Raw genomic sequence first — 56,404 nt, 5'->3', positions numbered from 1 at the left:
CCGCAGGGATGAGTGCCGCCGCTATGCCGAAGACGATGCCGTCCTTGTTTTCCTTGACCATGCCGCCCCAATCGGCGCTAGGCGGCTGCACGCCAAGTCCGAGGAAGGACAGCGTCGACAGGAACAGCACCGCATAGATGAAGCGCAGGCCGAGTTCCGAAACCAGCGGCGACAACGCATTGGGCAGGATCTCGCGGAAGATGATCCACATGCTGCCTTCGCCGCGCAGCTTGGCCGCCTCGACGAAATCCATGACGTTTATGTCGACGGCGACCGCCCGCGACAGGCGATAGACGCGGGTCGAGTCGAGAATGCCCATGACCAGGATCAGCGTCACCAGATTGGTTGGCAGCACCGACAGCACGACGAGGCCCATGATCAGCGTCGGGATCGACATCAGGAGATCGACAAGGCGCGACATAAGCGTATCGAACCAGCCGCCGAAAACCGCCGCCGAGAAGCCAAGGATTGCGCCGAGCGAGAAGGACAGCGCGGTGGCCAGCACCGCGATGAACAGCGTGACGCGGGCGCCATAGATCATGCGCGAAAGAAGGTCGCGGCCGAGATTGTCGGTGCCCAGCCAATGTGTCGCCGACATCGGTCCCCAGACATCGCCGACGATCTCCCCATTGCCGTACGGCGCGATCCAGGGCGCGAAGATCGCTGCCAGCACGAACAGCGCCGTCAGCACCAGGCCGATCAGCGCGGGGATGGGGATGCGTTTTATGTCGAGCATGCCCGCTCCCCTATTTCGGATGTCTGAGACGCGGATTGGCGACGATCGCCGCTATGTCCGCAATGATGTTCAAGCTGATGTAGACAGCGGCGAAGATCAGGCCGACCGCCTGCACCACCGGCACGTCGCGCTTGGTGACGTGGTCGACGAGATATTGGCCCATGCCCGGATAGACGAAGATCACTTCGACCACGACGACGCCGACGATCAGATAGGCGAGGTTGAGCATGACGACGTTGATGATCGGCGCAATCGCATTGGGAAAGGCATGCCTGCGGATGACGGCGAATGCCGAAAGCCCCTTGAGCTCGGCGGTTTCCACATACGCCGATTGCATGACATTGAGGATAGCGGCGCGCGTCATGCGCATCATGTGGGCGAGCACCACCAGCGTCAGTGCCGCCGCCGGCAGCATGATCGCCTGCATGCGCTCGCCGAAAGGCATTCCGTCATAGACTGTCGAGATGCCGGGGAAGATCTGGTATTTCACGGCGAAGAAATAGACGAGCACGTAGCCGATGAAGAATTCGGGAAACGAGGTCGAGGCAAGCGCCAGTCCGGAGATCAGCTTGTCGACCCAGCCATTGCGGTAACGCACTGCGATCAGGCCGAGGACGATCGCCAGCGGCACGGCCACGACCGCCGCCCAGAAGGCGAGGAACAGCGTGTTCCACAACCGCCCCTTGATCGACGCCGCAATATCCTGCCCGCTCGACATGGCGGTGCCGAGATCGCCGGTCACGACGCCGCCGAGCCAGCGGAAATAGCGGATAAAGGCCGGATCGTTGAGGCCGAGCTGCTCGCGCAGATTGGCGAGCGACTCCGGTGTCGCCGACTGCCCGAGAATAGCTTGGGCGACGTCGCCGGGCAGGATCTGGGTGCCGGCGAAGATCAGGACCGATACGGCCAACAGCAGGAGAATGCCCAGCGCAATGCGCTGGGCCACCAGTTTCATGATGGGTGAGGACATATCCGCAAGGCCAGGCTCAGGCTTCGAGCCAGCACTTTGCCAGAGCGTACCCGTTCATCAGTTCCTGATGCGGATCGTCGACCCAGCCGGCGACCTTGGCGCCCGTCGCGTCGATGAACTGATTGAACATCGGCAGGATCAGGCCGCCCTCGTCGCGCACAAGGACAGCCATGTCGTGGTACATCGCCTTGCGCTTGGTCTCGTCGAGCTCGGCGCGGGCCACCAGCACCATCTTGTCGAAATCCGGGCGCTTGAAACGCGTATCGTTCCAGTCGGCCGTCGACAGATAGGCGGTCGAATACATTTGGTCCTGGGTCGAGCGGCCGCCCCAGTAGGAGGCGCAGAAGGGCTGCTTGTTCCAGACTTCGTTCCAGTAGCCGTCGCCCGGTTCACGCTTGAGCTCGATCTGGATACCGGCCTTGGCGGCGCTCTGCTGGAAGAGCTGGGAAGCGTCGACGGCGCCGGGGAAGGCGACGTCCGAGGTCCTGAGCAGCACCGCGCCGTCGTGACCCGACTTCTTGAAGTGGAACTTGGCCTTGTCGGGATCATACTTGCGCTGTTCGATCTCAGTGAACAGCGGATAGGACGCATTGATCGGGAAGTCGTTGCCGAGCGAACCATAGCCTCTGAGAACCTTGTCGAGCATCTCCTCGCGGTCGATCGCCAGCTTCAGCGCCATGCGCAGGTCGTTATTGTCGAACGGCGCTGTGTCGCAGTGCATGATGAAGACATAGTGACCCGGCCCCGCATGATTGCGGATGGTGACGCCGGGCAGGCGCTTGATCAGGTCGACGATCTTCGGCTCGACGCGGTTGATCATGTTGACCTGGCCGCCCTGCAGGGCCGAGGTGCGCGCAGTGGCATCGTTGATGACGATGATCTCGATCTGGTCGGCATGGCCCATCTTGTCGCCCTGCCAGTAATTGGCAAAGCGCTCGCCGCCATGGCGCACGCCGGGCTCGTTGATGGTGATCTTGTAGGGTCCGGCCGAGATGCCGGCATCGGCCTTGTCCTTGCCCCCATTGGGCTGGACGATCAAATGGTAGTCGCTGAGCAGATAGGGCAGGTCGGCATTGGCTTCCTTCAGCGTCAGCACGACTTCCTTGCCGCTGGCCTTGATGCTCTCGATGCCCTTCATGTAGCCGAGCGCGCCCGACTTCGACTTCTCGTCCGAATGGCGTTCGAGCGTCGCCGCCACGTCCTCGGCGGTCACCGTCTTGCCATTGTGGAATTCGACGCCGTCGCGGATCTTCAGCGTCCAGACCTTGGCGTCGTCCGACGAGCCGATCTCCTCGGCAATGCGGTTCTCGAGACTGCCTTCCGGGGAGAGCTCGACGATTAGTTCGCCCCACATCTTGCCGAAGGCGAACGGCACCTGGGTCATGAACAGGGCCGGATCGAGGCTGTTGGTGGACTCGCCGCCGACCAGGCCGGCCTTCAGCGTGCCGCCCTTGACCGGACCCGCGGCGCGCGCCGCGCTTGAAAGCAGCGAGTTGGCGAACGTCGCGGTGACGCCGAGTGCTGCCGCCCGGCCGAGAAAATCACGACGGCTCAGTTTGCCGGATGCGACGCGCCGGCTAAGAAATTCCAGTTCGTTCGACATGTTGAGTTCCTCACTCTGTTGGTTCGACCTTGTGGTCGTTTTTTATCGTTTCTTGTGAGGAGAATAATGACCGCAACGGAACGCCGTAAGCAAGACCGAATGCGACATGCCGTGGCGTAAATCGCACGTCGCAATTGGACCAATCCGCATAAGCGCTCAAAGCAGAGCGCGCGGGATTTTCTCTTCGAAATTGCGCTCGAAAACCAGTTTCTCGCCTTCATAGGCTTCGATTCTGGCGTTAACCATAAAGTTTTGCGCGTCGGACCGCATCTCGGCGAAGGTTTCGGTGCGCACCGACCATCCATTTCGCGACAGCGTCTGCGTCCAATGCGTCTTGCCCGACGCTGACAGCGGATTGTCGGGATGGATCGCCCATGTCTCTCGCGCGATGCTGCCATTGGCGAGGCCATGCTCCAGATCGCGCACCTCGCCGAAATCGTCGACGATGGAAAGCGTGACAATTCCGGTCTTTTCGTCGCGATCGACATGACGTTCGGAATTGGCAGCGCGGATCGTTTCGGTCGCCCAAGGCGATGCTGCCTCGGGCGTGGGGAACGTGACTTCATCGCCTTGCGCCAGCGGGCGCAGCGGCAATTTCAGCGTCGCCGCCGACAGGTCGAGCCGGACCGGTTCCGGAGATGGCCAGATCATCGGCCAGTAGGCGTTCGAAACGGCAATACGCAGGCGATGGCCTGATGGCACGCGATAGGCGCATTGGTCGAGCACCACCCGGGCGCTGACGGTTTCGCCCGGCACCAGGGCTTGCGGGAATTCGTGCGAGTTGTGGTGCGTCAGGTTGAGCACGCCGTAGGAGATCAGCTCCGATGCGCCGTCCGGATGCACATCGCACAGCCGGATGGCGATGTTCGCTTGAGGCCGGTCGGACGAAACCCTGACCAGCACTTCCGGTGCGCCGACAATGTCGATCGCCTCAGTCAGCGCCGGCTGGTCGAAACACACCGATAGTGCATCGTCGGGGCGCTGCTCGCCGGGCAATTCCGGGCCGAACGTGAAGGGAAAATATTCGCCGCCGGCAAGGCCGCAGCTTTGCGGTGAAGCCACTATGCTCGGCTTGCTGCCTTCTGCGATCAGCTCGACTTCCTGCGTCTTGATATCAGACGACGGCCACACCGGTTCCGCGACCCAGCGGCCCGGCCGCTCCGGATGCCAGCGTGCGGGGCGGACGCTGTCCATGACATAGGCGCGGTAGGCCGGGTCGTCCTCGACGCCGGTGTCGATGTCCTTCAGCCAGCGGTCCCACCAGCGCAAGGCCTCCTGCAGGAAGCCGAAGCGCGGTTCGGGTGCGGCATAGTGAGGGTATTTGTGGATCCAGGGACCAACGATCCCTTTGACCGGCGCCTCGATATTGGCGGCGAGATGGGAAATGGTATTTCGATAGCCGTCATGCCAGCCGCCGATCGACAGCACCGCAGCTTGGATGGCCGAATAGTCCTCGCAGATCGAGCCGCGCCTCCAATAGGCGTCGCGGTGCTGATGCTTCAGCCACAGCGGCGCCAGGAAGGGCTGGTTCTCCAGCCGGGTCAGCCACAGGTCGCGCCACCTGACGTCGCCGGCCAGCAGCGGATCCGGCGGCCGCGAGGAATAGGACAGCATGGTCGAGGCCCAGCCGAAATTCTCGATCAGCAGGCAGCCGCCCTTGTAGTGGATGTCGTCGGCATAGCGGTCGACGGTCGAGCACAGGCTGATGACTGCCTTTAGCGCCGGCGGCTGCTTGGCAGCCGTCTGCAGGCAGTTGAAGCCGCCCCAGGAGATGCCCATCATGCCGACACTGCCGTTGCACCAGGGCTGGGCCGCCGCCCAGGCAATCACGTCGCAAGCGTCCTGCAATTCCTGCTCGGAATATTCGTCATCCATCAGCCCTTCGGAATCGCCATTGCCACGCATGTCGACGCGGATCGAGGCGTAGCCGTGGCCCGCGAAATAGGGATGCGTCAGCTGATCGCGAAAGATCGTGCCGTCGCGCTTGCGGTAGGGCAGGTGCTCGAGGATCGCCGGCACCGGATCGTCGGCAGCATCGGCCGGCATCCATACCCGCGCCGACAGCCGGCAGCCATCCGGCATGACGATGCCCATGTCAGGAAATTCGACGACCTTGCGGGGAAATTCTGTGACGGTTTTCATGCGGCGCTCCTGGCTGGCCGCATGATGGAGCCCGAGCCTGCCGCGTCGTGGGCCAGCCAACGAATTCGGCTGGTCAATCCGCGTCAATTCAACGGAATGTCGTTTTCGGCCTTGCTCGCCTGATAGGCGCCGGACAATTCGTCGTAGCGCTCGGCGATCTTGCCGATTCTCGCTTCCAGCCGCGGGCGCTCGGCCTCGGACAACGACCGCACCAGTTTGCGGATCGAAAAGCTCTTCCAATAGACGTTCTCGGCATTGTAGCCACCGGGGTCGAGGGTGAAGACCTCCTTCAGGATCTTCAGGTCGTGAGGGATGGCAAAGCTGTCGCGCGAATCCTCGTGGCTGAACAAATAGTAGAAATTATCGAAACCGGTCCAGGTGATCGCCGACAGGCACAGCGAGCAGGGTTCGTGCGTGGCGAGGAAGATCGCGTCCTTGGTATCGACGCGCTCGGCCTTCGGCATTTCATAGAACCGCTTTAGGCAATGCACCTCGCCATGCCAGAGCGGACTTTCCGTCTCGTTGTTGGTTTCGGCGAGCACCAGCGAGCGATCATCCTTTCTCAGGATCGCCGCGCCGAACAGCTTATTGCCGTGGGCGACGCCTTCGGTGGTCTTCGGTATGATGTCGTGCTCGATCACGTCGAGCAGGCGATCGATCAGCGAGACGTCGGCCATCAGGCGGTCCCGTCGGGGAGATCGATCTCGTAGGCGTGCGAGAAATGGCACTCTTCGAGATTGGAGCCGTCGCCACCGCGGTCGACGACGAGAAAGTCCTGGGCCTCGCCGATCGGCGTCAGCACGCCGTGCCACCGATTGCGCGGATAGTTGATGCCTTGCCCGGGCGCGGTGATGAAGGCGTGCGGCTCACCAGGGCCGTCGTCGCCATCATGGCAGACGACGACCAGGAACGGCCGTGGCGACAGCGGGATGAAAGCCTGGCTGCCGAACGGGTGACGCTCGACCATGGTGAGCTTCAGCGGAAAATCGTAAGGCGTGCCGCGCACCATGGAGATCAGCACGCGCGCATTCGGCCCCAACGCTTCGGCGGTGGCGAGGTCGTGATAGCGCTCGGCCTTGCCGCCATTGATCGGATAGTGATTGTCGCCGCCCATATCGATGACGTCGCCGAATTCGGCGAAGGTCTCGCGGGTCAGCGGCCGGGCGACGATTCGGGTCATGGCGCGCGCCTCGCGACGCCGGCGCCGCCAAGCTGGGCATGCCGGTTGACGTCCTTGTAAAGCAGGTAGCGGAATTTTCCGGGACCGCCGGCATAGCAGGCCTGCGGGCAGAAGGCGCGCAGCCACATATAGTCGCCGGCCTCGACCTCGACCCAGTCCTGGTTGAGGCGGTAGACCGCCTTGCCTTCCAGCACGTAGAGACCGTGCTCCATCACATGAGTCTCGGCGAACGGGATGACCGCGCCCGGCTCAAGCGTGACGATGGTGACATGCATGTCGTGGCGCATGTCGGCCGGATCGACGAAGCGCGTCGTCGCCCATCTGCCTTCGGTGCCCGGCATCGGCGTGGGCGCGGTGTCTCGTTCCTTGGCGAAGAAGGCTTGCGGTACATCGATGCCCTCGACGGCGTCGTAAGCCTTGCGGATCCAGTGGAAGCGGACAGCAGCACCGCTCTCGTTGCGAACGGTCCATCCGCTGGCCGGCGGCAGGAAAGCAAAGCCACCCGGCTGCAGGACATGTTTCTCGCCAGCAAGCAAAACGGTCAGCTCGCCCTCAACCACGAACAAGGCGCCTTCGGCGCCGGCATCCGGTTCAGGCCGGTGGCTGCCGCCGCCGGGCGCGACCTCGACGATATATTGCGAAAACGTCTCGGCGAAGCCGGACAGCGGGCGCGACAGCACCCAGACGCGGGTCTTTTCCCAGAACGGCAGGGCGCTGGTGACGATGTCCTGCATCACGCCCCGTGGAATGACCGCATAGGCCTCGGTGAAGACAGCCCGGCCGGTCAGCAGCTCACTCTGGCCGGGGTGGCCGCCCTGCGGCGCGTAGTAGAATCGGTCGGCCATTTTCACACCATATCCATAAGTTCAAAGCCTATTGCGGAAGCCAAAGCCTATCGCGGGAGTATGTCCCTGAGGCGGAGCAGTGCGATGCGCTCGACCTGTTTGCAGGCGGTGTCGAATTCAACGTCGTGGCTGTTGCCGATGCGCGCCTCGAACTCTGCCAGGATTTCCGCCTTGGTTTTGCCTTTCACCGCGACAATGAAGGGAAAGCCAAAGGAAGTGACGTAGGCGGCATTGAGTTTGGAGAACAACTCCCGCTCCTTGTCGGTCAGCGCGTCGAGCCCGGCGGAAGCCTGTTCCCTCGTCGATTCCGCCGACAGCCGCTTGGCCTGCGCCAGTTTGCCGGCAAGGTCGGGATGGGCCTTGAGCACGGAGAGCCGCTCGGCCTCGCTGGCGCCGCGAAAGACGCGGCACAGCGCATTGTGGAGGCCGCCGGCACTGTCATGCGCCGGGCCGAGTTCCAGTTCGAAGGCGCGCTCGGCGATCCACGGCGAATGCTCGAACACGGCACCGAATGCATGGACGAAGGCCTCGAACTCCATTTTCGACGGGCGCAGCGCCGGCGGCCGGAAGGGATGGGTCTCTTGCCAGTGCCTAGCGATATCGATGCGCCGCGCCAACCAGACCCTGTCGTGCGATCTGACGTAGTCGACGAAGCGCTTCAGCGCCGCGGCCCGGCCCGGCCGGCCGACGAGGCGGCAGTGCAGGCCGATATTCATCATGCGCGGCCTGCCTGCCTTGCCCTCGGCGTAGAGCGTGTCGAAACTATCCCTGAGATAGGCAAAAAACTGGTCGCCCGAGTTGAAGCCCTGCGGCGTGGCGAAGCGCATGTCGTTGGCATCGAGCGTATAGGGGATGATGAGCTGCGGCTTTGTCGACCCGTCCGGCCCGTCATGCTCGAACCAGTAGGGCAACTCGTCGTCATAAGTGTCCGACACATAGTCGAAGCCGCCTTCTTCCGCCGCCAGCCGCACGGTGTTGATCGACGTGCGGCCGGTGTACCAGCCTGCCGGCCGCGCCCCAGTGACCTCGTAGTGCAGCTGGATCGCCGCTTCCATGTCGCGGCGCTCGTCCTCCGGCGCATGGTCGCGGTAGTCGATCCATCTCAGCCCGTGCGAGGCGATTTCCCAGCCGGCCTCCTGCATCGCTGCGACCTGGTCGGGCGAGCGCGCCAGCGCTGTGGCGACGCCGTAGCAGGTGACCGGTACCTCAGCCTCGGTGAACAGGCGCAGCAATCGCCAGAAGCCGGCGCGGGCGCCATATTCGTAGATCGATTCCATGTTCCGGTGGCGCTGCCCGGGCCATGGCGCGGCGCCGACGATCTCGGACAGGAAGGCTTCCGAAGCCTTGTCGCCATGCAGGACGCAGTTCTCGCCGCCTTCCTCGTAATTGACGACGAACTGCACTGCGACATGCGCCCCGCCAGGCCACTTCGGATCCGGCGGATTGGCGCCGTAGCCGCGCATGTCTCGTTCGTACCGCATCGTTGCTCCTGCCGGATTGTGTGATCAGGATAGTCGAAAGCGCCGTTTGCGCATTCCCCCGAAAATTTTGAAAGTGTTTTTGCAGCACTCCGCTCGACCGGGACTTATGCATCGCCTTTAATTGGCGCACAATTCGTCAAACATGTTCGGCTGTACCGGGCATGTTCGACTGTACCGGGAATGGGAGCAGCCAGTGGCGGAAACGTCGAAAGCCGAAGGCGGACGTCTGACGACCCATGTCCTCGACACCGCGACCGGCCGGCCGGCGGCAGGTCTGTCGATCGAGCTTTACCGCATCAACGACGATATGCGGACGCATCTGAAGACGACGGTCACCAATGCCGACGGCCGCTGTGACGCGCCGCTGCTTGCCGACGCGGAATTCCGCACCGGCGAATACGAGCTGGTCTTCGCGGCCGGCGACTATCTGCGCCGGCAGGGATTGAGGCTGCCGGAACCGGCCTTCCTCGACAGCGTGCCGATCCGCTTCGGCATGGCCGAGCTGGTGCACTATCATGTGCCGCTGCTTATATCGCCCTACGGCTATTCGACTTATCGAGGGAGCTGACACATGGCCGGGCTCAAGACACGCAATGAGATACGCTTCATCCTCAATGGCGAGCATGTTGCGCTGACCAGGGTCGCGCCTGAGGAGACCTTGCTAGACTGGCTGCGGCTCGAGCGCACGCTGCGAGGCACCAAGGAAGGCTGCGCCGAAGGCGATTGCGGCGCTTGTACCGTGCTGATCGGAAGGCTCTCAGCCGGCCGGCTGGTATATGAAAGCGTCAATGCCTGCATCCGCTTCCTCGGTTCGCTCGATGGCACGCATGTCGTGACCGTCGAGCATCTGCGTGGCGACGGCGATAGGCTGCATCCGGTGCAGCAGGCCATGGTCGACTTTCACGGCTCGCAATGCGGCTTCTGCACGCCGGGCTTCGTCATGTCGCTTTACGCTCTGTGGATGCGGTCGCCGGAGCCGTCGGATGCGGCCATCGAAAAGGCGCTGCAGGGTAATCTCTGCCGCTGCACCGGCTACGAGGCGATCGTCCGCGCCGCGCGTGCCATCTCCAGCTACGGCAAGGCGGCAAAGGACCCGCTGGCTGCGGAGCGCAAGGCGATCGCCGAGAAGCTTGCGGCCATGAAAGACGGCGAGCGCATCGAGATCGGCGCCGGCAAGCAGCGGCTGGTCGTGCCGGCCGATGCCGACGACCTCGCCGCCGTGCTGGACAAGGAGCCGGGCGCCACCATCGTTGCCGGTTCGACCGATGTCGGCCTGTGGGTGACCAAGCATATGCGCGAGATTTCGCCGGCGATCTTCATCGGCAATCTCGACGGGCTCTGCGCGATTTCCGAGGACAAGGGCGTCATCTCGATCGGCGCCGGTGTCACCTATACGGAGGCCTTTTCGACGCTGGCGAAACGCATCCCGGCGCTCGGGACGCTGTTCGATCGCATCGGCGGCGATCAGGTGCGCAATATGGGTACGATCGGCGGCAACATCGCCAATGGCTCGCCGATCGGCGACACGCCGCCGCCGCTGATTGCACTCGGTGCGCAGCTGACGCTGCGCCGGGGCAACAAGCGGCGGACGATCCCGCTCGAAGATTTCTTCATCGCCTATGGCAAGCAGGACCGGCAGCCGGGCGAGTTCGTCGAGGCCGTGCATGTCCCGGTACCCGCGAAAGGCACGAAGTTTGGGGTCTACAAGATCACCAAGCGTCGCGACGAGGACATCACCGCAGCACTTGGCGCATTCCTGCTGACCCTGGCCAGCGACGACATGGTGACGGATATCCGCATCGCCTATGGCGGCATGGCGGCAACGCCCAAGCGGGCTTTCAGCGTGGAAAAGGCGTTGCTCGGCAGGCCCTGGACCGAGGCGACAGTCGACGCGGCGATGGCCGAATATGCCAGGGATTTCACCCCGCTGACCGACATGCGGGCGAGCGCCGAATATCGGGCGCTAGCGGCACGGAACCTGCTGTTGCGCTTCTTTGCCGAGACCAGCGGCACCAAGGCGCCGATCCAGGTTTCGCGGCACGAGGCGGCGTGATGACCAAGCACGCTCCCAACCTCAAGGCGCAAAAAATTTCCGGTGGCGTTGCCGCCGACCAGCGCCATGATTCTGCGCACAAGCATGTCAGCGGCACGGCCGTCTATATCGACGACATGCCGGAATCATCAGGCACGCTGCATGGCTGCCTCGGGCTTTCGACGGCCGCGCACGCCACCATCACCAGCATGGACCTGTCGGCGGTGCGCGCAGCACCCGGTGTCGTCGACGTACTGACGGCGAGCGACGTGCCGGGTGAAAACGACATTTCGCCGACCGGCCGTCACGACGAGCCGGTGCTGGCCGACGGCAAGGTACAATTCTTTGGCCAGCCGATCTTCTGCGTCGTCGCCGAAACGCGCGAGCAGGCGCGCCGCGCCACAAGGCTGGCCAAGGTCGAATACAAGGAATTGCCCTTCGTCACCGACGTCGGCGTGCTCGATCCCAGCAAGGACAAGCTGGTCACGCCGCCGTTGACCCTGAGGCGCGGCGATGCAGCGGCTGCGATCAAAGCGGCGCCGCGCCGGCTGAAGGGAAAAATGCGCATCGGCGGTCAGGACCATTTTTATCTCGAAGGCCAGATCGCCATGGCCATTCCCGGCGAGGATCAGGACGTCACGATTTATTCCTCCACCCAGCATCCGAGCGAAGTCCAGCACATGGTCAGCCATGCGCTCGGCGTGCCAAGCCATGCCGTCACGGTCGAGATCCGCCGTATGGGCGGCGGCTTTGGCGGCAAGGAAACGCAAGGCAACCAATTTGCCGCGCTCGCGGCGATTGCTGCGAAAAAACACCACCGCGCGGTTAAAATCCGGCCCGACCGCGACGACGACATGATCGCCACCGGCAAGCGCCACGACTTTCTGGTCGATTACGAGGTTGGCTTCGACGACGAGGGCAATATTCTCGGCGTCGATTTCATGTTCGCGGCGCGCTGCGGCTTCTCGGCGGACCTTTCAGGCCCGGTCACCGATCGCGCGCTGTTCCACTGCGACAATACCTATTTCTGGCCGGCGGTTCATGCGCAATCGGCACCGCTCTACACCAACACCGTGTCGAACACCGCCTTCCGCGGCTTCGGCGGGCCGCAAGGCATGGTCGGGGCCGAGCGCGTCATCGACGAGGTCGCCTTTGCCGTTAGCAAGGACCCGCTCGAGATCCGCAAGAAGAACTTTTATGGCACCTCAGACCGCAACGTCACGCCCTATCACCAGACGGTCGAAGACAACATCATCCACCGCATCGTCGCCGAACTGGAGGCGAGTTGCGACTATGCGCGGCGTCGCCGCACCATTGAAGCCTTCAACGCAAACAGCCGCTTCATCAAGCGCGGATTGGCGCTAACGCCGGTCAAATTCGGCATCTCGTTCACCGCTACGCATTACAACCAGGCCGGCGCGCTGGTGCATGTTTACACCGACGGTTCGGTGCATCTGAACCATGGCGGCACCGAAATGGGGCAGGGCCTCTACGTCAAGGTGGCGCAGGTTGTGGCGGAAGAGTTCCAGATCGACCTCGACCAGGTCAAGATCACCGCAACGACGACCGGCAAGGTGCCGAACACCTCGGCGACCGCCGCGTCGTCAGGTTCCGACCTCAACGGCATGGCGGCGCAGAACGCAGCCCGGCAGATCAAAGAGCGGCTGACCAATTTCGCCGCCGAACAATACCAGGTGCCACGCGACCAGGTGCTGTTCCTGCCCAACCGGGTGCGCATCGGCAACCAGGAGATCGCCTTCGCCGATCTCGTCAGGCAGGCCTACATGGCCCGAATCCAGCTTTCGGCGGCGGGCTTCTACAAGACGCCGAAAATCCACTGGGATCGCGACAAGGGCGAGGGTCGCCCCTTCTATTATTTCGCCTACGGCGCCGCGTGCTCGGAAGTGTCGGTCGACACGCTGACCGGCGAATACATGGTCGAGCGCACCGACATCCTGCACGAGACCGGCCGCTCGCTGAACCGCGCCATCGACCTCGGCCAGGTCGAGGGCGGTTTCATCCAGGGCATGGGCTGGCTGACGACGGAGGAACTTTGGTGGGACGACAAGGGCCGGCTGCGCACCCATGCGCCGTCGACCTACAAAATCCCCTTGGCCTCGGACCGACCGAAGATCTTTAACGTGACACTGGCCGACTGGCCTGAGGCGCACGAGCCGACGGTGCACCGCTCCAAGGCGGTCGGCGAGCCGCCGCTCCCGCTCGGCATGTCGGTGCTGCATGCTCTGTCGGATGCGGTGGCGAGCGTTGCCGACCACCGGATCTGCCCGCGCCTCGATCCACCGGCGACGCCGGAGCGTGTGCTGATGGCGATCGAACGGCTGAAGAGGGAAGCCAAGACCAGCACGTGACCAGTCTTTGGAATCCCAGAAAGCGTGCAATTCAGGCCGAAAACTCTATATTTTCCGATAGGGAATGCGAATGATGACCTCGAAAGTGCAAAGCTTGAAAGCCTTTCTTGCCGACGCCGGCCGGGTCGCCCTGGTCGAGGTGGCCGGGACAAGAGGTTCGACGCCGCGCGAGAAGGGCGCCTTCATGCTCGTCTCGGGCGCGGCAAGTTTTGGCACGATCGGCGGCGGCCAACTCGAATACATGGCAATCGACAAGGCGCGGCAGATGCTTTTCTCCCCCCTTGAGGAGGGTGAGGAGAGGTCGGCCAATGGCCGAGAAAAAGCCAACGATTTGGCTTTTTGCGCGACGAACGACCGGAGCCATACGGAAGGGCAGGCCGCGAAGCGGCCAGAGGGCGTCGTCTCAGAAGGCATCGCCAGAGCGTCGAGCACTGCCGCGGCGACCCGACCCGACGGCTTCGCCGCCGCCCTCGCCTCAAGGGGGAGGGATGTCAGCGCCACGCTCGATATCCCGCTCGGACCCGAAATCGGCCAGTGCTGCGGCGGCAGGGTCGAGGTGTCGATCCGGCTGGTCGACGCTGCGTTGGCGCAAGAGCTGATTGCGGCCGCGGAAGCCGAGGAGGCTCAACTGCCGCATGTCTATATCTTCGGCGGTGGTCATGTCGGCCAGGCGTTGGCCTCGGCGGTGGCCTTGCTGCCGGTCCGTGTCGTCGTTGTCGAGACGCGGGTCGAGGCGCTGGAGGGCATGCCGGACACGGTCGAAACCAGCCTGACGCCAATGCCCGAGGCTGTGGTGCGCGAGGCTCCGCCCGGGAGCGCCTTCGTCGTCCTCACCCACGACCACGCGCTGGATTTCCTGATCGCCACCGAGGCGCTGAAACGCCGGGATGCCGCCTATGTCGGCATGATCGGCTCGAAGACCAAAAAGGCGACGTTCAGGAGCTGGTTCCTGAAGTCAACGGACGGCAGCGAGGCGGAATTTGCCCGCCTGGTCTCGCCGATCGGCGGTGAAACGGTCAAGGACAAGCGCCCGCAGGTGATCGCGGCACTGGCCGCCGCCGAGATCATGACGGCGCTGGCCGCGCATGCCACGGCGTCAGCCGCTCCGCAACCCGCCTCTCGTGGCAAGGCAATGGCCGGCTGACAGCCAAGCGCCCACAGCCTGCTGCTCACATCGGCCGTTTCATACCCAGATGGTCGCGCAGCGTGCTGCCTTCATAGTCGGTGCGGAACAGGCCGCGCCGCTGCAGCTCCGGCACGACAAGCACGGCAAAGGCATCAAGCTCGCCAGGAAAATAGGACGGCATGACGTTGAAGCCGTCTGCCGCGCCACCCTCGAAGCGTGCCTCGAGCTCGTCGGCGATCTGGGCCGGCGTTCCGACGACGCGCCAGTGGCCGCGAGCGCCGGCGAAATGGCGGGCAAGCTGGCGAATCGAAAGGTTGTCGCGGCGCGACTGCTCGATGACCAGCGCCTGCCGGCTCTGCATGCCTTCGCTGGCCGGCAGCTCCGGCAGCGGTCCATCTATGGGATAGCGCCACAGATCGGAAATGCTGAGATAGCTGGAAAGCAACGCCACGCCGACATCGTCGGGGATCAGCTCCTGCAGCTCCTCATATTTGGCCGTGGCTTCCGCTTCGGTTGCCGCCACGATCGGTGCGACGCCCGGCATGATCTTGATGTCGTCCGGCTCGCGCCCATAGGTCGCCAGACGCCCCTTGAGATCATCATAGAAGGTCTTCGCCTCCTCGAATGTCTGCGCTGCCGTGAACACGACATCAGCGGTCCGGGCGGCAAGATCCCTGCCCTCGTCCGATGCTCCGGCCTGAACCATGACCGGTGCGCCCTGGGGCGAGCGCGGCAGATCGAGTGGGTCCCGCACTGAAAAGCTTCTGCCGTCGTGACCAGGTCCGGAAACCCCGTCCAGCTTGCCTTGCCAGAGTGCGGTAACCACGGCAGCGAATTCGCGCGCGCGCTCATAACGGTCGGCGTGCGGGCGCAGGCCGGTCGCGCCGAAATTAGCCGCTTCGATGTGGCTGGCGGAGGTGACAAGGTTCCAGCCGGCACGGCCGCCACTCAGATGATCGAGCGACAAGAAGGTCCGCGCCAACCCGTAAGGCTCGGTATAGCTCGTCGATGCCGTGGATACGAGGCCGATGCGGCTGGTCTGGGCCGCGAGAGCCGAAAGCAGGCTGATCGGTTCGAAGCCGATCGAGCGTGACGTCTGGCTGGCGATGTTGATATCGGCCTCGCGCACGCCGGCGGCGTCCTCGCAGAAGATCATGTCGAATTTCGCCGCCTCCGCCGTTCGCGCCAGCTGGATGTAGTGCTCGATGTCGACGCCTGCCGTCACATGCGCTTTTGGGTGGCGCCAGGCGGCAATGTGGTGGCCTGTTGCCCACAGGAACGCCCCGAGCTTCATCTGACGTCGATGGGCGGTCATCGTTCATCTCCCCCAGCAAGTCCGAGATGGGAGCGCAGCGTCGCGCCGGGATAATCCGACCGGAGAAGGCCGCGACGGCGAAGCTCCGGCAGCACGAGGTCGACGAAATCGTCGAGCACAGATAGCGCCGGTGGCATGAGTATGTTGAAACCATCGCAGCTTTTCGATCGGAAGGGCTCTTCGAGCCTATCCGCGATCAGGTCCGGCCTGGCGGCCATGTCAGCACCCGGCGCGACGGTCATCAGCACCTTTGTCGCGCCAGGACTGCGCCCGAACGCAAGCTGGCGCTTCAGATCGTCGGGCTTCGCGCCCGCGATCGATGGCTCCTCCAGCAGGATGACATCGGCGAAGCGGGCGGCGATCTCCATGTCGGGCTCCGACAGGCCTGACATGACGAGCACCGGCATATCCTGCGGCGAGCGTGCAACGTTCAGTGGCCCGCGCACAGAGAAAAACTCGCCCTTGTGGTCGAGCAGGTGCATCTTTTCGGGATCGAAGAAGCGGCCGCCGCGCTGGTCGAACAGCAGGGCATCCGCATCCCAACCTCTCCACAAGCCCCGCACGATCCCGATGAATTCTTCCGCGCGTCGGCGGAAATCGTCGCGGGAAAACCCTTCCGGACGGCTGAAATTGGTCGCCTCGCGCGGATCGGGGACCATGCTCGCGTGCCACCCGGCACGGCCATGGCTGATGACGTCGAGCGATGCGAAACGGCGCGCGAGGTTGTAGGGCTGGTGGGCGACCGTCGACGCCGCGGCGACGAGGCCGATCCTGCTGGTAATCGTCGCAAGCGCTGCCAGCAGGGTCGTCGCTTCGAAGGGCACTTGCCGGTTCGGTGCGTCGCCGCCTGCAGCCGGCGCGGAATCAGCAAGCAGCACCATATCCAGCCCGGCCGTCTCGGCCTTTTGCACAAACCGGGCCAAAAGAGTGAAATCCGGACCGGCGTCGGATGGAGGGGAAAGAGCGCTTTCCGGAAACAGTGAAACGGCGAGATGCATTTTGGCACCGCTGGCCATCGGTCTTCCCTGGTGAGTGAATTCCGCAGGGACTATCTTCGCCGGCTTGACGGGACGCAACCGGCCAGCCGGCGATCATTTGCCCGCCAGAATATCCTTGATCAGCCGTTGGCAGCGCTCGGCCATGAAATCGAGCAGCAGCCGCACCTTCGGGTCCTGCAGCTTCTTGTGCGGGTAGACGGCGGCGAACTGCACCGGTGTCGGCGGCGTGTCGGGCAGGATCACCTTCAGCCGCCGGTCGCGGATGAACGGCTCGACCTCGAAGCGCGGCTTGTTGATGATGCCGCGGCCGGACAGCGCCCAGCCGGTCAGCACGTCGCCGTCGTCGGTGTCATAAGGCCCATGCACTTCGAATTTCCGCGGGCCGTCAGCCGTCTGCAGCGTCCAGACGTATTCGCGCGCGCCGGAATAGCGAAGCATCAGGCAGTCGTGCTTCTTGCCGATCAATTCCTGCGGTTCGGTCGGCTCACCGCGCGTCTCAAGATATTTCGGCGCCGCCACCAGCACCCGCTCGCACTCCATGATGCCGCGCATCCTGAGGCTGGAGTCCTCGATGATACCGAGCCGGAAGGCAACGTCGATGCCTTCCTTCATGATGTCGACATTGTGGTCTGAAAGCCTCAGCCGTACCTCGATATCAGGGTATTTGTCGTGGAAATCTGGGATGCCCGAGGCCACCAGCCGCCGGCCGAGGCCGAGCGGCGCTGTCACCTTGATGGTGCCGCGCGGCTGGCCTGACAACGCGCTGACCGCGGCCTCCGCCTCGTTGACCGCCTCAAGCACCTGCTTGGCGCCGGAGTAGAACACCGTGCCGTGCTCGGTCGGCATTAATTGCCGCGTCGTGCGGTTGAACAGCCTGACACCAAGGTGCTTTTCAAGCTCCTTGATGCGGTTGGAGGCGACCGCCGGCGAAATGCGCATGTCGCGGCCCGCCGCCGATAGATTGCCAAGCTCGACGACGCGGACGAAAACGGCGATGTTGTCGAGGTAGGCCATGCGGCTTAGGGCTCTCATACGGCTGCGTAGGAATAACCCTAGTATTTTCCATTTTTTTTTGAAAGTCATCGTGCAGCTCGGCCCTTTCCGTTTGCGCTCCAGTCCGTAAAGTCAGCCGATCGGCAGGGACGACTTTTCAATGTTGGATTTCGCAATTTTCTGGGACTGGCTGAGTTTCGCCGTGCGCTGGCTGCATGTCGTCACCAGCATAGCCTGGATCGGTTCATCCTTTTATTTCGTCGCGCTCGATCTTGGCTTGCGCCAGCGTCCGGGCATGCCTGTCGGCGCCTTCGGCGAGGAATGGCAGGTGCATGGCGGCGGCTTCTATCACATCCAGAAATATCTGGTGGCGCCGGCCGAAATGCCCGAGCACCTGACCTGGTTCAAATGGGAATCCTACGCCACCTGGCTGTCGGGCTTTGCCATGCTGTGCGTGGTTTACTATGCGGGGGCGGACCTGTTCCTGATCGATCCCAATGTGCTTGCCATGTCGGTGCCTACAGGCATCGTGCTGTCACTGGCGACGATCGGCGTCGGCTGGGTGGTCTACGATCTCTTATGCCGTTCGCCTCTTGGCAACAGCGACACCGGCCTGATGCTGGTGCTCTATGGCGTGCTTGTGTTCATCGCCTGGGGTCTTACCCACCTGTTCACCGGCCGCGCCGCCTTCCTGCATCTTGGCGCTATCACCGCAACGATCATGTCGGCCAATGTCTTCATGGTCATCATCCCGAACCAGAAGATCGTCGTCGCCGACCTGATCGCCGGCCGCAAGCCCGACCCGAAATACGGCAAGATTGCGAAGCAGCGCTCGCTGCACAACAATTACCTGACGCTGCCCGTTTTGTTCCTGATGCTGTCGAACCACTACCCGCTGGCGTTCGGCACCGAGTTCAACTGGGTGATCGCCTCGCTGGTTTTCACCATCGGCGTGCTGATCCGGCACTATTTCAACACCATGCATGCGCGCAAGGGTAACCCGACCTGGACCTGGCTGGCTGCCGCCGTCCTGTTCGTCATCATTATCTGGCTGTCAACGGTGCCGAAAGTGCTGACCGGCGAAGTCAAGGCGTCCTCGGCGGCACAGGTCTATGTCGCCTCGGCGCACTTTCCCGCAGTGCGCGACACGGTGCTTGGCCGCTGCTCGATGTGTCATGCGCGGGAGCCATCCTACGAGGGCATCTATCACGCGCCGAAAGGTGTGATGCTCGACACGGACGCCGGTATCGCCGAGCAGGCCCGCGAGATCTACCTGCAGGCCGGCCGTAGCCACGCGATGCCGCCCGCCAACGTCACCCATATCACCGACAAGGAACGGGCGTTGCTGGTGGCATGGTTCGAGGAGGCAGGGAAATAAGCATGACCAGCACGCTCCTGCGCGGCCGCACGCTGTCCTTTCTGCGCTGGCCTGAGACAGTCGACGATCATTCCGCCTGGCGCTACGAGGACGACGGCGGCCTGCTGCTCCGCGACGGCAGGATCGTTGCCGCGGGCGCCTTCGCCGACGTCGAGAAAAAAGCTGATGAAGGCGCAAAAAAGATCGACCACCGCCCGCACCTGCTGCTGCCTGGTTTCATCGACGCGCATGCGCATTTTCCGCAGATGCAGGTCATCGCTTCCTATGGCGCGGAACTGCTCGACTGGCTGAACACTTACACTTTTCCCGAGGAGACAAAATTCCAGAACGCACAGCATGGCCGCCGCATCGCCAGGCTGTTCCTCGACGAGATGGTGCGCCACGGCACGACGACAGTCGCCACCTATTGCTCGGTCCACAGGGAATCGGCCGAAGCGTTCTTCGCCGAGTCGCATGACCGCAACATGCTGAACATCGCCGGCAAAGTGATGATGGATCGCAACGCGCCGGAGGGCGTGCTCGACACAGCGCAGTCGGGCTATGACGACAGTAAAGCGCTGATCGCCGAATGGCACGGCAAGGGGCGCCAGCACTATGCCATCACACCGCGCTTCGCCATCACCTCATCACCCGAGCAGTTGGAGATGGCAGGCGCGCTCTGCCGCGAATATCCTGATCTGCACATGCAGACGCATCTGTCGGAAAACCACGCCGAGATCGCCTTTACGCTGCAACTTTACCCGCAGGCACGCGACTATACCGATGTTTACGAGCATTATGGGCTGCTCGGGCGCAAAAGCCTGTTCGGCCACTGCATCCATCTGTCGGAACGCGAGGCGGATGCGCTTTCGGAATCAGGCTCGGTGGCGGTGTTCTGCCCGACCTCGAACCTGTTCCTCGGTTCGGGCCTGTTCGATTACCAGCGCTACCGCACGCGTGACAAAGCCCTCCGGATCGCCGCCGCCACCGATATCGGCGGCGGCACCAATTACTCGATGCTGCGCACCATGGATGAGGGTTATAAGGTGATCGCGCTGAACGGCGAGAAGCTCAACCCGTTCCAGTCGTTCTGGCAGCTCACCCGCGGCAATGCCGAGGCTCTGTCGGTCGTGGAAAAAGTCGGCACGCTCGACCAAGGCAGCGATGCCGACATCATCGTCCTCGATGCCCGCGCCACGCCGGCCATGCGGCTGCGGATGGAGACGGCGGACACGCTGGCGGAGGAACTGTTTCTGCTGCAGACACAGGGCGACGACCGCGCCGTGCGCGAGGTCTATGTCGCCGGACGTGCGATGAAAAGCGATCTGGGACTTAACGTCGGGCTATGAAGTAATCGGTGGGTTCAAGCATGACAGTGCGCCAGTCCAAGCTGATCGGAATGGTCGGAGGAATGAGCTGGGAGTCGAGCGCCCTCTACTACCGGCTGCTGAACGCGGCCGCACATCGCCGGCTTGGCGGCCATCACAATGCGCGCTCCGTGCTGTTCACGCTCGATTTCGACGAACTTAACACCATGGCTTCCATGGGTCGATGGGATAGCGTCGGTGAAAGAGTTGCCGAGGCCGCGCGGTGCCTGGAAAGGGCCGGGGCAGACTTCGTGATCATCACGGCGGTAACCCCGCACTCGGTTGCAGATCAGGTTGAGGCGGCGATTGGTATTCCGTTGCTCCACCTGGCCGATCCGACTGCAGTTGCGATTCGCAACGGGGGTTTCTCGCGCGTCGGACTTTTGGGAACCGGTACACGATGGAGATGGATTTCTTCAGACAACGGCTCAGGGACCGTCATGGCCTCGACGTGATCACGCCGCTACAGGAGCAGCGCACCGCTCTGCACCGGATCATCGTTGACGAGCTGACCTTGGGCGCCGTCAAGAACGCCTCCAAGGCGGCGCTCCTGCAAATGGCGCGTGATCTCCAGGCCCGGGGCGCGGAAGCGATCATCGTCGGCTGCACCGAACTGCCGCTTCTGCTCGACACGGACGACTATCCTGTGCCAGCCTTCGACGTAACGGTTCTTCATGCCGAGGCCGCGGTCGATCTGGCGCTGGAGACGGATCCGCGTGAAGCATCCGAGGCTTGACCCGGCGGCAACCATCGGTCAAAGCGTGGGGTTGACAGGGGAACGACATGGCCGTTGCGGACGATATCGCTCTGATCCAGAAACAGGAAGCCGAGCTTGTCTTCCCGGCCTTTGATGAGGCTGTCGCCTTCAAGATCGGCTCGGCGATCCGCGACCGGGCACTAGCCGAGAATCTGCCGATCATCGTCGATATCAGAACCTTCGACCGGCCGCTGTTCTACGCGGCAATGCCGGGCTCAAACGCCTCCAATCCGGATTGGGCGCGGCGCAAGATCAACGTAGTGCGGCGGTTCCTGAAAAGCACCTACCGCATGGTGCTGGAGCAGCAGCGTCCCGACCGCAGCTTCAAGCCGGGCGAGGGGCTCGACATATCAGACTACGTGCTGGCCGGCGGCGGTTTTCCAGTCACGGTCAAGGGCGCCGGTGTGATCGGTGTGATCGCGGTCTCGGGCCTGCCGGAGCGCGAGGATCACGGCGTCGTCGTCGATGCGCTGTGCAGCCATCTCGGCGTCGACGGGTGCGAGCTGGCACTGCCGCCGGAAGCAAAATGACCGAGATCGATCCCAAGACCTTCCTCACCGCTATCTTCAATGCCGCCGTCGCCGCTGCCGATCCCCAGAGGACCATCAGGGATCACCTGCCGGCAAGGCCGAAAGGGCGCACCATCGTCGTCGGTGCCGGCAAGGGTTCGGCGCAGATGGCGGCGGCTTTCGAGAAGGTGTGGGACGGGCCGATCGAAGGGCTGGTCGTCACCCGCTACGGCTACGCTGCGGCATGCCAGCGCATCGAGATCATCGAGGCGGCGCATCCGGTGCCGGACGTCGCAGGGCTCGAAGCGTCGCGCCGGCTGCTCGAAAAAGTTCAGGGGCTGACCGCGGATGATCTGGTCGTGGCGCTCATTTCCGGCGGGGGCTCGGCGCTGCTGCCGGCGCCCGCGGAAGGTCTGACGCTGGCCGACGAGATCGCCGTCAACGAGGCGCTGCTCGCCTCCGGCGCGCCGATCGCCGCCATGAACACTATCCGCAAGCATGTTTCCATTATCAAGGGCGGTAGATTGGCCGCGGCCGCCTATCCGGCCAAGGTCATGTCGCTGGTCGTCTCCGACATTCCGGGCGACAATCCGGCGCTGGTCGCTTCCGGTCCGACCGTTCCCGATTCGGGCAGCCGCCAAGAGGCGCTGGCATCGATCGCCGCCTATGGCATGAAACTGCCGGCTGCGGTGATGGCGCACATCAATTCGCCGGCCGCAGATGCGCCGCGCGCCGACGATTCGCGTTTTTCGCGCAACGAAGTGCATCTGATCGCCTCGGCCGGCGTATCGCTGGAAGCGGCTGCAGCCGAAGCTAGGCGCCATGGCATCGAGGCGGTCATCCTCTCCGATTCCATCGAGGGCGAGGCACGCGAGGTCGGCGGTGTCCACGCTGCGATCGCCCGCGAAGTCGCGACGCGCAACCGGCCCTTCCGAAAGCCCGTGTTGGTCTTGTCTGGTGGAGAGACGACGGTGACTTTGCGGGCAAAAGGCAAGGGCGGCCGTAACAGCGAGTTCCTGCTCGCCTTCGCTATCGGCATCAGCGGCATGGATGGCATCCACGCGCTGGCCGCTGACACCGACGGCATCGACGGCTCTGAGGACAATGCCGGCGCCTTCGCCGATGGCTCGACGGTGTCGCGGATGCGGGCGACGGGCGTCGATGCTAAGGCCATGCTCGCCGGCAACAATGCCTGGACGGCATTCAACGTCGTCGGCGATCTTTTTATGCCCGGCCCGACCGGGACGAATGTCAATGACCTAAGGGCGATCCTGGTCAGATAGGTTCAGGCCGCCATCAGCTTTTTTACCGCCTTCATGTCCTGCAGGAACCGCTCGCGCTCGGCCTGTTTGTCCGCCGGCTCGCGAATACGCAGGATGAAGGACGGGTGGATGGTGACGAACACACGCAAGCCATCGTCGCGCTCCACGACCTCGCCGCGCATCTTCATGATCGGCACGACCTTGCCGAGCAGCGACTGCGCCGCTGTTGCGCCGAGCGCCACCGCCAGATTGGGCTTGATCATTTCGAGCTCCTTGTCGAGCCACCAGCGGCAGGCCTGCACCTCGCCGGCATTTGGCTTGGAGTGGATGCGCCGCTTGCCGCGCGGCTCGAATTTGAAATGCTTGACCGCGTTGGTGACATAGACTTTCAACCGGTCGACGCCGGCATCCTCAAGGATGGCGTCGAAGACCTTGCCCGCCGGCCCGACGAAGGGTTTGCCGGCCAAATCCTCCTGGTCGCCAGGCTGTTCACCGACGAAGATCACCTTGGCCTTGTCAGGCCCTTCGCCGAACACGGTCTGTGTTGCATTGCGCCAAAGCGGGCAGCGGCGGCAGGCTTTCGCCACTTCGCTGAGTTCGGGAATAGATCTTGCGTCGTCGCCTTCCGTCGTCTCAGGCAATTCAGGCTTCGGCCAGCGTCTTGCCTGCACCTTAGCGTGGCGTGGCGTGGGATTTGTCTGCATCCTGGCGATCATGGCTGATGCGGCCTTGTCCGCTGCTGCGATCAGACACGCAATGAGCAAAGCCCGCGGAAGGTTCCGTTGAAATTACATACGCCTGCGCCTTCACCGGCGGATGGCCGACAACGCGACGCCTACACCTCGTGCAGATAGAGATGATAATCCAATTCGCTGACCGTGCGCGCCACGCGCAGATATTCGGATTGCTTGATCGCCACAAATGTACGGTGCAGGTCTTCGCCCAGTGCGCCTTTGAGGAACGTCGACGCGCGCGCGGCCTCGATCGCGGCGCGCCAGTCCACCGGCATGGTCGTGCGCGTGATTGCCGATTCGTAGCCATTGCCGGTGGTTTCGGGGCCGGGATCGAGGCCTTCGTCGAGACCCTTAGTGATGCCGGCCAGCACAGTTGCCGCTACCAGATAGGGGTTGGCGTCGACGCCCGACGGCCGGTGCTCGATGCGCCGGTTTTTCGCATCACCCGCCGGCACGCGCAGCGCCACCGAGCGGTTGTTGACGCCCCAGGTCGGCGCCACCGGCGCATAGGATTGCGAAACGAACCGTCGCCATGAATTGGCGTGCGGCGCAAACACCAGCATCGATTCGGCCATGGTCTGGATGAGGCCGCCAAGGCCGCGCAGCAGCGGCAAGGACCAAGTCTCGCCGCTAGCCTCAGTGAAGACGTTCTTGCCGGCGTTGTCCCGCAGCGAGACATGGAAATGCATGCCAGAGCCGGCATACTTCTCGATCGGCTTGGCCATGAAGCAAGCGGTGACGCCGTGGCGGCGCGCCTGTGCCCGCACCAGCCGCTTCAGCATGACAAGGTCGTCGGCCGCGCGGATCACGTCCTGGCGATAGTTCAGCGTCAGCTCGTACTGGCCGGGCGCATATTCGGAAATGACCGTCTCGGCCGGGATGCCTTGCACCTTGGCCGCGGCATAGATGTCGGAAAACAGCGGCTCCATACCGTGCAGATGGTCGACGGAATAGACCTCGGTCTTGGCCGAGCGTCGGCCGTCGAGCACCGCGTGCGCCGGCTGCACCTTGCCGTCGGCGTCGCGCTCGTTGGCGAGCAGGAAGAATTCGAGTTCGAAGGCGCCGGCCGGATGCAGGCCCTTGGCCGCCAGTATCTCCACCTGACGGGCCAGCGCCAGCCGCGGGTCGGAGGACATGGGCTGACCGTCGAGATGGTACATCGCCATCAGCACCTGGCCGCGCGGCGGCTGTGTGCCGAACAGCGGTACCAGCGTACCCGGAATCGGCCATGCTCTGAGATCGCCGTCGCCGGTCGTCCAGATCAGCCCAGTCTCGTGCACGTCCTCGCCGGTAATGTCGAGGCCGAGGATCGAGATCGGCATGTGCCGGCCGCCCTCGAAGATGCTCATCAGTTCGTGCCGGCGCACGATCTTGCCACGCCCGACGCCATTGGCGTCGGTCAGCACGATGTCGAACGCTTCGATTTCGGGATGGGCGTCGAGAAATTTCTGCGCCTCGGCAGGCGTCGAGCCCGAAGGTGATGTCATAATGGCGTTCAAAATTTGCTTGTGCGCTTCTCTCATGTGCAAGCTTGTCTCATGCCGCGAGCCTTGCCGCAACCGCGCCGAAGGCGGTGATCAGGCGGCTGACCTGGGTGGCGCTGGTCGCCGGCGAGATCAGCATCATGTTGTGGAACGGCGCTATCAGCACGCCGCGATTGACAAGTGCGACATGGATACCCGCTTCGAGCTCCGGCGCGTGCGCTGTTTCCGCCTCGCCGCCATTCCTCAGCGGGCCAGGCGCGCAGATGAACTCGACGCGGGCGCCAACTCGGGCAACATGCCAAGGCAGGCGGTAACGGTCGATGACCGCGGTCAGCCCTGCGTCGAGCCGCCGCGCCAGATGGTCCATATGGGCATAATTCCCGTCGGTCATCACTTCTTCGAGCGTGGCGCGCATCGCCGCGAACTGCAGCGGATTGGCCGACAGCGTCGTGCCCATGCCGGAATAGCCGGGCTGTTTCTGGCTATTATGGGCGGCATAGCGGGTGGCGACGTCTTCGCTCATCCCCCACACACTGGCCGGCACACCGCCGGCGATCGGCTTGCCGAGCACGAACAGGTCCGGCTCCAAGCCGTGTCTTCCGGTGTAGCCGCCCGGACCGGTCGAAATCGTGTGCGTCTCGTCGATCAGCAGCAGGGTGCCGGCCGCGCGGGTGAGACGCCGCAGCGCCTCGTGGAAGCCGGGGTCGGGCAGCACCATGCAGGAATTGGTCAGCACCGGCTCGGTGATGACGCAGGCGATATCCTTATTTCGGAGCACGGCCTCGAGTGCCGGCACATCGTTGAACTCGATGACATCGGTCGTCCGGGTCAGGTCGCGGAATTCGCCGGCCAGTCCCGGCCGGTTGGCCGGTCTGCCGCCGACCAGCCGCACCATCGTCTCGTCAACCGAGCCGTGATAGCAGCCGTTGAAGACCAGGATCTTTTCCCGGCCGGTGATGGTGCGGGCGACGCGCAGCGCAAAGCGATTAGCATCGGTCGCCGTCGTCGCGATCTGCCAGAACGGCAGGCCGAAGCGCTGTTGCAGCAACGGGCCGATCGCCACCGCATCTTCGGAAGGCAGCATGTAGGTGAGGCCGTGTCCGGCCTGCCGGCGGATGCCGCGCGCGACCGGCGGCGGCGAATGGCCGAACATCGAGCCGGTGTCGCCGAGGCAGAAATCGTCGAGCCGGTGGCCGTCGATATCGGTGATGGTGGCGCCTCTGGCGCTGTCGACCAGGATCGGAAACGGCGTCGGCCAGTCGTTCATCCAGTGCATCGGCACGCCGCCGAAGAAGCCCGGCAGGCCCTTGCCGACCTTGGCTGCCGATTTCGGCCTTGACTTGCGGAAGGCTTCGGCCTCGGTCTCGCGCAAATCGGCGATGCGGGCAGTGCTGATGCCGCCGATGGAAGTCTTTAAATGGTCGATTGTATGCATGAAGGTCCCTCTCATACGTCACTCTGCCAATCGGCGTGCGGAACCGCAATTGGCCGCACAGCTGTCCTGCATTGGTTCAGCGGCCACGGTGAAGAGGACGGGCGCTTGACCTGAGGGCATCCTCCAGCATCAATGCGGATAGGGTTTGTGGCTGGGGAAAGAAAGATGCGGACGATCTTCTGTGCAACAACGCTGCTGTTATCGGCCGGCTCGGCCTTTGCCACCGGCGGCATCTGGTGCTCGGCCGAGGATGCAGCGGTGAAATTCCAGGTCGAAGCCGGCGTCACCAGAGGCATGGGCGGTCCAACGTTCAATTTTCGCGGCGATCTCGAAATTCTCGGCAGACCCGTCGGCGACGATTTGCGCAAGACAGTGTTCGAGGATTCCAACCTCACGCAATACTGGCTCGACGGCAAGGAATTGCGGCTGCTCGTCTATCGCGAGCACGAGGTCGCAAACACCTACAGCTCTGTCGAACTGACGATCGTGACCAAGTCCAGTGAAGAAGGCACTTATGACGGGCGCTATTCGCTCGCCATCTATGAGGGCTCGGCTGACACGGGTGGCAATGGCATGCCTGCCGCGTTGACCGGCAAAGTCTCCTGCGGGGCCGAGTAGAGAACTCCCGGTTATGCGGAAATATCGATGACGCCGCAATCGCCGGCGGCACTGCCGAAGGCGACGCAGCGTTCCTCCCTATCCCACATCATCGAGGTGATGGCGCCCTTGCCCGGTCGGCGCAGAAGCACCTCTTTGGCGTCAGTGAAACGCACCGCCATCACCATACCGTCGTCATAGCCGACGGCGACGACATCCTGGCTTGGATGGCAGGCGACCGAGGTCACCATGGCGTTGCCGCGCGTGCCGAGTTCCAGCGGCGCCTTGCCCATCGGCCCATCCTTGCCCGAAAACGGCCAGACGATCGCCGCCGGTGCGCCGGAACTGGCCAGCCATTTTCCCTTGGCGCTCCACGACAGGCTTTTGACTTTGCCGGGATAGCCGCTCATGCGCATATGCTTGCCGTCGGCCAGCTTCCAGCCATGCAGGGCGTTCTCCTGCATGGTGGTGACGAGGAAGGCGCCATCCGGCGAGAAGGTGATGCCGGTATGGGCGCCGGCCCATTCCAGCTCGACCGGCTTGCCGTCCGCCGCCGGGAAATGCAGCGTCGCGCCATTGTAGCGGGCGACGCCGAAGCGCATGCCCTTGGGCGAGAACGCCAGCCCTTCGACCGAACGCGGATGCATGAATTCTTTAGTCTTGCCGTCGGCAAAGCGCACAAAAGCGATTTTGCCCGAGGCATAGGCGACGGCGCCTTGTGGTCCGGCGGCGACGCTGGTGATCCATTTTTTCCCGGCGCTTGCCAATTCTGCCGCATTGCCGCCGGCGGTAACCGAAAAAATCTTGCCGTCCTCGCCGCCGGTGATCAGCCGGTCGTTGGCCGCATCGTGGAACGCGGCGAGCAGCCCGTCATTGGCCTGCGCCGTCTTGTGGCCATGGTCCAGCCGATGGATTGTGCCGTCGGCCAGTGCGAAATGCGGTACGTCGCCAAGGAAGACGGCGGCGATGCAATGACCCTGGAGATCAAGTGGGGCGACTGTGGGCATGGCTATCGTGGTTCACAGCTAGACGGGATTGCAGGGGCGGTTCAGGCGGCTTACTCGACGTTTGCGGTTCCGGCAACCATGAGGATCTGCATCGAAACCACAATTGTGGCGACTCCGATCGTCAAAGCAGTCCCTTGGCCCGCAGACCAGTTGCGAAGATCGCCAATGGCATCACCAAGGTCAAATCCTGGCCTTGGAGGCTCTCGGCACCATAGCTGGCATACAACCGTGCTCCCCGCTCTTTCTTGGCGTCGATGATGAGCAGGATGCCGCCGCCCTCACCTGCAAGCCGCAGGCAGCGCAACGCTGCGGCGGCTAGCAGCTGACCTCCGAGCCCTTGCCCGGCGACGGCGCGGGCGGTCGCAAGCCGGGCAAGCTTGAAGCCGGAAACCTCGTGTCGCGCCAAGCCTCTCGTCATGGCGTCGGGGACTGCTTCATGGGCTACAGCGGAAGGGGCGATTGTATAGAGACCGAGGAGCCGGTCCGAAGCCGCGTTGTCGATTGCACAGAAGGTCTTGGCCGCGTTCTGATCGTGGCTCTGCCGTGCGAACCGCCGCAGAAAATCGTTCATCTGCGCATCACCGCAACCGAAAGAAGCCCGATCGTGGCGTTTCGCAATCGACTCCTCGTGCCAGAACGGAAGCGTCACACAGTATCCGGCAAGGCAGCGATCGCCGCTCGCAGCCTAGCATTGGGTTTCGGCGGGTTCTCAAGTAGGTCAAGGATGCGTGTGAAGTCGCGGTTGGACGCCCTCATCACCTCGGCAACTTCGATCACGGCCTGCGCTTCGGGTACGATCTTGTCGAGGATGAAATCGGCCATGTCCTTGTGCGACAGCGCAGCTGCGCGGGCGATGATCGCCTTCTGCGCCGGTGGAATGCGTATCTGATAACGTTCGGTTTTATTGTCGGCGGATCTGGATATAATCTGTCCGCTTTTGCACTTCTGTACACATGATATGTGTACAGAAGGCAGTAACCAACCCCTATTCGGTCCGTTACGCCTGGCAGGCGTCGAAGCTCTTCTTAAGGCGCTCGGCGTCGAGCTCGCGGCCGATGAACACCAGCCGGCTCTCGTGCTTCTCGCCGTCCTTCCAGGCGCGCTGGTGGTCGCCCTCGATGATCATGTGGACGCCCTGGATAACGTAGCGCTCGTCATCGCCCTTGAGCGCGATGATGCCCTTCAGCCGCAGGATGTTCGGGCCTTCCATCTGGGTGATCTTCTCGATCCACGGGAAGAACTTCTTCGGGTCCATCTCGCCGCCGCGCAGCGACACCGATTGCACCGTCACGTCATGGATATCGGAAGGGTGCGTGTGATGATGGTGGTCATGCCCGTCATGGTGATGATGCCCATCATGATCGTGATGGTCATGGTCATCATGGTCGTCATGCGCCTCAAGGAAGTGCGGATCGTTCTCCAGCGCTCGGGAAAGATCGAAGGCGCCACGGTCGAGCACCTCGGACAGCGCCAGGCCGGCGCGGGTGGTGCGATGAATCCTGGCCGCCGGGTTGATCGCGCGGATCGTCGCCTCGACCTTGCTCAGTTCCTCCGGCGTGACGAGATCGGTCTTGTTGAGCACGACGACATCGGCAAAGGCGATCTGGTCCTCGGCTTCGCGGGAATCCTTCAGCCGCAACGGCAGGTGCTTGGCGTCGACCAGCGCCACCACGGCGTCGAGCCTGGTCTTGGAGCGCACATCGTCGTCCATGAAGAAGGTCTGCGCCACAGGCACCGGATCGGCGAGGCCGGTCGTCTCCACCACGATGGCATCGAAACGGCCCGGCCGGCGCATGAGACCCTCGACAACGCGGATCAGGTCGCCGCGCACCGTGCAGCAGACGCAGCCATTGTTCATCTCGTAGATTTCCTCGTCGGATTCCACGATCAGCTCGTTGTCGATGCCGATCTCGCCGAACTCATTGACGATGACGGCGTAGCGCTTGCCGTGGTTTTCCGAAAGGATGCGGTTGAGCAGCGTCGTCTTGCCGGCGCCGAGATAGCCGGTGAGAACGGTTACGGGGATCTGCGTCGTCTGTGCGTCGTTCATGTTGGGCCTCGAAAAGGATTGTTGGCTCCATATAGGATGTGCGCCGTGCTTTTGCACGCGGCAAACCGATGGGCCAAACACGTCGCCAACATTGCCGGCTTTCCCAACATCGCTGAACTTTCATTGGCGCTGGCGGATTTCACTGCCTAGATAAGAACAAGGCAGCTTGCTCGAAAGAAACCAAAAGAGGCGCCGAATGTCCGACAAACCGTCCCCGTTGAGCCGGCGTCAGGCGCTCGGCTTCATTGCCGTCAGCGCCGGCGGCGGCGTCTTCCTTCCGGGCATCGCGCTGGCTCAGCAGGCCTCGCCCTATGTCGGGCTTGCCCTGTTCGATAGCGGTGCCGGCGTTTGCGCGATCACGCCGGAAGCGACTGAGGGGCCGTTCTATTTCGACCCGAAGCTCCAGCGCGCCGATATCACCGAAGGCAAAGCGGGCATTGCTCTCAATGTGCGGCTGCAGGTGGTCGACGCGGCCTGCCGACCGCTTGCCGGCGCGCGTGTCGACATCTGGCATTGCGACGCGCAAGGGCATTATTCAGGCTATCCGGGACAAGGCGACGGCCAGGACGTCGATACGTCAGGCCAGAGTTTTCTGCGCGGTTGGCAAAAGACCGACGAGAGCGGTATCGTCTCGTTCGCCACCATCTATCCCGGCTGGTATCGCGGCCGCACCACCCACATCCACTTCAAGGTCTTCCCCAACGATAATTCGGTGATGACCGGCCAGCTGTTTTTCCCCGATAGTCAGAGCGAGCAGATATTCACCACTGTCGCGCCTTACACCGACCGGTCGGGCAAGCGCGATACGTCGAATGCCAGGGACGGTATCGCGCGGCGCGCTGGGCCGCTGTCGCAGGCGGCGCTGCGCGAGGTGGCGGAGGCCTACCAAGCCTTGATGATCGTCGCGATGAAGGCTGGTTGAGTCTCGTCGTATGTGGAGTGCTCCTGCTGCAAGCGTCCCACCTCTACCGAAAAGTCGTTTGTCATCTAACTGAAATAAACATCTGGCATTAGCCACGGCGGACACCGCATTGCTTGCCGGCAAAGCTGTTTTGCAAAGCCGGATCTTTTGATCGTCGATTGCCAACCGGGCGGCTGCCTCTATGCTGTCCGCACCGGTTCGGCCGAAGAGGGATGACCATGGCCAAGGCGGACAAGACTGCGACAATGAGCCGGCTGCATTCGGCGGCGCGGCTGGCACGTACTGCGCTGGCGGCGCGGCTTCTAGGGCACGGCTTCTATGCCGGTCAGGACCAGATCATGCTCGCACTCGACCGTGAGGACGGGCAGACGCCCGGCAATCTTGCCGGTCGCCTCGGTGTGCGCCCGCCGACCATCACCAAGACCATCAACCGGCTGCAGGCGCAGGGCTTCCTGGAAAAGCGCGCCTCTTCCGCCGATGCCCGCCAGGCCCATATCTTTCTGACCGACACGGGCCGCGAAATCATTCATGCCATCGAGAAATCGGTGAAGAAGACCGAGAAGCAGGCGCTGAAGGGTCTCGATAAAAAGGACCAGAAGGCGCTGTTCAAGCTGCTCGCCCGCGTTGAGGCGAACCTCTCGAACGGCGAGATGGTTCTCGTCGACGATGAGATCGACGCCGACGAATGATCAGCGGCTGACCCCATCAGGCAGCGGCTGCTGACGATCCATGGACCAATGCCGACCAGCGGCCCGGCGTGACACCGAACGCTTTCTTGAAGTGTCTGTTGAAATGACTTTGGTCGCTGAACCCGGCCGCTATCGCGATCTGCGCCAGTGGCTCGCTTGCCTCGATCATGCGGCGTGCTCGTTGAAGCCGGCGCATCAAGAGAAAGCGATGCGGGCTGGTGGAGAAGGCAGCACGGAAATGCCGCGATAGGGCGTAGCGATCCAGCCCGGTGATCGCCTCCAGCTCGTCGGAGCGGACGATACTGAAAACATTCTCTTCCAGATAGTCGCGCGCCAGGCTGGCCGCGCGCCATGCTGTCCTTGGGATCGGTTTCGCCGGCAGGCCTGCATGCCGTGCCAGGCTTTGCATCAGCTGCGCAATGAAGTCGGCGACAAACAGATCGTCCAGCTTCTGGTCCAACGGCCCCAGCGCCGAAAGCAGCCTCGTGCGGAAGACAGGATCCGTCAGCACGGCATCCCTGACGAAAGGCAGCGATGCGTCGATCGTATCAAGGCAGTTCAGCACGACGGACGGCTCCAGATAAAGCATCCTGTAACGCAGGCCCTCTTCGGTGCCGGCACCGCCGTCGTGCAATTCGTCGGGATGGAGCACGATAATCTGGCCGGGCAGGCTATGATGCGACGCGCCGCGATAACGGAAACTCTGGACGCCATGCAGCGTCACGCCGATGGCGTAGGTATCGTGACGATGGAGATCAAACGCGCTGCCGTGGAACCGGGCCTCGATACGCTCCATGCCGGCGGAATCGGGTGCCGAGATGACGCAGTTCTCAGCCGCGTCAACGCACAAACGTCCAAGACCTTGGAAGGCCTCGCCATCTAGACTGTGTGACATCGCTTCACTCACAAACCTCGAATGGCAAATGTCTCATGTTCGACACGAAATTTGCAATCGTGCTGCAGGACGACCTTCCCATCTGGCAAAAGCTCAATGTCACCGCCTTCCTGACCAGCGGTATCGTTGCGCAGTATAGCGACATAATCGGCGAACCCTATCGCGACCGCGCCGGCAATATCTACAATCCGCTCTCGATCCAGCCGGTCATCGTGCTTTCGGCCGATCGCCCGACGCTCAGTGCGATCCACCGGCGGGCGCTGGACCGCGGTGTGACGACCTCGCTCTACGTCGACGAAATGTTTTCGACCGGCCACGACGCGGCGAACCGCGCCGTCTTTGCCCAATTCGCACCCGATGACGCCAAGGTCGTCGGCATCGCGGTGCGTGCCGAAAACAAGCTTGTCGACAAGATCACCAGGGGCGCCCGTATGCATCCCTAGTTTACGTAGTCAGCTGTTGTCAGCCTCCTCTGGCTTGCCGGCAGGTGACAATTGCCTCAAAGGTAGGGCTCTGCCCTGCTTCCATCCGGCCTGAAATTGAGTGCTCTCCCAAGACAAGACGAAAGCGCGACGCCTCCGGCGGCGATCCTCTGCATGCTTTCCGTCTATGTATTTTTCACCTTCCTCGACACCAGCAGCAAATATCTTGTCATGGCCGGCGTCTCGGCGCTGATCGTCGCCTGGGCTCGCTTCGCCGTCCATGTCGTGCTTGTCGGTGTCTTTCTGCGCGGATGGCGCGAGCCGGCGCGCTTTCGCGCCAACAATCTGCCGGCGCATATCCTGCGCGGCGCCTTCCTGTTCGGATCGACCATTTGCAACGTCATGGCGCTGCGAACCTTGCAGCTGGCCGAAACCACATCGATCTATTTCTTCGCGCCGATGGTGATCACAGCAATCGCCGGTCCTTTGCTCGGTGAATGGGCTGGCTGGCGGCGCTGGCTGGCAATCCTGAGCGGCTTCGTCGGCGTCCTCATCATCACCCGGCCAGGCGTTGGCGTCTTTGGCGTCGGCCATCTCTTTGCGCTCGGCTCGATGCTGTCGAACTGTTTTTACGTCATCATGACGCGGCGCATGTCGGCCACGGAAACCTCGGAGAGCCTCATTCTCTTTTCGGCGCTGGCGCCGGCCGTACTTCTCCTGCCGATGCTGCCGTTTTCGCTTTCGCTGCCGCAGGATAGCTGGCACTGGTTCATCCTGCTGATGCTTGGCGTCTTTGGCGCAATCGGCCACTGGCTCCTGGTTCAGGCCTATCGTCTTGCCACCACCACGGCATTGGCTCCCTATCCCTATTCACAGATGATCTGGATGATCATTGCCGGCTGGATTGTCTTCAACCAGTTTCCCGACCGCTGGACGCTCGTCGGGGCGATCGTCATCGTCGCCAGCGGCCTTTACATCGTCCATCGCGAGCACCGGCTTCGCGTGCGCAACCGCGCCGCCCTCGACGTCGAGGTGGAAGCGCTGGCAAAAAAACTTTGATTTGTTCCGGAAGGGTGGCATAAGGCCGCGTTTAAACTGTTTAGATCATGATCCCGAAAGTGGAATCCGGTTTTCGCTGGAGATCATGGTTCAGCTCTAGATCGTCGGGGGAGCGCAAGGCGCTGGCACAGAAGATCAAGCTTTCGACGATCGCGGATGCGCTCGGTGTGTCCACGGCCACGGTCTCGCTGGCTCTGCGCGACAGTCCGCTGGTTGCCGGAAACACCCGCGACCGCATCAAGGAACATGCCCGCGCAATCGGCTATATCTACAATCGCCGTGCCGCCAGCCTGCGCACCTCGCGTTCGGGCATCGTCGGCGTCGTCGTTCACGACATCATGAACCCGTTCTTCGCCGAGATACTGCGCTCGATCGAAAGCGAGCTCGATCGCAGCCGGCAGACCTTCATCCTGTCGAACCATTACGACCAGCTCGAAAAGCAGCGCACCTTCATCGACACGCTTTTGCAGCTCGGCGCCGACGGCGTCATCATGTCGCCGGCCATCGGCACGCCGCCCGAAGACATATTCATGGCCGAGGAAAACGGCCTGCCCGCGGTGCTGATCGCGCGCACCGTCGAAGGCGCCGACGTGCCGGTGTTTCGCGGCGACGATGCCTACGGCACTGGGCTTGCCACCAACCATCTGATCTCGCTCGGCCATAAGCGCATCGCCATGGTCGGCGGCACCGACCAGACCTCGACCGGCCGCGATCGCTACCAGGGCTATGTCAACGCTATGGAGGCGGCCGGGCTGGAGGTCAGGCCGTCCTGGCGCATCGCGGGTCCGCGCACCAAGCAGGCCGGCTTCGAGGCCGCCGGGCAGTTCCTTGCGCTGAAGGACAAGCCGACCGCGGCCTGCTGCTGGAACGACCTCGTCGCCATCGGCCTGATGAACGGTATTGCACGCGCCGGGCTGGTGCCGGGCATTGACATCTCCGTCACCGGCTATGACGATCTCGAGGAGGCGGCGATCGCGACGCCGGCGCTGACCACCGTGTGGAACGGCCAGCGTGAAGTCGGCCGCCGCGCAGCCAGCGCGCTGCTCGACAAGCTCAATGGGCAGATGGTGCGGCCGTCGCAGGAACTGATCAAGCCGGAACTGCATGTGCGCCAGTCGACCGGCAAACCGGTGGAGCGTGAATGACAAAAGCCGAACAGCAGCAAGCAGTCGCCATTCTGGTGCCGGGCCAATTCAATGATCATGCGGTCGGTCGCATCGACCGGACGTTCAGCCGCGTCTGGATCGAACGGGCCGATGCGTCGCTGGTCACCGACGAGCTGCGCCGGACGGTGCGCGGCATTGCCGCCTTTGGCGGGATCAACGCAGCCCTCATCGACGCGCTGCCGAACCTCGAGATCATCGCCAATTTCGGCGTCGGCTATGATTCGGTCGATGCCCGTCACGCAGCACAGCGCGGTGTCATGGTCACCAACACGCCTGACGTGCTGACCGAGGAGGTCGCCGACACGGCGATCGGGCTTTTGATCAACACCATCCGCGATCTGCCGCGCGCCGAGACCTGGCTGCGCGACGGCAGTTGGGCACGCAACGGCAACTATCCGCTAAGCCGGCTGACTTTGCGCGGTCGCAGCGTTGGCATTTTCGGCATGGGCCGCATTGGTCTCGCCATTGCGCGCCGGCTAGAGGCCTTTGGGCTGCCGATCGCCTATCACAATCGGCGCCGCGTCGAAGGCCTGGCCTACGAATACCACGGCACGCTGAAAGGCCTTGCCGAGGCGGTCGATACACTGATCTCGGTGGCGCCCGGCGGCGCCTCGACGGAAAAGGCGGTCAACGCCGAGATCCTGTCGGTGCTTGGCCCGAATGGCGTCTTCGTCAACATCGGTCGCGGCAGTACGGTGGACGAGGCAGCTCTTGCCGCAGCCCTGGCCAATGGCACCATCGCAGCTGCCGGGCTCGACGTCTTCGCCGATGAGCCGAACGTGCCGCCGGCGCTGCTCGCCGCTCCCAACACCTCGCTTTTGCCGCATGTCGGCTCGGCTTCGGAACATACCCGCCGCGCCATGGCCGATCTGTGCGTAGACAATCTGATTTCCTGGTTTTCGGAAGGGAGGGCGCTGACGCCGGTGCCGGAAACGGAAAAGGTCAAGGCGCGCAGCTGAGTGGCACGCTTTCTTATTTGTTAACTACGGCTTAACGCTTTGAAATCATTCTATATCTTTCGCCAAACACCCGGAGAGCGCAGATGAAAGCACTTGCTGCATTGATGGCGGTGGCCGCGCTGTTCGGCAGCGTTCAGCTGTTTCACGGCGGCAGCGGCGAAGGCCGCACAGCCGCCGATGAGCCAACGCCGTCGCCCGACGACTACAGGCTGGTGGCCAATGGCGACGAAGCCTCCTGCGCGGTCAAGCGCGGCACTGAGATTTCGCATGGCCTGTCGCTGTTGACGGTCACTGCGAATTGCCGCCGGGTCTTGCCCGGCATCGAGCGCGCGAAATTCTGGCGTGAGCAGGATGACGGCACGGTCACCTTCAGCGCGAACGGCATCGACCCGATCGTCACTTTCGGCGTCGCCGACGGCGACGGTTATGAATCCTACGCGCCAGCCCTGCCGCTGCTGTCGCTGGCGGCCGGCAGCGATTGATGTTGACGTGTGACCGCTGAACTATTCCGCGGCGGCCCGCGTGCCGGATTTCGCTGCGGCGTGCAGGCGCACCGCGTCGCCGAAGGCGCGGAATATCCTTGCTGAGATGCTGTCCGACTTGACCCAGTATTCGGGATGCCACTGGACGCCGACGGCGAAAGCACGGGCGTCCCGCACCGAAACCGCCTCGACCGTGCCGTCAGTGGCGACCGCCTCTATCTGCAGCTTCGGGCCGAGCCGGTCGATGGCCTGGCGGTGCACCGAATTGACCATAATGTCGCCCGCCCCGAACACGCCGGCGAGGCAGGTTCCAGGCTTGATCGAAATGGACTGGCGGATGGCGAAGCGTTCGTCCTGATTGTCGCTCGCCGGTGCGCGATGGTCCAGCGATCCCTCGCGCTCCTGAATCTCTGTGGCCAGCGTGCCGCCCAGCGCCACATTCATTTCCTGGATGCCGCGGCAGATGGCGAGCAGCGGCACGCCGCGCTCCACTGCCTTGCGGATCAACGGCAGCGTCGTCGCGTCGCGGGCAGGATCGTAGGGACCATTGGCCTCGCTGGCATCGCCGCCATAGAGCGAGGGATGCACATTGGACTTCGAACCGGTGACCACGACGCCGTCGACCGATGACAGGAGTTCGTCGAAATCGAGCCGGTCGCCGAAGGACGGCACCAGCACCGGGAATACGCCGGCGCCCGAAAGCGCCGCCTCCAGATATTGCTGCGGAACGGCATGCCAGGTGTAGTTATCGAACTGGCGGACGTCGGTCGATATGGCGACGAGCGGCTGCTGCATTTTTGATCCGGGTTCCATTCAGTGCAGGGACATATTCTGCCTTTAAAATAGGCGATCCGAAGGGGCTTTGCCATGACAAGTTCGGCATGTCGCATGGTCCACGGAAACGGCGTTAGACTTAAGTTGCAAGAAGTGCGTTCGCGCCGCGAATTTCGCGGAAACGCCGCCGGCAAAACCGGCTGCCATGGCTGGACTCGACTTCTTGCCCGTGTATTGTCTGCCGCGAAGCCGATCCGGGGCACAGAGCATTTTCCCGAACGTCGGTCTATTGATCCAATAGGGAGGACTTCATGGATCGTCGATCATTCATCCGCAAGGCCGGCGCGACCGGTGTGGGCGCCGCGGCGGCTACAGCAGCGCTTGCCGCGCCGGCTATCGCCCAATCCAATCCGAAAGTGACATGGCGCCTGGCGTCGTCGTTCCCGAAATCTCTCGACACGATCTACGGCGGCGCCGAGGTCTTTTCCAAGATGCTTGCGGAGGCAACCGACGGCAACTTCCAGGTCCAGGTCTTCGCCGCAGGTGAACTCGTGCCCGGCCTGCAGGCCGCGGACGCCACCACCGCCGGCACCGTCGAGGCCTGCCATACGGTGGCATATTATTATTGGGGCAAGGACCCGACATGGGCGCTGGGCGCTGCGGTTCCGTTCTCGCTCAACGCGCGCGGCATCAATGCCTGGCATTACCACGGCGGCGGCATCGACCTGTTCAACGAGTTTCTCGCCACGCAGGGCCTTTTTGGCTTGCCGGGCGGCAATACCGGCGTGCAGATGGGCGGCTGGTTCCGCAAGGAGATCAACACCGTCGCCGACCTTTCGGGCCTCAAGATGCGCATCGGTGGCTTTGCCGGCAAAGTGGTGGAAAGGCTCGGCGTGGTGCCGCAGCAGATCGCCGGCGGCGACATCTATCCGGCGCTGGAAAAAGGTACCATAGACGCCGCCGAGTGGGTCGGCCCTTATGACGATGAGAAACTCGGATTCTACAAGGTCGCGCCCAATTATTATTATCCCGGCTGGTGGGAAGGCGGGCCGACCGTCCATCTGATGTTCAACAAGGCGAAATACGAAGAGCTTTCACCGGCCTATAAGGCGCTGGTGCACACCGCCGCGCAGGCCGCCGACGCCAACATGCTGCAGAAATACGACTTTCTGAATCCGGCGGCCGTGAGGCGGCTGGTGTCCGGGGGCGCCAAATTGCGCCCGTTCAGCCCGGAAATTTTGGCAGCCTGCTTCGAAAAGGCAAACGAGGTCTATGCCGAGATGGAAGCCTCGAACGCGCCGTTCAAGAAGATCTGGGACTCGATCAAGGCGTTCCGCAAGGAGCACTATCTCTGGGCGCAGGTGGCCGAGTACAATTACGACACCTTCATGATGGTCCAGCAGCGCACCGGCAAGCTCTGACAACAGTTATGGCGCCACGCGATCTTCGGACGCGTGGCGCCGTCACACTTCGATTTGCCGGATCAGCGCGGCACAACCAGCACCTTGACTTCGCCTGGCGCAGGCGGATTGGCGATCACCGCAGCCGCCTCCTCAAGCGTCACATGCCGTGAGATGAGCTTGTCGATCTCGATCGCACCCGAGGCGATGAGATCGGCGGCCCGGCGATGCGTAAACGGATTGAGAAACGAGCCCAGGACCCTCAATTCCCGGAACAACAGGTCGAAAGGTTCGAACTCGGCCTTCATGCCTTGAGGCATCACGCCGACGACGACAACCGTACCGCCGGCTTTGGCCAGCCGCATCGATTGCTCGACTGTCTCTCTTACGCCAGCACATTCGAACACCACATCGACACCGCCTGGCATCAGGCCCGACGCACCGACGACCGTGTCGATGATATCGCAAGCGCTTGGGTCGACCGTCGCCGTTGCGCCCAATTCTTCGGCGAGGGCACGCCGCGAGGCCTGCCGCGTCGACAGGATGATTGTCGTCGCGCCGGCAAGCCTCGCCAGTTGCACGGTGAGCAGGCCGATCACGCCGCCGCCAAGCACGGCGACCGAGGAGCCGGGTCTGATCTGCGCCAGGTCGAAGCCATGCAGGCAGCAGCCAAGCGGCTCGCAGAACGCGCCATGCGTCGGCTTCAGGTCTTTCGGAAGGGAGAAGGCCTGCTTCTGAGGCAGCACGACATATTCGGCGAAGCCGCCGTCGCGGCGGATGCCGATGGCAATCAGATTATGGCAGAGATTGATGCGACCGGCATGGCAGTGCGGACAGCTCCCGCAGGCGATGTTGGGATCGCCGGTGACGCGGTCGCCGACCGAAAAGCCGGACACTCCGGTTCCAATCGCCTCGACGATCCCGGAGAATTCATGTCCGAGCGTCACCGGCGGCGTACAGGGAAATTCGCCATGGAAAAGATGCCGGTCGGTTCCGCAGACGCCGCATGCCTCGATCCGCACCAGGAGATCGTCCGGCCCGGCGGCCGGTTTGCCGACCTCCCGCAGGGCGATACTGCCTACGCCTTCCAGCCGCACCGCTTTCATCTCTGTTGCGCCTCTGGCATCAATTGAAACTCGGTGGTTGGGACAGATCGGGTGCTGGCGCTGCTGGCTTGGCAGGCGGCGTTTCACCGAAATTCGGCGGCTGCGACAGGTCCGGTGCAGGCGCGGTCGGCGCCGTGCCGCCATCCGCCGGCGGTGTGCCAAGCGGCGACAGGCCCGGCGTTTCCGGTACCTGGTAATCGATCGTACCCGGGTCGACTGGCGTGCCCTTGTAGTGCATCACCATCTGCGGGAAAGCGATGGTCAGGCCGATCATGATGACCTGGATGCAAACGAAGGGAACCGCGCCCCAATAGATCTGGCCGGTGGTCACCGGTGCGATCTGTTTGCCGGTGAGGCGATCCAGATAGGGCACCCGGGCGGCGACCGAGCGCAGGTAGAACAGCGCGAAGCCGAAGGGCGGGTGCATGAAGCTGGTCTGCATGTTGACGCCGAGCAGCACGCCGAACCAGATCAGGTCGATGCCGAGTTTGTCGGCAGCCGGCGCCAAAAGCGGCACGATAATGAAGGCGAGCTCGAAGAAGTCGAGGAAGAAGGCGAGCAGGAACACGAGGATGTTCACCCCGATCAGGAAGCCAATTTCGCCGCCCGGCAGCGATGTCAGGAGGTGTTCGACCCAGATATGGCCGTTGACGCCGTAGAAGGTGAGCGAGAACACCCGCGCGCCGATCAGGATGAACAGCACGAAGGACGACAGCCGCGTCGTGGACGCCAGCGCCTGCTTGATCACGTCCAGCGACAGACGCCCTTTCATCGCCGCCATGATCAGCGCGCCGACGGCGCCCATGGCGCCGCCCTCGGTCGGGGTGGCGATGCCGAGAAAGATGGTGCCTAATACCAGGAAGATCAGCGCCAGCGGCGGAATCAGCACGATGATCACCTGCTGCGCCAGCCGCGACATCATGTTGATCTTCAGGCGCTGGTCGGCGATCGCCAAGACGTAGATGAAAACCACGCCGATGGTGGCGCCGAGAATGTCGGCGTTTTGGCCCTGCGACGGCGCAAGATAGCGACACGCCGCGTAGGAAACCACGACTGCCGTCAGCAGCGCGACCAGCAACGAGAGGATGCCGTGGCCGAGCGTGCGGGCCTCGAGCGGCAGGGCCGGCATCGACTTCGGCCGGACAATCGACATGATCAGGATGTAGAGCGTATAGAGGCCGGTCAGAACCAGCCCCGGGATCAGCGCGCCCGCATACATGTCGCCGACCGAGCGGCCGAGCTGGTCGGCCAGAACGATCAGCACCAGCGAGGGCGGAATGATCTGGGCGAGCGTGCCCGACGCCGCAATGACGCCGGACGCCACACGGCGGTCATAGCCGTAGCGCAGCATGATCGGCAGCGAGATCAGGCCCATGGCGATGACGGAAGCAGCCACCACACCCGTGGTTGCGGCAAGCAACGCACCGACGAAGATCACGGCATAGGCGAGGCCGCCGCGGATCGGTCCGAACAATTGGCCGATCGTATCGAGAAGGTCCTCGGCCATGCCCGATCGTTCGAGCACGATGCCCATGAACGTGAAGAACGGGATGGCCAGCAGCGTGTCGTTCGACATCACCCGGCTGCCGTAGAAATTGTCCGGCAGTGCGTGCAGCAGCGGCCAAGCGAGATTGATCGAGCCGCCCGAATAGGGCGACAGAAGGACACCGATAAAGAAGAACAGCAGGCCGTTGGCGGCGAGCGAAAACGCGACCGGGTAGCCGATCAGCAGGAAGATGACCAGCGAGGCGAACATGATCGGCGCCATGTTCTGGGCGATGAACTCGATCACGAGCGCACCTCTTCGGCGAGCGCCTTCGCTTCGAGTTCGGCCTGCTCATGGACCGATATGAATGGAGTGGGATCGTCCATCTCACCGCGCATGATGGCTATCTTCTTGATGATCTCCGAGATTCCCTGGAGCGCCAGCAGGAAAAAGCCGACCAGCAGGATCGCCTTTGCCGGCCAGATAATCAGCCCGCCGGAATTGTTCGACATTTCGCCGCTGCGAAACGACAGCGACACATAGGGAACGAAATAGATCACCATCAGCGTCACGAATGGCATCAGGAAAAAGAGATGACCGAGAAGGTCGATCCAGTGCTGCACGCGGCGCGAGAACATGCCGTAAACGATGTCGATGCGGATATGGTCGTTCTGCTTCAGCGTGTAGGCAGCGGCCAGCATGAAGGCCGCGCCGAACAAATACCACTGCAGTTCCAGCCAGGCGTTCGACGACATGTCAAACGTCTTGCGGATGACCGCATTGGCGGCGCTGACCAGGATTGCCAGCAGGATCAGCCACGACACCCATTTGCCGATGAATTCGTTCACACGGTCAATGGTTCTGGATAGAGCGAGAAGCCCTGCCATGCATTCCTCCCTTATGTCAGCAGCGGCGCGCCATCCCGCTTGTTTTCCGCCGTTTCGATGTGGCCCAACGGTATGCCGTGCGTGGCCCGGCGGGTCAACACAGGGCAGACCGAGTAAAACAATCTTGTGAGGTGAGGAAGGGTCTTGTGAGATGAGGAAGGGGCCAAACAGCGCCTGACGCAGCGCATGGGCCCCGAAAATCGGATTCGATTTTCGTTGGGGATCATGCGCAAAATCAAAGTGCTACAGCGTCCTTTTGCGCGTCCGAGAGGACGCGCGGCGCTGTAGACGTCATGCAACCAAAGTCTACCCAAGTCTGATTGGAAGTTAGGCAATCTTGCTCTGGTCGCGGCCCGCACCGATCAGCACCAGCATGGCGACGAGGAACAGATACATCCAGGCATCGCGCCACTCGACCGGGAAGTAGCCGGCCCACAGCGATTCGGCCATGCCGAAGGCGGCAGCGCCAAGTGCTGCCCGCAACGGCGAGAGATAGCCCCCCACCGCCGTCACGAACAGGATTTTCAGCCCATAGACCAGGCCGGAGCCGAAGCTGATGTTTCCATAGTAAAGGCTGGCGAGGACACCGGCCAGCGCCGCGCAAAGGCCGCCGGCGAGCACCGCGTGCCGAAACACCGCACGCACGTCGACGCCGCACATGGCCGCGGCTTTGGGGTCGTCGGACACGGCGCGCCAGCGCCGGCCGAAAGTCGAGCGGGCGAACGCCCAGGCGGCGAGCCCGATGGTTGCCGCGACGACCGCGCAGTCGAGCAACTGGATAAGCGTCAGCGTCGCATTGAAATTGGCCCCCTTCGCAAAAATGATGGGCTGGGCCAGCATTGGCGGCAGCCACAGATCATGCGTGTCGGCGGCGATGCGGCTTGCCTCCGACAGCAGCAGCAATATGCCCAGCGTTGTCACCACGATCGCATTGGGCGTGCGGTCGGCCAGCGGCTCGAAGATGCTGCGCGACAGGACGTAGCTGATCAGCGCCGCATACAGGAACGCCGCGACAATACCGAGCGCGACGGCCGCGAACAGGGTCAGCCACAGGGCCTGATAGCCGAAAGCCGCGGTGAGGATCATCGTCTGTCCGCAAAAGGCGAAGAGCGCGCCATAGGCAAGGTTCGTCCGGTGCAGGATGCCGTTGGTCAGCACATAGCCGAAGGCGAGCAGCGCATAAAGCGCGCCGGAATGCAGCCCGTTCAGGACCTGCTGGAAGAAATAGAGCATGCGAATGTCCTTGGATCGCGGAGAACCGCGTCCATGCGGAGCAGATTTGCATCGGGATTCTAACTTGTCAAACGTGATTTATCGGTTAGAAATGGCGCTCATGACGGTTTCCTGGACTCCGCACCGCTTCACCGGGGGTCTTCTTGCACTCGACACGGCGAACACCGTTGTGCTACGTGGCGATTCCCAGAAAACCTTCGACCGGTTCAAAGATCCGGCGGAGATCGCCCGTTTCGCCGACGCGGCAAGCGGCTTTCGCGCCGCCGAGCTTGGCGGCAGGCGGCTCGAAGCGCCGTCGCCGGACAAGATCGCGCCGGTCGTGCTGGCGATCCGCGAGACGACCGATCGGCTTTTTCGCGGTGCGGTGTCAAAAGGCGCGGTCGCCACAGGCGATCTGCCCGGCTTCTTGGAGGCTTGCGCCGAGGGTCTCGCGCACAGCCGCACCGAGATCGGTGCGCCGGGACGGCCGTTCGGCGATCCGGCGACACCCATCGCGTTCGAGGCGGCACTGGCGATCTCCGCGCTGTCGCTGCTGCAGGGCGACACCGTCGCAAGGCTGAGGATCTGCCCCAATTGCACTTGGCTGTTCCTCGACAGAAGCCGCAATTCCAGCCGACTTTGGTGCGACATGGCGGTGTGCGGCAACCGCCAGAAGGCAAGCCGCCACTATCGCCGCCGAACGGCAGCCAGAGTAGGGATCGCCAATGTCTAGGAAAATCTTGCGCCTAGTCGTTGTCGGCGCCGGGCTCGTGGCAGCGACGGCGCTCGGCGCCTGCCGCGATACCGGCAAGGACAGCGAAGGCCGATTGTTCGAGATTTCCGGCAAGCTGGTCGTCTTCAATTATCGGCTGGCAAGGGCAACTTTTGTCGTCACGCTGAGACCGTTGCAGCCGATCGGAGAAGGACAGGTCGCGGTCGCCAGCTTCCAGGATCCGGCAGGCGGCGAGCCGCTGATGGTCGAACAGAAAGTCTGGCCGAAGCTCGGCAAGGTGTCGCTGGAGAGCCCGGCGCTTTTCTGCATCGTCAAGGACAAACCCTATGCGATTGCGATCAGCATCAAGGATGCCAATGGTGGGGTCCTCCAGAAGATCGACACCACGCTAATGTCGACGCAGGACCAATCGGTCCTGCCCGACAGGCCACTGGTCATCGATCAGCTCTATACGCCCAACCCCGAGCTTGCCGGCCATCCTGACGGCAAGCTGCCGGGCGCGCCTAAGCCCGACTGTTCTAAGGCCAGCTGACGCATCACCGCCAGTATTGGCCGCAGCCGGAATTCTCGTAAGGCGGTGGACCAACCGGTGTGCGGTTTCTTACACCATCGGGCGCGGACCGGATCATTTGTTGCGCCTCGTCTGGCATCTTCGATTTTGTTTGACCTCCCCGGCAAGGGAAGAAAGACTGTAGGCACTCGACTCCGACGTTGGCTGCGCACCTCTAGCCGTGGCCGCACAGGAAATGCCTGATGACGCTGTATGATGTCGCGCTCGACGACAAGTTCGACCTGGGGAAGGAGCGCATCTTCCTTTCCGGCGCGCAGGCGGTCATCCGCATGCTGCTGATGCAGCGCGCGCGCGACCGCCGGGCTGGCCTGAACACCGCCGGCTTCGTCTCCGGCTATCGCGGCTCGCCGCTCGGCGGCCTCGACATGCAGCTTTGGAAGGCCAGGAAGCAGCTCGCCCAGTCGGACATCGTCTTTCAGCCCGGCCTCAACGAGGAACTCGCGGCCACGGCCTGCTGGGGATCGCAGCAGGCCGAATTGCTGGGCGAGGGCACGCATGACGGCGTCTTTTCGGTCTGGTACGGCAAGGGACCGGGCGTCGACCGATCCGGCGACGTGTTCCGCCATGCCAACCTGGCCGGCTCGTCTAGATATGGCGGCGTGCTTGCCCTGATGGGCGACGACCACATGGCCGAATCCTCAACCAACGCGCACGCCACCGAATTCCTGTTCGTCGACACCATGGTGCCGATCCTCAATCCGGCCGGGGTCCAGGAGATCATCGACTATGGGCTCTACGGCTTTGCCATGTCGCGTTTCGCCGGCACCTGGGCGGCGATCAAATGCGTCAAGGACAACATTGAATCGACGGCTTCGGTCGATGCCGCACTCGACAGGCTTGATATCGTCGCCCCGGACTTCGACATGCCGCCCGGCGGCCTCAACATTCGCAACGAGATCGACATGCTCGGCCAGGAGGAGCGGCTGCATGAATACAAGCGCGCCGCCGCTTCGGCCTTCATCCATGCCAACGGGCTGAACCGGATCGTCTATTCCGGCGGCAGCAGCCCGAAGCTTGGCATCGTCACCATCGGCAAGAGCTATCTCGACGTTCGCCAGGCGCTGGAAGACATCGGCGTCGACGAGACTGCCGCCAACCGCATTGGTATCAGGCTGTTCAAGGTCGGTTGCCCGTGGCCGCTCGACCTGCAGCACATCGCCGATTTCGCTCGCGGCCTCGACGCCATCGTCGTCGTCGAGGAGAAACGCTCGCTGATCGAGGTGCAACTGCGCGAGAACCTGTACGGCACCGCCATGCAGCCGGTCATCGTCGGCAAGAAGGACGAGCGCGGCGACGGGCTGTTCCCGGCCAAGGGCGCTCTCGACCCCAATGACATCGCAATCGCGCTCGGCGAGAGAATCTTGCGAACGATCGGTCCGTCGGACGAGATTGCCGCACGAGTGGCGAAACTTCGCCAGTTCCAGGCGATGCTCGCCGACACGTCAGACATCGCCTCGCGCACCCCCTTCTTCTGCTCCGGCTGCCCGCACAATTCCTCGACCAAGGTGCCCGACGGCTCGCTCGCCGCCGCCGGCATCGGTTGCCATTTCATGGCGCTGTGGATGGACCGCAACACCGTTGGTTTCACCGCCATGGGCGGCGAGGGCGCGCAATGGGTCGGCCAGGCGCCGTTCTCAAAGCGCGACCACATCTTCCAGAATCTCGGCGACGGCACCTACAACCACTCTGGTGCGCTGGCGATCCGCTTCGCGCTGTCGACCGACGCCAACATCACCTACAAGATCCTCTACAACGACGCCGTCGCCATGACCGGCGGCCAGCCGCACGAGGGTGGCCTGACCGTGGACATGATCGCCAGGCAGGTGCGGGCCGAGGGCGTCGAGCGGATCGCCATCGTCACCGACGAGCCGGACAAATATACCGGCAAGGTCGAATTCCCCGCCGGCGCCACCATCCATCACCGCGACGATCTCGACCTCGTCCAGCGCGAATTGCGCGCGGTCAAGGGCACATCCGTGCTGATCTACGACCAGACCTGCGCCGCCGAAAAGCGCCGCCGCCGCAAGCGCGGCACATTCCCCGATCCCGACAAGCGCGTCTTCATCAACGAACTGGTCTGCGAAGGCTGCGGCGATTGCGGGGTGCAGTCGAATTGCGTGTCGATCCAGCCGGTCGAGACTGAATTCGGCCGCAAGCGCAGGATCGACCAGTCGAGCTGCAACAAGGATTTCTCCTGCGTCAACGGCTTCTGCCCGTCCTTCGTCACCGTGCATGGCGCCAAGATCAGGAAGGCCGAGGGTATGGGCGGCACGACCGATCCGCTCGACGGCGTGCCCGCGCCCGCTGAATTTCCGCTCGGCGAACAGGGCTGGGCGGCGATCATCGACGGCGTCGGCGGCACCGGCGTCGTCACCATCGGCGCGGTGCTCGGCATGGCGGCCCATCTCGAAGACAAGGGCTGCGGCATGATCGACATGGCCGGCCTTGCCCAGAAGGGCGGCTCGGTGTTCACCCATGTCCGCATCGCGCGCAGCCCGGGCGATATCCACGCCATCCGCGTTTCGGCCGGCAAAGCAGACCTTGTGCTCGGCTGCGACCTCGTCGTGTCGGGCGCTCAAAAGGTGCTCGCCGCGGTGCGTGAGGGCCACACGATCTTCCTCGCCAACACCGCCGAGATCATGCCCGGTGAGTTTACCCGGTCGGCGGATTTCTCGCTGCCTGTCGAGCGGCTGAAAAAGGCGATCCGCACTGCCGCCGGCGACGACAAGGCGCATTTCTTCGACGCCACCCGCACCGCCACCGCGCTGTTCGGCAGTTCGCTCGGCGCCAACATGTTCATGCTCGGCTTCGCCTTCCAGCATGGCGGCTTGCCCCTGTCGGCCGAGGCAGTCGAAAAGGCGATCGAACTCAACGGCCAGGCCGTGGCGATGAACGTCTCAGCCTTCCGCTGGGGCCGCCGCGCCGCCCACCAGCCGGATTTCGTGCGCGGCCTCGTTGCCCAGCCGGGCACGGCTGCACAGAACGCCGCTGTCGTCGAAGCGCTGGACGACATTATAGCCCGCCGCGTCGCCTTCCTCACCGCTTATCAGAGCGCTGCCTATGCCACGCGCTACGCCGACAGACTGGCCGCGCTGCGCAAGGCCGAAGCCAGGGCGATGCCCGGTTCGACTGATGTGACCGAGGCCGCTGCGAGGAACCTGTTCAAGCTGATGGCGATCAAGGACGAATACGAGGTGGCGAGGCTCTACACCGACGGCTCCTTCGCCGCCGAGCTGGGCAAGCAGTTCCAGAGCTACGACAAGCTCGAATTCCATCTCGCGCCGCCGATGATGGGCAGGCGCGGCAAGGACGGCAAGCCGAGGAAGTCGAGTTTCGGTCCCTGGATGATGAAGGGGTTCCGCCTGCTGGCAGCGATGAAAGGCTTGCGCGGCACGGTCTTCGATGTGTTCGGCTACAGCTCCGAAAGGCGTATGGAACGGCAGCTTCTTGCGCAGTACGAGGCCGATCTGGAGCTTGTCGCCAGCGCGCTGGCGGCAGGCAAGGTCGAGGCCGCGGCCGCGCTTGCCTCGGTGCCGGCGCTCATTCGCGGCTATGGTCACGTCAGACAGGCCAGTGCCGAAAAGGCCGCTGGCGAACGCCTAAGGCTGCTCGATCGCCTGGCAAAAATGCCCGTTCGGCCGGAACTCCAGGCCGCCGAGTGATCGATATGCTTTGTTTGTTTGAAGGGTAGCTTCCCGGCGCCAACCGACTGACGGCGAAGCCCGGAACGGCCTCTCTAAATCTTTCTTAAGGCGAATGTGACACAGCTTGGCTCCCCAGGGTTGGGATTCAGGCGTGAATCTGAAAAGAAAAAACGAGATTCCGGTCGACGTCTATATCCCGTTCGTGGAAACTCTGTTTCGCGACGGGGTGACGCTTTCGATCGGCATTCTCGCGCAAACCTTCCTGATCGGCCTTGTCTGGTGGAAGAACGGCGATCCGCGTTACCTGGTTGTTGCGATTGCGATGGTTCTCGTCGGCATATTCCGCATGAGAAATTTCCAAAAATACAACAGCTTGCCATCACCAACGACCCGGGAGGAAGCGCACAAGCGCGAAAACGACTATATACTCTACGGCTCCATGCATGGGCTTACGCTCGGGGCTTTTTGCCTGCTCGGCATCTACTTTGCGCGCGACGATTTCGCCGAGATCGCCTCCGTCTGCCTGACGCTGGCGACCGCGACCTCCATTGCCGGCCGCAACTACGGCTCGCCGCGCATGGTGACCATCCTGACCCTTGCATTGACCTGGCCCATCTCGCTGGGCTTCCTGCTGCGCGGCGATATCTATCATGTCCTCCTTGGCCTGCTGTCAGCGCCGTTCCTGTTCGCGATCCGCAAATTCGCCAATACGGTGCGCGATGTGCTTTTTGCGGCGGTGTCGGAGGAGAAGAAGGCGAACCGCCTTGCCCAGCGCTTCAATCGGGCGCTGAACACCATGTCGCATGGCCTTGTCATGCTCGGCCCCGATGGCCGGGTGGCGGTGGCCAATGCCGAAGCCGCGCATCTGATGTCGCTCAAATCGCCCGACGCGCTGCTCGGGCGATCGATTCACGGTCTGCTGATGCGCGGCGTTGCCGGCGGCATGCTGGCGCCGAAGGACTGCCGCTACATCGAAGCCCAGCTTACACGCGCCCTGCGCGAGGGCCGCGACCGCAAGGTTCTCGTCTCGCTCGCGAACGGTCAGCACTATGAGTTCTCGGCGCGTGAAGGCAGCCAGGAACTGGGGGTCATCACCTTCGAGGATGTGACGGCCCGCGTTGAGGCGGAAGACAAGATCCGATTCATGGCGCGCTATGACAACCTCACCGGCCTGCCCAACCGCGCCTATTTCCACGAGCTGATCGGAGAGGCCATGGCATCCGGTGACCTCGAGCGTCTCTGCGGGCTCGCTGTGCTCGACCTCGACGACTTCAAGAGCGTCAACGACACGCTTGGCCACCCGGTCGGCGACGGATTGATCTACGCCGTCGCTGAACGGCTGGCGGCGGTCGCCGGACCAGGCGTCACCGTCAGCCGTTTCGGCGGCGACGAGTTCATGATCTTCTTCGACCGCGTCGAGGACGAGAGCCATCTGTCCAGCCAAATCGACGAGATTTTCATTGAGCTGCAGGGCGAGGTCGACGTCGCCGGCCATGGGTTGCGCATCCAGGCCAGCGGTGGCGCGGTGCTGTCGAGGGTCAGGGATACCGATGTCGACGCCATGATCGTGAAGGCGGACCTTGCGCTCTACAAGGCCAAGGAACTCGGCAAGAATACTTGGCGGTTGTTCGAGGCGTCGATGGAGGTCGCTTTCCGCAACCGTCAGCTGATGAAGGCGGATCTGCGCACCGCAGTAGAAAGCAAGGGGTTGCGGGTGGTCTACCAGCCAATCGTGGCGATGAGCACGATGCGCATAGCCTGCTGCGAGGCGCTGTGCCGTTGGGACCACCCCGATCTCGGACCAATTTCGCCCAGCATCTTCATTCCGCTGGCGGAAGAAATGGGCATCATTTCCGAGATCAGCACCTTCGTCCTGCATGCGGCGTGCACCGAATGCGCCAAATGGCCCGCACAGACCAGTGTCTCGGTCAATCTCTCGGCCAAGGACTTCCGCAACCGCGACGTTATCGAGAAGGTTCGCCATGCGCTCGCCAGTTCCGGTCTCGCCGCCGGCCGACTGGAGATCGAGGTCACCGAGACGGCACTGCTCGACGACAAGTCGCTGACGCGTCAGTATATCGAGGAATTGAAGCGGCTTGGCGTGCGCATCGCGCTCGATGATTTCGGCACCGGCTATTCGAGCCTGAGCTATCTCCACAAACTTCCGCTCGACAAGATCAAGATCGACCGTTCGTTCCTGATGGACGTTACCCAGAACAGCCGTTCGCTTGAACTGCTCAAGGGCATCGTCAATCTGTCACGGCCACTGGGGCTTTCGGTGACTGTCGAGGGCGTCGAGACTTTCGAGCAGCTCAAGATCCTGGCCTTGCAGGTCAAGCCGGACCTGGTTCAGGGATTCCTGTTCGGCTCGGCGCTAAGCGCGTCCGGTATCGAGACCATGTCGAGCACGGTCTGGCCCTTCGCCAAGGACATCAAGACGGCCAGGAAGGCCACGCATCGCTGATTTTCATGGAAGAAATCTCGTACTTTGGTATAATTTTTACAATCATTAACCTTAATAGCTGGTAAACGACCTCTATCTTGTTTTCATCTTTACATCTTACGACCCTGCCGTAGTGTTGATCGCGGCGGCAGTTCCGGGGATTGAGTTTATGGTTGTTGAGTTGATTTCGCCTCGCCAGGCGGCGGGTGCGGACGGGAGTGATGCGTCCGACACTATGTCCAGCTTTGCCAGGAATGTTTCGGCGATGCTCGAGCGGACGGAATACCGTCGCTGCGACAAGGGCGAAGACCTCGAGGACATTTACCGGCTGCGCTACAAGTCGTATCGCTCCAACGATATGGTGCCCGACAACGAGAACCATACCATTCACGACGAGCTCGACGACGCGCCGAATGTCTTTCGTTTCGGCGTCTACATCGACCAGGAACTCGTCAGCACGCTGCGCATCCATCACGTCACGCTGGCGACGCCGATGTCGCCTTCCACCAAGGCTTTCGGCGATATCGTCATGCCGATGCTGGCCGAGGGACTGAGCTTCATCTGTCCCAGCCGGTTCGCCTCCGACCCCGACTGGTCACGCGTCTATCCGCAAATTCCCTACCTAACATTGCGGCTCGCCGGCATGGCGTGTTTCCATTTCAACGCGCCTTACTGCCTGTCGACCATTCGCGAGGACCACGCCGGCTTCTACAAGCGGATCTACTATTCCGAGAAGATCAGCGAGGCCCGCGCCTATCCCGGCGTCTACAACAAGGTCGTGCTCTACCGTGCCGACGTCAATGCGATCCGCGAGCGGTCCCTCTCCCGGTTCCCGTTCTTCCGTTCGACTCCGATGGAGCAGCGCATGCTGTTCGACATGCCCCACATCGGTGAACTCGCGCCGCTGACCATCCTGCCCACAGCCAAGTATTTTCGCGAAGCCGCCTGATGTACGTCGCCCAAAAGCGCGCAGTGGTTTTGGGACAACAACATGCACCTAAACAAGGCAAGTCATTCGGCAACTTTGCAGCCTGGCCATGGAGCTTTCCGGCCGCTTCGGCGTTCTGGCAAGCGCGCCGGTGGCGCATGAACGACGTCGACCCGCATAGCGTTGGCGGCAATCCTATCGAAAGGAAACGACATGACCATTTCCACGCTCGCACTCGCTCCGCTTATCTCGCTGATTGCCGGCGTGCTGATCCTGGTGATGCCGCGACTCCTCAACTACATCGTCGCGCTCTATCTGATCGTCGTCGGCCTGCTCGGGCTGTTTCCGCATCTTGCCGGCTGATGTGACAAGCCTCAGCCGCAAGGAAGCGCGAGGCGGCAGCCGCGGGCGCCTCAGGAGCATCCTCCTGCATACCGGCGGCTTCAACTTTCCTTGAGGCTGCTGTCTCCAGCGATGCGGCAATAGCGCCATTGCCCTCGGCCTGGCTTTTCGCTATGTGCCTGAAAGATGTCTTCGAAGGGGTATTCCTATGGCTGATCACTCGCCGACCGGTCCTGTCGAACTAGGCGCGAAGATGGACTATGCCGAGCACGACCGCACCTATGCCGGATTCCTCAGGCTCGCGAAATACGGATCGCTATTTTGCCTCGCCGTGCTTCTGGCAATGGCTTTCGGCTTCTTTGCGGGCGGCTTTTTCTCGGCATTTGTCCTGTTCGTTCTGATCCTCGCCCTCGGCGCTTTCATTCTCCGGTAAATTCTTCAAAACCCCTTGCCCGTGACATCGCCGGAACTCCGGCCGGCGTCCTGCGCAGACAGGTTCCAGCCGAAAGGATCATGCGGTGGGACAGACGATTTTCATCCCTCGTGAGCTCGATGCGAACGAGCCGCGCGTTGCTGCCTCGCCCGACACGGTGAAGCGGCTGGCGGGCCTGGGGTTCAACGTGATCGTCGAAAGCGGCGCCGGCACGGCATCGCGCATTCCTGACGAGGAGTTCGGTAAGGCCGGCGCTGTGATCGGTAAGGCCGCCGATGTCGCCAAGGCCGATGTGGTGCTGAAGGTGCGCCGGCCTGATGAGGCGGAGCTGAAGGCCTATCGCCCGGGCACTGCCGTCATCGCCATCATGGATCCCTATGGCAACGATGCTGCCGTCGATGCTCTGGCAAGGGCCGGCGCCACCGCCTTCTCGATGGAGTTCATGCCGCGCATCACGCGCGCGCAATCGATGGACGTCCTGTCCAGCCAGGCGAACCTCGCCGGCTATCAGGCGGTGATCGACGCGGCTGCCGAATATGACCGGGCGCTGCCGATGATGATGACGGCGGCCGGCACGGTGCCGGCGGCGAAAGCCTTCATCATGGGCGTCGGCGTCGCCGGCCTGCAGGCCATTGCAACTGCAAGGCGGCTTGGCGCCGTCGTCACCGCCACTGACGTGCGCCCCGCAGCCAAGGAACAGGTCGCCTCGCTTGGCGCAAAGTTTCTGGCGGTCGAGGATGAGGAGTTCAAGGCGGCCGAGACCGCTGGCGGCTACGCCAAGGAAATGTCTAAGGAATACCAGGCCAAGCAAGCGGCGCTGACCGCCGAGCACATCGCCAAGCAGGACATCGTCATCACCACCGCGCTGATCCCCGGCCGTCCGGCGCCGAAGCTGGTTTCAGCCGCGATGGTCGCCTCGATGAAGCCGGGCTCGGTGATCGTCGATCTCGCGGTCGAACGTGGCGGCAATGTCGAAGGCGCCGTGCCCGGGCAGGTGGTGACCACGGCCAACGGGGTGAAAATCATCGGCCATCTCAACGTACCGGGCCGCGTCGCGGCCTCCGCCTCGCTGCTCTACGCCAGGAACCTTTTTGCGTTCCTCGAGACACTGGTCGACAAGACCACGAAGACGCTTGCCATCAACCGTGACGACGACTTGGTCAAGGCGACGATGCTGACCGATGGCGGGCAGGTTGTGCATCCGGCTTTCATCGGCAAGCCGGCGGTGATGATCGCCTCGGCCGAGCCTGCGAAGCCCGCTGCTGGAGAAAAACCGGCCGCGCCGAAGAAAGCTGCCACATCCAGGAAACTTGCCGCACCCAAGTCGCTCGCTAACAAGCCGAAAGGGATCGCGTGATGGACCAGACCTTGCAGAAAGCCCTTGACCAGCTCGATCAGGCGACCGCCGCCGTCCGTCTCGCTGTGCAGGATCTGGCCACAGCTCCAGGCGGCACCGATGCGGCGGGCGACGCCGCGCACGCGCTGTCCGGCGGGGCGATCGATCCGTTCGTCTTCCGCTTTGCCATTTTTGTCCTGGCAATCTTCGTCGGCTATTACGTGGTCTGGTCGGTCACACCGGCGCTGCACACGCCGCTGATGGCCGTCACCAACGCCATTTCTTCGGTCATCGTCGTCGGCGCGCTGCTTGCCGTCGGCATCTCGGCGTCCGGCATCGCCACCGGCTTCGGTTTCGTCGCGCTGATGCTGGTCTCGGTCAACATCTTCGGCGGCTTTCTCGTCACCCAGCGCATGCTGGCGATGTACAAGAAGAAGGACAAGTAGAGCGACATGAACGCCAACTTCGCCTCCTTCCTCTATCTGGTTTCCGGCATCCTGTTCATCCTGGCATTGCGCGGCCTGTCGCACCCGACCACGAGCCGTCAGGGCAACATGTACGGCATGATCGGCATGGGCATCGCCATTGCGACCACGCTGGCGCTGGCGACCCCTTCGGCGGGGGGCTTCGGCCTCATCGTGCTCGGCCTTTTGATCGGCGGCTCGGTCGGCGCGATCACGGCGCGGCGCATCGCCATGACCTCGATGCCGCAGCTGGTCGCCGCCTTCCATTCGCTCGTCGGTCTTGCCGCCGTCATGGTGGCGGCCGCCGCCATCTATGCGCCGGAAAGCTTCGGCATCGGCACGGTTGCCGACATCCACGCCCAGGCGCTGATCGAGATGAGCCTCGGCGTCGCTATCGGCGCCATCACCTTCACCGGCTCGGTCATCGCCTTCCTCAAGCTCGACGGTCGCATGTCGGGCAAGCCGATCATGATCGGCGGCCGCCATTTCATCAACGCCGCCCTCGGCATCGCGCTGATCGTGCTGATCGTGCTGCTGGTCACCAGCGAGTCCAAGCTGGTGTTCTGGCTGATCGTGGCGGCATCGCTTGTCCTTGGTGTCCTGCTCATCATCCCGATCGGCGGTGCCGATATGCCGGTTGTTGTCTCGATGCTGAATTCCTATTCGGGCTGGGCGGCTGCAGCCCTCGGCTTCACGCTCGGCAATCTGGCGCTGATCATCACCGGCGCTCTGGTCGGCTCGTCCGGCGCGATCCTCTCCTACATCATGTGCAAGGGCATGAACCGGTCATTCATCTCGGTCATCCTCGGCGGCTTCGGCGGCGAGACTTCCGCCGCTGCCGACGACGGCATCGAGCGCACGGTCAAGCAGGGCTCGGCCGATGATGCCGCCTATCTGATGATGAACGCGCAGAAGGTGATCATCGTGCCGGGCTACGGCATGGCGGTCGCCCAGGCGCAGCATGCGCTGCGCGAGATGGCCGACAAGCTCAAGGCCAATGGTGTCGACGTGAAGTACGCCATTCATCCGGTCGCCGGCCGCATGCCCGGCCACATGAACGTCCTCCTTGCCGAAGCCAATGTGCCGTACGACGAAGTGTTCGAACTCGAGGATATCAACTCTGAATTCGCGCAGGCCGATGTCGCCTATGTCATCGGCGCCAACGACGTCACCAACCCGTCCGCGCGGGACGACAAGAGCTCCCCTATATTCGGCATGCCGATCCTCGACGTCGACAAGGCCCGCACCTGCCTGTTCGTCAAGCGCTCGCTCGGCTCCGGCTATGCTGGCATCGACAACACGCTGTTCTACAAGGACGGCACCATGATGCTGCTCGGCGATGCCAAGAAGATGACCGAGGAGATCGTCAAGGCCATGGATCATTGATCCGGATTCGCGGTCCAGTGCACCGCTAATTGCTCGGAAAAAAGCCCGGCTCCGCGCCGGGTTTTTCTTGACTTGAACATCCGGCCTGCAGCGTCTTTGCTCCCATGCCGGTTTCAGCGCTACGATGAACAAATTCTGTTCCGGGCTTTGTCACCAAACGGAGGCACTGGTGTCCGACCCTCATCCTGTTGCGTCGCCGACCAAGACCAGCCCGCCGGCCTCCGGAAAGGCGGCGCGCAAGCTCAGCCAGGCCGTGGTGATCGTGCATGGCATGGGCGAACAGCGACCCATGGGCACGCTGAGGGAATTTGTTCAG

Annotated in this window: 52 protein-coding genes and 1 pseudogene (2 of these 53 only partly in view); 29 read left to right on the top strand and 24 right to left on the bottom strand. The window is 63.0% G+C overall.

Annotation, left to right across the window (positions count from 1 at the left end):
- The 8 genes from ACWTU8_RS13485 to puuE form a co-directional block, all read right to left on the bottom strand.
- Positions 1 to 736 carry the 5' portion of an ABC transporter permease gene (locus ACWTU8_RS13485; RefSeq protein ID WP_287333039.1) on the bottom strand. 89 nt of this gene lie to the left of the window's left edge, so 736 of the gene's 825 nt are visible here — the first part of the coding sequence; it begins with the start codon at positions 734 to 736; its stop codon lies off the left edge, out of view.
- Positions 737 to 746: 10 nt separating this feature from the next.
- On the bottom strand, positions 747 to 1,706 hold the full coding sequence (locus tag ACWTU8_RS13480; protein ID WP_029347547.1) for an ABC transporter permease: 960 nt from the start codon (positions 1,704 to 1,706) through the stop codon (positions 747 to 749).
- A gap of 16 nt (positions 1,707 to 1,722) precedes the next feature.
- Entirely contained in the window at positions 1,723 to 3,309 is a 1,587-nt protein-coding gene (locus tag ACWTU8_RS13475; RefSeq protein WP_455848560.1) for an ABC transporter substrate-binding protein, read from the bottom strand.
- 156 nt (positions 3,310 to 3,465) lie between these two features.
- Positions 3,466 to 5,451, bottom strand: a complete 1,986-nt coding sequence (locus ACWTU8_RS13470; RefSeq protein WP_455848559.1) for a CocE/NonD family hydrolase — start codon at positions 5,449 to 5,451, stop codon at positions 3,466 to 3,468.
- An 83-nt stretch (positions 5,452 to 5,534) separates the two neighbouring features.
- Complete coding sequence (locus ACWTU8_RS13465) at positions 5,535 to 6,128, bottom strand: nucleoside deaminase (protein WP_455848558.1); 594 nt, start codon at positions 6,126 to 6,128, stop codon at positions 5,535 to 5,537.
- Entirely contained in the window at positions 6,128 to 6,631 is a 504-nt protein-coding gene (locus ACWTU8_RS13460; protein WP_455848557.1) for an ureidoglycolate lyase, read from the bottom strand. The genes ACWTU8_RS13465 and ACWTU8_RS13460 overlap by 1 nt, the downstream gene beginning before the upstream one ends.
- Positions 6,628 to 7,476: a bifunctional allantoicase/(S)-ureidoglycine aminohydrolase gene (locus ACWTU8_RS13455; protein WP_455848556.1), complete on the bottom strand. Its 849-nt coding sequence runs from the start codon at positions 7,474 to 7,476 to the stop codon at positions 6,628 to 6,630. The genes ACWTU8_RS13460 and ACWTU8_RS13455 overlap by 4 nt, the downstream gene beginning before the upstream one ends.
- A gap of 47 nt (positions 7,477 to 7,523) precedes the next feature.
- Positions 7,524 to 8,957, bottom strand: coding sequence for an allantoinase PuuE (gene puuE / locus ACWTU8_RS13450; RefSeq protein ID WP_455848555.1), 1,434 nt, complete (start codon positions 8,955 to 8,957; stop codon positions 7,524 to 7,526).
- Between the two features lie 193 nt (positions 8,958 to 9,150).
- On the opposite strand from puuE, the gene uraH reads away from it, so the two are divergent.
- From uraH to xdhC, 4 genes are all read left to right on the top strand, one after another.
- Entirely contained in the window at positions 9,151 to 9,525 is a 375-nt protein-coding gene (gene uraH, locus ACWTU8_RS13445; protein ID WP_029347558.1) for a hydroxyisourate hydrolase, read from the top strand.
- 3 nt (positions 9,526 to 9,528) lie between these two features.
- On the top strand, positions 9,529 to 11,010 hold the full coding sequence (gene xdhA, locus ACWTU8_RS13440; RefSeq protein WP_455848554.1) for a xanthine dehydrogenase small subunit: 1,482 nt from the start codon (positions 9,529 to 9,531) through the stop codon (positions 11,008 to 11,010).
- A complete protein-coding gene (xdhB, locus tag ACWTU8_RS13435) occupies positions 11,010 to 13,358 on the top strand; it encodes a xanthine dehydrogenase molybdopterin binding subunit (RefSeq protein ID WP_455848553.1) in 2,349 nt (782 codons plus the stop codon). The genes xdhA and xdhB overlap by 1 nt, the downstream gene beginning before the upstream one ends.
- A 73-nt stretch (positions 13,359 to 13,431) precedes the next feature.
- Positions 13,432 to 14,502: a xanthine dehydrogenase accessory protein XdhC gene (gene xdhC, locus ACWTU8_RS13430; RefSeq protein WP_455849053.1), complete on the top strand. Its 1,071-nt coding sequence runs from the start codon at positions 13,432 to 13,434 to the stop codon at positions 14,500 to 14,502.
- A gap of 25 nt (positions 14,503 to 14,527) precedes the next feature.
- Here xdhC and ACWTU8_RS13425 read toward each other — a convergent pair whose 3' ends face one another.
- The 3 genes from ACWTU8_RS13425 to ACWTU8_RS13415 form a co-directional block, all read right to left on the bottom strand.
- Positions 14,528 to 15,799 (bottom strand): LLM class flavin-dependent oxidoreductase, encoded by a 1,272-nt coding sequence (locus tag ACWTU8_RS13425; protein ID WP_455848552.1) that lies wholly within the window; start codon positions 15,797 to 15,799, stop codon positions 14,528 to 14,530.
- Entirely contained in the window at positions 15,796 to 16,815 is a 1,020-nt protein-coding gene (locus tag ACWTU8_RS13420; protein WP_455848551.1) for an LLM class flavin-dependent oxidoreductase, read from the bottom strand. The genes ACWTU8_RS13425 and ACWTU8_RS13420 overlap by 4 nt, the downstream gene beginning before the upstream one ends.
- A 75-nt stretch (positions 16,816 to 16,890) precedes the next feature.
- Entirely contained in the window at positions 16,891 to 17,811 is a 921-nt protein-coding gene (locus ACWTU8_RS13415; protein ID WP_455848550.1) for a LysR family transcriptional regulator, read from the bottom strand.
- Between the two features lie 139 nt (positions 17,812 to 17,950).
- On the opposite strand from ACWTU8_RS13415, the gene ACWTU8_RS13410 reads away from it, so the two are divergent.
- The 5 genes and pseudogenes from ACWTU8_RS13410 (at position 17,951) to ACWTU8_RS13390 (ending at position 23,063) form a co-directional block, all read left to right on the top strand.
- Positions 17,951 to 19,168 (top strand): urate hydroxylase PuuD, encoded by a 1,218-nt coding sequence (locus ACWTU8_RS13410; protein ID WP_455848549.1) that lies wholly within the window; start codon positions 17,951 to 17,953, stop codon positions 19,166 to 19,168.
- A 2-nt stretch (positions 19,169 to 19,170) separates the two neighbouring features.
- A complete protein-coding gene (gene guaD / locus ACWTU8_RS13405) occupies positions 19,171 to 20,496 on the top strand; it encodes a guanine deaminase (RefSeq protein ID WP_455848548.1) in 1,326 nt (441 codons plus the stop codon).
- Positions 20,497 to 20,516: 20 nt separating this feature from the next.
- Positions 20,517 to 21,250: pseudogene (locus ACWTU8_RS13400) on the top strand (aspartate/glutamate racemase family protein).
- Between the two features lie 47 nt (positions 21,251 to 21,297).
- Positions 21,298 to 21,801 carry a heme-degrading domain-containing protein gene (locus ACWTU8_RS13395; RefSeq protein WP_029347573.1) on the top strand — a complete coding sequence of 168 codons (504 nt, stop codon included), beginning with the start codon at positions 21,298 to 21,300 and terminating at the stop codon, positions 21,799 to 21,801.
- Complete coding sequence (locus ACWTU8_RS13390) at positions 21,798 to 23,063, top strand: glycerate kinase type-2 family protein (protein ID WP_455848547.1); 1,266 nt, start codon at positions 21,798 to 21,800, stop codon at positions 23,061 to 23,063. Before ACWTU8_RS13395 ends, ACWTU8_RS13390 begins: the two co-directional genes overlap by 4 nt.
- A gap of 2 nt (positions 23,064 to 23,065) precedes the next feature.
- Here ACWTU8_RS13390 and ACWTU8_RS13385 read toward each other — a convergent pair whose 3' ends face one another.
- The 3 genes from ACWTU8_RS13385 to ACWTU8_RS13375 form a co-directional block, all read right to left on the bottom strand.
- Positions 23,066 to 23,806 (bottom strand): UdgX family uracil-DNA binding protein, encoded by a 741-nt coding sequence (locus tag ACWTU8_RS13385; protein WP_455848546.1) that lies wholly within the window; start codon positions 23,804 to 23,806, stop codon positions 23,066 to 23,068.
- Between the two features lie 71 nt (positions 23,807 to 23,877).
- Positions 23,878 to 25,263 (bottom strand): glutamine synthetase family protein, encoded by a 1,386-nt coding sequence (locus ACWTU8_RS13380; RefSeq protein WP_455848545.1) that lies wholly within the window; start codon positions 25,261 to 25,263, stop codon positions 23,878 to 23,880.
- A gap of 49 nt (positions 25,264 to 25,312) precedes the next feature.
- Complete coding sequence (locus ACWTU8_RS13375) at positions 25,313 to 26,695, bottom strand: aspartate aminotransferase family protein (protein WP_455848544.1); 1,383 nt, start codon at positions 26,693 to 26,695, stop codon at positions 25,313 to 25,315.
- Positions 26,696 to 26,860: 165 nt separating this feature from the next.
- On the opposite strand from ACWTU8_RS13375, the gene ACWTU8_RS13370 reads away from it, so the two are divergent.
- A complete protein-coding gene (locus ACWTU8_RS13370) occupies positions 26,861 to 27,313 on the top strand; it encodes a hypothetical protein (protein WP_455848543.1) in 453 nt (150 codons plus the stop codon).
- 11 nt (positions 27,314 to 27,324) lie between these two features.
- Here ACWTU8_RS13370 and ACWTU8_RS13365 read toward each other — a convergent pair whose 3' ends face one another.
- The 4 genes from ACWTU8_RS13365 to ACWTU8_RS13350 all read right to left on the bottom strand — a co-directional run bounded on the left by ACWTU8_RS13365 (position 27,325) and on the right by ACWTU8_RS13350 (position 30,349).
- Positions 27,325 to 28,299 carry a WD40 repeat domain-containing protein gene (locus ACWTU8_RS13365; protein ID WP_455848542.1) on the bottom strand — a complete coding sequence of 325 codons (975 nt, stop codon included), beginning with the start codon at positions 28,297 to 28,299 and terminating at the stop codon, positions 27,325 to 27,327.
- Positions 28,300 to 28,420: 121 nt separating this feature from the next.
- Positions 28,421 to 28,948, bottom strand: a complete 528-nt coding sequence (locus tag ACWTU8_RS13360; protein ID WP_455848541.1) for a GNAT family N-acetyltransferase — start codon at positions 28,946 to 28,948, stop codon at positions 28,421 to 28,423.
- A complete protein-coding gene (locus ACWTU8_RS13355; RefSeq protein WP_455849052.1) occupies positions 28,945 to 29,223 on the bottom strand; it encodes a type II toxin-antitoxin system TacA family antitoxin in 279 nt (92 codons plus the stop codon). Before ACWTU8_RS13355 ends, ACWTU8_RS13360 begins: the two co-directional genes overlap by 4 nt.
- Positions 29,224 to 29,296: 73 nt before the next feature.
- The gene (locus tag ACWTU8_RS13350; protein WP_455848540.1) at positions 29,297 to 30,349 is read right to left on the bottom strand and encodes a CobW family GTP-binding protein; all 1,053 of its coding nucleotides are present in this window, start codon (positions 30,347 to 30,349) and stop codon (positions 29,297 to 29,299) included.
- Positions 30,350 to 30,545: 196 nt separating this feature from the next.
- Between ACWTU8_RS13350 and ACWTU8_RS13345 the strand changes: the two genes are divergently transcribed.
- Together ACWTU8_RS13345 and ACWTU8_RS13340 are read left to right on the top strand one after the other, a co-directional pair.
- Complete coding sequence (locus ACWTU8_RS13345) at positions 30,546 to 31,271, top strand: intradiol ring-cleavage dioxygenase (protein WP_455848539.1); 726 nt, start codon at positions 30,546 to 30,548, stop codon at positions 31,269 to 31,271.
- Positions 31,272 to 31,489: 218 nt separating this feature from the next.
- Positions 31,490 to 31,960 carry a MarR family winged helix-turn-helix transcriptional regulator gene (locus tag ACWTU8_RS13340; RefSeq protein WP_036267548.1) on the top strand — a complete coding sequence of 157 codons (471 nt, stop codon included), beginning with the start codon at positions 31,490 to 31,492 and terminating at the stop codon, positions 31,958 to 31,960.
- Between the two features lie 16 nt (positions 31,961 to 31,976).
- Here ACWTU8_RS13340 and ACWTU8_RS13335 read toward each other — a convergent pair whose 3' ends face one another.
- On the bottom strand, positions 31,977 to 32,855 hold the full coding sequence (locus tag ACWTU8_RS13335; protein ID WP_455848538.1) for an AraC family transcriptional regulator: 879 nt from the start codon (positions 32,853 to 32,855) through the stop codon (positions 31,977 to 31,979).
- A 35-nt stretch (positions 32,856 to 32,890) separates the two neighbouring features.
- Here ACWTU8_RS13335 and ACWTU8_RS13330 point away from each other — a divergent pair, with 35 nt between their 5' ends.
- The 5 genes from ACWTU8_RS13330 (at position 32,891) to ACWTU8_RS13310 (ending at position 36,943) form a co-directional block, all read left to right on the top strand.
- Positions 32,891 to 33,298, top strand: a complete 408-nt coding sequence (locus ACWTU8_RS13330) for a DUF2000 family protein (RefSeq protein WP_455848537.1) — start codon at positions 32,891 to 32,893, stop codon at positions 33,296 to 33,298.
- Between the two features lie 153 nt (positions 33,299 to 33,451).
- Positions 33,452 to 34,336, top strand: a complete 885-nt coding sequence (locus ACWTU8_RS13325) for a DMT family transporter (protein ID WP_455848536.1) — start codon at positions 33,452 to 33,454, stop codon at positions 34,334 to 34,336.
- Positions 34,337 to 34,458: 122 nt separating this feature from the next.
- Positions 34,459 to 35,481: a LacI family DNA-binding transcriptional regulator gene (locus ACWTU8_RS13320; protein ID WP_082982104.1), complete on the top strand. Its 1,023-nt coding sequence runs from the start codon at positions 34,459 to 34,461 to the stop codon at positions 35,479 to 35,481.
- Positions 35,478 to 36,461, top strand: coding sequence for a 2-hydroxyacid dehydrogenase (locus ACWTU8_RS13315; protein ID WP_455848535.1), 984 nt, complete (start codon positions 35,478 to 35,480; stop codon positions 36,459 to 36,461). The genes ACWTU8_RS13320 and ACWTU8_RS13315 overlap by 4 nt, the downstream gene beginning before the upstream one ends.
- 83 nt (positions 36,462 to 36,544) lie before the next feature.
- Positions 36,545 to 36,943, top strand: coding sequence for a hypothetical protein (locus tag ACWTU8_RS13310; RefSeq protein ID WP_455848534.1), 399 nt, complete (start codon positions 36,545 to 36,547; stop codon positions 36,941 to 36,943).
- A 21-nt stretch (positions 36,944 to 36,964) separates the two neighbouring features.
- On the opposite strand, the gene ACWTU8_RS13305 is transcribed toward ACWTU8_RS13310, so the two are convergent.
- Positions 36,965 to 37,738, bottom strand: coding sequence for a gamma-glutamyl-gamma-aminobutyrate hydrolase family protein (locus tag ACWTU8_RS13305; RefSeq protein ID WP_455848533.1), 774 nt, complete (start codon positions 37,736 to 37,738; stop codon positions 36,965 to 36,967).
- Positions 37,739 to 38,028: 290 nt separating this feature from the next.
- On the opposite strand from ACWTU8_RS13305, the gene ACWTU8_RS13300 reads away from it, so the two are divergent.
- Positions 38,029 to 39,138, top strand: a complete 1,110-nt coding sequence (locus tag ACWTU8_RS13300) for a TRAP transporter substrate-binding protein (protein ID WP_029347597.1) — start codon at positions 38,029 to 38,031, stop codon at positions 39,136 to 39,138.
- A 62-nt stretch (positions 39,139 to 39,200) separates the two neighbouring features.
- Here ACWTU8_RS13300 and ACWTU8_RS13295 read toward each other — a convergent pair whose 3' ends face one another.
- The 4 genes from ACWTU8_RS13295 to ACWTU8_RS13280 form a co-directional block, all read right to left on the bottom strand.
- Entirely contained in the window at positions 39,201 to 40,223 is a 1,023-nt protein-coding gene (locus ACWTU8_RS13295) for a zinc-dependent alcohol dehydrogenase family protein (protein ID WP_455848532.1), read from the bottom strand.
- 19 nt (positions 40,224 to 40,242) lie between these two features.
- Complete coding sequence (locus tag ACWTU8_RS13290) at positions 40,243 to 42,015, bottom strand: TRAP transporter large permease (protein ID WP_455848531.1); 1,773 nt, start codon at positions 42,013 to 42,015, stop codon at positions 40,243 to 40,245.
- Positions 42,012 to 42,596: a TRAP transporter small permease subunit gene (locus tag ACWTU8_RS13285; RefSeq protein WP_455848530.1), complete on the bottom strand. Its 585-nt coding sequence runs from the start codon at positions 42,594 to 42,596 to the stop codon at positions 42,012 to 42,014. The genes ACWTU8_RS13290 and ACWTU8_RS13285 overlap by 4 nt, the downstream gene beginning before the upstream one ends.
- Before the next feature lie 327 nt (positions 42,597 to 42,923).
- Positions 42,924 to 43,829: a branched-chain amino acid ABC transporter permease gene (locus ACWTU8_RS13280; RefSeq protein ID WP_455848529.1), complete on the bottom strand. Its 906-nt coding sequence runs from the start codon at positions 43,827 to 43,829 to the stop codon at positions 42,924 to 42,926.
- Between the two features lie 100 nt (positions 43,830 to 43,929).
- On the opposite strand from ACWTU8_RS13280, the gene ACWTU8_RS13275 reads away from it, so the two are divergent.
- The 11 genes from ACWTU8_RS13275 to ACWTU8_RS13225 form a co-directional block, all read left to right on the top strand.
- A complete protein-coding gene (locus ACWTU8_RS13275; protein WP_455848528.1) occupies positions 43,930 to 44,541 on the top strand; it encodes a CGNR zinc finger domain-containing protein in 612 nt (203 codons plus the stop codon).
- Positions 44,534 to 45,073, top strand: coding sequence for a hypothetical protein (locus ACWTU8_RS13270; RefSeq protein ID WP_455848527.1), 540 nt, complete (start codon positions 44,534 to 44,536; stop codon positions 45,071 to 45,073). The genes ACWTU8_RS13275 and ACWTU8_RS13270 overlap by 8 nt, the downstream gene beginning before the upstream one ends.
- A 221-nt stretch (positions 45,074 to 45,294) precedes the next feature.
- Positions 45,295 to 48,774: an indolepyruvate ferredoxin oxidoreductase family protein gene (locus ACWTU8_RS13265; RefSeq protein WP_455848526.1), complete on the top strand. Its 3,480-nt coding sequence runs from the start codon at positions 45,295 to 45,297 to the stop codon at positions 48,772 to 48,774.
- A 133-nt stretch (positions 48,775 to 48,907) separates the two neighbouring features.
- A complete protein-coding gene (locus ACWTU8_RS13260) occupies positions 48,908 to 51,220 on the top strand; it encodes a putative bifunctional diguanylate cyclase/phosphodiesterase (RefSeq protein ID WP_455848525.1) in 2,313 nt (770 codons plus the stop codon).
- Between the two features lie 148 nt (positions 51,221 to 51,368).
- Positions 51,369 to 52,148, top strand: coding sequence for an N-acyl amino acid synthase FeeM domain-containing protein (locus ACWTU8_RS13255; protein WP_455848524.1), 780 nt, complete (start codon positions 51,369 to 51,371; stop codon positions 52,146 to 52,148).
- Positions 52,149 to 52,340: 192 nt separating this feature from the next.
- On the top strand, positions 52,341 to 52,490 hold the full coding sequence (locus tag ACWTU8_RS13250) for a DUF3096 domain-containing protein (protein ID WP_455848523.1): 150 nt from the start codon (positions 52,341 to 52,343) through the stop codon (positions 52,488 to 52,490).
- A gap of 187 nt (positions 52,491 to 52,677) precedes the next feature.
- On the top strand, positions 52,678 to 52,902 hold the full coding sequence (locus ACWTU8_RS13245; RefSeq protein WP_455848522.1) for an aa3-type cytochrome c oxidase subunit IV: 225 nt from the start codon (positions 52,678 to 52,680) through the stop codon (positions 52,900 to 52,902).
- An 85-nt stretch (positions 52,903 to 52,987) separates the two neighbouring features.
- Positions 52,988 to 54,259 carry a Re/Si-specific NAD(P)(+) transhydrogenase subunit alpha gene (locus tag ACWTU8_RS13240; protein ID WP_455848521.1) on the top strand — a complete coding sequence of 424 codons (1,272 nt, stop codon included), beginning with the start codon at positions 52,988 to 52,990 and terminating at the stop codon, positions 54,257 to 54,259.
- Positions 54,259 to 54,684, top strand: a complete 426-nt coding sequence (locus tag ACWTU8_RS13235; RefSeq protein WP_029347614.1) for an NAD(P) transhydrogenase subunit alpha — start codon at positions 54,259 to 54,261, stop codon at positions 54,682 to 54,684. Before ACWTU8_RS13240 ends, ACWTU8_RS13235 begins: the two co-directional genes overlap by 1 nt.
- A 6-nt stretch (positions 54,685 to 54,690) precedes the next feature.
- Positions 54,691 to 56,088 (top strand): NAD(P)(+) transhydrogenase (Re/Si-specific) subunit beta, encoded by a 1,398-nt coding sequence (locus ACWTU8_RS13230; protein ID WP_029347615.1) that lies wholly within the window; start codon positions 54,691 to 54,693, stop codon positions 56,086 to 56,088.
- A gap of 169 nt (positions 56,089 to 56,257) precedes the next feature.
- Positions 56,258 to 56,404 carry the start of a hypothetical protein gene (locus ACWTU8_RS13225; RefSeq protein WP_455848520.1) on the top strand. 1,380 nt of this gene lie beyond the right edge of the window, so only the first 147 of its 1,527 coding nucleotides appear in the window; the start codon lies at positions 56,258 to 56,260; its stop codon lies beyond the right edge, outside the window.

Source organism: Mesorhizobium sp. BHbdii, assembly GCF_053848045.1.
The sequence above is the reverse complement of the archived record's forward strand: the minus strand, read 5'-3'. Positions and strand labels throughout refer to the sequence as shown.

What these genes read in the sequence shown, in the direction of transcription:
- xdhC (WP_455849053.1), top strand. Translation starts at nt 13,432, where the DNA reads ATGACCTCGAAAGTGCAAAGCTTGAAAGCCTTTCTTGCCGACGCCGGC.
- ACWTU8_RS13275 (WP_455848528.1), top strand. Translation starts at nt 43,930, where the DNA reads ATGACGGTTTCCTGGACTCCGCACCGCTTCACCGGGGGTCTTCTTGCA.
- guaD (WP_455848548.1), top strand. Translation starts at nt 19,171, where the DNA reads ATGACCAGCACGCTCCTGCGCGGCCGCACGCTGTCCTTTCTGCGCTGG.
- ACWTU8_RS13270 (WP_455848527.1), top strand. Translation starts at nt 44,534, where the DNA reads ATGTCTAGGAAAATCTTGCGCCTAGTCGTTGTCGGCGCCGGGCTCGTG.
- ACWTU8_RS13245 (WP_455848522.1), top strand. Translation starts at nt 52,678, where the DNA reads ATGGCTGATCACTCGCCGACCGGTCCTGTCGAACTAGGCGCGAAGATG.
- ACWTU8_RS13375 (WP_455848544.1), bottom strand. Translation starts at nt 26,695, where the DNA reads ATGCATACAATCGACCATTTAAAGACTTCCATCGGCGGCATCAGCACT.
- ACWTU8_RS13460 (WP_455848557.1), bottom strand. Translation starts at nt 6,631, where the DNA reads ATGACCCGAATCGTCGCCCGGCCGCTGACCCGCGAGACCTTCGCCGAA.
- ACWTU8_RS13395 (WP_029347573.1), top strand. Translation starts at nt 21,298, where the DNA reads ATGGCCGTTGCGGACGATATCGCTCTGATCCAGAAACAGGAAGCCGAG.
- ACWTU8_RS13470 (WP_455848559.1), bottom strand. Translation starts at nt 5,451, where the DNA reads ATGAAAACCGTCACAGAATTTCCCCGCAAGGTCGTCGAATTTCCTGAC.
- xdhB (WP_455848553.1), top strand. Translation starts at nt 11,010, where the DNA reads ATGACCAAGCACGCTCCCAACCTCAAGGCGCAAAAAATTTCCGGTGGC.
- ACWTU8_RS13410 (WP_455848549.1), top strand. Translation starts at nt 17,951, where the DNA reads ATGTTGGATTTCGCAATTTTCTGGGACTGGCTGAGTTTCGCCGTGCGC.
- ACWTU8_RS13280 (WP_455848529.1), bottom strand. Translation starts at nt 43,829, where the DNA reads ATGCTCTATTTCTTCCAGCAGGTCCTGAACGGGCTGCATTCCGGCGCG.
- xdhA (WP_455848554.1), top strand. Translation starts at nt 9,529, where the DNA reads ATGGCCGGGCTCAAGACACGCAATGAGATACGCTTCATCCTCAATGGC.
- ACWTU8_RS13300 (WP_029347597.1), top strand. Translation starts at nt 38,029, where the DNA reads ATGGATCGTCGATCATTCATCCGCAAGGCCGGCGCGACCGGTGTGGGC.
- ACWTU8_RS13250 (WP_455848523.1), top strand. Translation starts at nt 52,341, where the DNA reads ATGACCATTTCCACGCTCGCACTCGCTCCGCTTATCTCGCTGATTGCC.
- ACWTU8_RS13325 (WP_455848536.1), top strand. Translation starts at nt 33,452, where the DNA reads ATGCTTTCCGTCTATGTATTTTTCACCTTCCTCGACACCAGCAGCAAA.
- ACWTU8_RS13335 (WP_455848538.1), bottom strand. Translation starts at nt 32,855, where the DNA reads ATGTCACACAGTCTAGATGGCGAGGCCTTCCAAGGTCTTGGACGTTTG.
- ACWTU8_RS13330 (WP_455848537.1), top strand. Translation starts at nt 32,891, where the DNA reads ATGTTCGACACGAAATTTGCAATCGTGCTGCAGGACGACCTTCCCATC.
- ACWTU8_RS13420 (WP_455848551.1), bottom strand. Translation starts at nt 16,815, where the DNA reads ATGGCCAGCGGTGCCAAAATGCATCTCGCCGTTTCACTGTTTCCGGAA.
- ACWTU8_RS13465 (WP_455848558.1), bottom strand. Translation starts at nt 6,128, where the DNA reads ATGGCCGACGTCTCGCTGATCGATCGCCTGCTCGACGTGATCGAGCAC.
- ACWTU8_RS13480 (WP_029347547.1), bottom strand. Translation starts at nt 1,706, where the DNA reads ATGTCCTCACCCATCATGAAACTGGTGGCCCAGCGCATTGCGCTGGGC.
- ACWTU8_RS13365 (WP_455848542.1), bottom strand. Translation starts at nt 28,299, where the DNA reads ATGCCCACAGTCGCCCCACTTGATCTCCAGGGTCATTGCATCGCCGCC.
- ACWTU8_RS13310 (WP_455848534.1), top strand. Translation starts at nt 36,545, where the DNA reads ATGAAAGCACTTGCTGCATTGATGGCGGTGGCCGCGCTGTTCGGCAGC.
- ACWTU8_RS13475 (WP_455848560.1), bottom strand. Translation starts at nt 3,309, where the DNA reads ATGTCGAACGAACTGGAATTTCTTAGCCGGCGCGTCGCATCCGGCAAA.
- ACWTU8_RS13295 (WP_455848532.1), bottom strand. Translation starts at nt 40,223, where the DNA reads ATGAAAGCGGTGCGGCTGGAAGGCGTAGGCAGTATCGCCCTGCGGGAG.
- puuE (WP_455848555.1), bottom strand. Translation starts at nt 8,957, where the DNA reads ATGCGGTACGAACGAGACATGCGCGGCTACGGCGCCAATCCGCCGGAT.
- ACWTU8_RS13305 (WP_455848533.1), bottom strand. Translation starts at nt 37,738, where the DNA reads ATGCAGCAGCCGCTCGTCGCCATATCGACCGACGTCCGCCAGTTCGAT.
- ACWTU8_RS13315 (WP_455848535.1), top strand. Translation starts at nt 35,478, where the DNA reads ATGACAAAAGCCGAACAGCAGCAAGCAGTCGCCATTCTGGTGCCGGGC.
- ACWTU8_RS13455 (WP_455848556.1), bottom strand. Translation starts at nt 7,476, where the DNA reads ATGGCCGACCGATTCTACTACGCGCCGCAGGGCGGCCACCCCGGCCAG.
- ACWTU8_RS13265 (WP_455848526.1), top strand. Translation starts at nt 45,295, where the DNA reads ATGACGCTGTATGATGTCGCGCTCGACGACAAGTTCGACCTGGGGAAG.
- ACWTU8_RS13415 (WP_455848550.1), bottom strand. Translation starts at nt 17,811, where the DNA reads ATGGCCTACCTCGACAACATCGCCGTTTTCGTCCGCGTCGTCGAGCTT.
- ACWTU8_RS13255 (WP_455848524.1), top strand. Translation starts at nt 51,369, where the DNA reads ATGGTTGTTGAGTTGATTTCGCCTCGCCAGGCGGCGGGTGCGGACGGG.
- ACWTU8_RS13380 (WP_455848545.1), bottom strand. Translation starts at nt 25,263, where the DNA reads ATGACATCACCTTCGGGCTCGACGCCTGCCGAGGCGCAGAAATTTCTC.
- ACWTU8_RS13350 (WP_455848540.1), bottom strand. Translation starts at nt 30,349, where the DNA reads ATGAACGACGCACAGACGACGCAGATCCCCGTAACCGTTCTCACCGGC.
- ACWTU8_RS13340 (WP_036267548.1), top strand. Translation starts at nt 31,490, where the DNA reads ATGGCCAAGGCGGACAAGACTGCGACAATGAGCCGGCTGCATTCGGCG.
- ACWTU8_RS13235 (WP_029347614.1), top strand. Translation starts at nt 54,259, where the DNA reads ATGGACCAGACCTTGCAGAAAGCCCTTGACCAGCTCGATCAGGCGACC.
- ACWTU8_RS13370 (WP_455848543.1), top strand. Translation starts at nt 26,861, where the DNA reads ATGCGGACGATCTTCTGTGCAACAACGCTGCTGTTATCGGCCGGCTCG.
- ACWTU8_RS13230 (WP_029347615.1), top strand. Translation starts at nt 54,691, where the DNA reads ATGAACGCCAACTTCGCCTCCTTCCTCTATCTGGTTTCCGGCATCCTG.
- ACWTU8_RS13285 (WP_455848530.1), bottom strand. Translation starts at nt 42,596, where the DNA reads ATGGCAGGGCTTCTCGCTCTATCCAGAACCATTGACCGTGTGAACGAA.
- ACWTU8_RS13390 (WP_455848547.1), top strand. Translation starts at nt 21,798, where the DNA reads ATGACCGAGATCGATCCCAAGACCTTCCTCACCGCTATCTTCAATGCC.
- ACWTU8_RS13345 (WP_455848539.1), top strand. Translation starts at nt 30,546, where the DNA reads ATGTCCGACAAACCGTCCCCGTTGAGCCGGCGTCAGGCGCTCGGCTTC.
- ACWTU8_RS13425 (WP_455848552.1), bottom strand. Translation starts at nt 15,799, where the DNA reads ATGACCGCCCATCGACGTCAGATGAAGCTCGGGGCGTTCCTGTGGGCA.